This window comes from Acinetobacter sp. ANC 5378, from assembly GCF_013004315.1.
GTDB lineage: Bacteria > Pseudomonadota > Gammaproteobacteria > Pseudomonadales > Moraxellaceae > Acinetobacter.
This window is the reverse complement of record NZ_JABERK010000006.1, coordinates 1-46,569: the sequence shown is the minus strand read 5'-3', so window position 1 is coordinate 46,569 and position 46,569 is coordinate 1. Positions and strand designations below refer to the sequence as shown.

The following is a 46,569-nucleotide window of genomic DNA, read 5'->3' as shown; positions in this document are numbered from 1 at the left end:
TCGTCCGGGCAACAGATCCTTAATCTGTTGCCACTGATCATCTCTTAATGCATAGCGTTTAGTCATGAAAAAATAATGAGGACAGATTAGATTTTCTCAAGCTAATTGATGACAGGCCCTAGTTAAAAAAACCTACTTTGGGTTAAATTTCACTTACTTTATATTTTAATCCTTCAAATAAACTTCAATCTAAAATTCACGCTTACAGATTTCAAGAAATGACTAAAAATAATGCAGGAATATTTTCACTTAAATGATTTACTCAAAGCGATTGCCTCTCCTTCCAGGATTCAATTTTTACATTTTTTAAATATCAAATTACAGTTTAAGTTTTCAAAAATTTTAATTAAAAATAAAGCCATTTTTCTCATTTTGTGAAGCTTCATTTTGGACTTATATCAATTAGCAGACACTTTTAAATAAAGTCCCTTCACTGAGATATTGTATAAAGCATTTAAATTACTCACTGCTATTATTTAGCAACACGTTGTTTATTTTCCAAAATTTCAGGCAAATTTCGTTCAATCCAACCAATGAGCATTGTCATCTTTTCAGCTGCCTGAGCACCCAAAATAGTCAGTTGATATTCTACTTTCGGTGGCACGACAGGATAAACCGTACGAATCAGAAAACCATCTTTTTCCAATACTTTTAAGGTTTGCGCCAGCATTTTTTCACTCACCCCTTCTATGCGCTGTTTCAACTCGCTAAAACGATGCACACCATCACTTAAACATCGTAAAACTAACACAGACCATTTGGTGGTTAAGTGTTCCAATATTTCACGTGAAGGACACTCATTAGATAAAACTTGTCCAAGTAAATGACTGGTTGCGTAGGTGCTCATCCATGTTCTCCAATTTTATTCTTAACTTACTTTTATATATATACTTACCTTAAGCAAGCTACTATAAACTATAACAAGATAAGTTGTTTAAGTATATAAAACCATCAATTTACCGTTTTTTTAGAATAAAAATTATGAGACATAACACTTAAAAGAATGTTTGGTTAACAAAAAATGTAATTATTTTAAAATGATTGAGTAAATCAAATTTCATAAAGCAAACTCAAAACCGCCCCTGTCTAGATCACAAAGCCTCCTAATGACTATTTGAAAGAAAAGTCATATTTTTTCAAAAGCGAATGGAGTTAATTTAAATGAGAAAATTTAGATAACAGCTCAATTTTTAACTTTAGAAAACAAAAAAAAGAGCCTCAAATGAGGCTCTTTTTACTACTTTACAAATTATGCATTTGTTTCAGCAGGAACTTTTGGATAGCTTACGCCACACATTTGTTCAGCGATACGTAATACCTGGCAGCTATAACCCACTTCGTTATCGTACCAAACATACGCTGTTAAACGAGTACCTGAAGTGATTGTTGCTTGCGCATCAAATACACCTGCAGTACGTGAACCGATAAAGTCAGAAGATACAACTTCAGTAGAATTTGTATAACCAATTTGACCTTGAAGGCTTGAGTTGATTGAGATTTGACGAATGTATTCATTCACTTCTTCACGATCAACTTCTTTCTCAAGGGTTAAGTTAAGAATAGCAAGTGATACGTTTGGAGTCGGAACACGTACAGAGTTACCAGTCAACTTGCCTTTAAGCGCAGGAAGAGCTTTAGCAACTGCTTTCGCAGCACCAGTTTCAGTAATTACCATGTTCAAAGTCGCAGCACGACCACGGCGATCTGCCTTATGGTAGTTGTCGATCAAGTTTTGGTCATTTGTGAAAGAGTGAACAGTTTCAACGTGACCATTAAGCACTTTGTATTTGTCATCTAACACTTTTAATACTGGCGTAATTGCATTTGTTGTGCAGCTAGCAGCAGAAATGATTTTGTCTTCATCTAAAATGTCAGTATGGTTTACGCCATACACCACATTTTTCATTTCGCCTTTACTTGGAGCAGTCAATACAACACGCGCAACACCTGGACATTTCAAGTGTTCAGCAAGACCTTCAGCATCACGCCATTTACCTGTGTTATCAATTACTAAAGCGTTATTGATACCAAAAGCTGTGTAATCCACTTCGCTTGGGCTTGAAGCGTAAATGACTTTAATGAAGTTACCGTTAGCAATGATTGCTTCGTTTTCTTCATCTACAGAAATTGTGCCTGCAAATGGACCGTGAATTGAGTCACGACGAAGTAAAGAGGCACGTTTTTCCAAATCACCATCAGATGATTTACGAACAACGATTGCTTTAAGGCTTAAACCACGACCAAGACCTGATTGACCAATGATCAAGCGGGCAAGGATACGACCGATACGACCGAAACCGTAAAGAACCACATCTTTAGGTTCAACAGTTGCAGGATTGCCTTCTAAAGATTTAACAGCATCTGCAACAAATGCATCGATGTCGCCGCCTTTTTCTTTAAATTCAACCGCAAGTTTACCTAGATCGATTTCAGCAGAACCAATTTTCTCAACTTTAGCCAATGCTTCTAGAATGGGGAAAGTGTTAACCGCAGAAAGTTCAACATCCATCACACGGGTACGACGGTGTGCTTTTAAAATCTGGATTACTGAACGGTTAACTAAAGAACGACCAAATACCGAAGTCACGATATTTTTTTCACGATACAACTGACCAATTAAGGCAATCATATGCTCCGCGATTTCTTCACGGTTTTTCCAGCGACCTTGGTGATCTGCATGTAGGGCGATGATAGTCTCTTTGCTCACAGATACGTCCTCTAATTAATTGTATATCTAGGCATGAATTTCAAAACCCGGCAATTGTAAAGGAATTGTCCGGAAGTTTGAATCAAAAGCTGATTTTGTCTGGCACATTTTGCTATATATTCATTATAAATTGACAAAATAGTTGTAATTATTTTTATGATTTTCATATCGAAAGCTATAGACCACCACATTTCAGACCAAAATAATAAATTAGGTTCAAATGTTGCTTTATCAGACAAAACTCAAAAGCAGAGACCGTTTACTTTAAGCGATCTTGATAATTTTCCAGATTTTGTGCTAATGACTTTTGCTTCCGCTGTCGCTTGATCAAATTAATTGAACCTTCGACGATCAGAAGTAACACTGCCAACCAAATTGGAATATAAGTCAACCATTCTGCCAATTCCACCCTTTCACCTAAAGCAATGGATGCAAAGGCAAGTAATACCGGTTCTAAATAGCTTAACAATCCAAATATAACAAAAGGCAAATAACGACTTGCCAGAATATAACTTCCCAGTCCCAAAGCACTTAAAAAGCCTAATCCCAAAACAGCCCAGATTAAGTGCTGAAATTGCCCAATTAAAGCAAAAGAGTCACTATAGACAGTTGCTAAATAAATAGCGACCGGAAGGATTAAAAATAAATCCCACCAGAAACCACCCAAGTGGTCGGTTTTAAAAGCACGTCTTAAAAAGAAATAGATCGGATAGGCAACGGCAACATATACCGTTTCCCAAGCAATACTACCAATGCGCCATAGCTCATGCCCAACACCGACACTAGCAAAAATCACTGCAGCAATTTGCCATTTGGACAGTTTTTCTTTGTAAAGTACACAACCAATGAGCACCATCACCAACGGTAATAAGAAATAGCCCAAAGAGACTTCCAAACCACGCCCATTAATCGGTCCCCACAAGAACAACCAAAGCTGTGTGGTACATAATACTGAACTGACAATCAGCCAGATCAAAAAAGTCGGTTGCTTAAAAATCCGTTTAAAAATTTCTGCGATATGTTTTAAATCACCGCTCCACCACATAAATAAAGTGAGAAATGGCAGTGTGGCTAACATACGCCAGGCAAATGTCTGTTCGCTATCTAAAGGTTTTAAGAATTGAGTATAGAAATATAAAACCCCAAAAGTGACCGATGCCAATACAGACAAAGCTACGCCTTTATACATCTTTCATCTCTGGATTGATCTCGTCGGCATTATAAACATTTCACACCCAGAAAACTTGATCATTCACCCTTCAAATTGACCATATAATAAAAAAACCATGCCGAAGCATGGTTTGATCAATCAATCTTTTAAGATTACTTTTGGGTTTGTTTAGTATGAATCACATCACTAATGTCATAACCTATCGATTGGGCATAATCCAGATATTCTTTTACTACAGCTTGATTCGGTTGTGCTGAACGAGACAGTACCCACAGATATCTGCGACGTGGCTCACCGACCAATACCGTTTGATAAGCATCGTCAATTTTTAGAACCCAATAATCTCCACGTCCTACCGGTAACCAGCGAACAGATTCCGGCAAAAAGCTGACTTTCAACTTGGTATTAAATGGCGCATTTTGAATAAACGCCTCACCGACAGACTCATTTAATTGTCCATCTTTAGTATAGCAACGGTTATCTACCCCAATATTGCCATTTTCATTTAAGGTATAAATAGCAGATACATCACGATCACACTTATTTTGGAAGTACATTGGCTTACGGGCAACTTCATACCAAACACCGAGATATTTATCCAATTCAATTTTTTCAACAGTGTGTAAGGTCTTGTTTTTTGCATAAGCCATGGTGGCCATACCCAAGCCAATGAGCACGACTCCACCGACAGCAATTTTAGCCAGTTTAATGCCGGCTTTAGGAAGATCATTCGTTGTCATAAAGCTACCTTTCCAGTCAAAATTTAAGATTTATAAAAATGAATATCCATTTAAAAATAACCATTCCAACTGAGTGATACTGTAGTGTTATGTAATGATTTTGCTGTAAAAAATTACTTATCCAGCTAACTTAGCATCTGTGCTTTTAAACGGACAATTTCATCACGCAGTCGTGCCGCCTGTTCAAACTGCAATTCTTTTGATGCTTTTAACATCTCTTTTTCCAGTTTGGACATATGCTTGGCCAGCAACTTAGGATCGGCCAGAATATGACGGTCATCCGCACTTAAAGCACGTGCTTGATCCGAGATTTTTTCATCAATTTGATCATCAGTCAGTACTTCACCGGTATCAATATCTTTATTGTTTTGACGTTTTGTACTGCGCGGCGTAATCCCATGCAGCGTATTAAACTCGATTTGTTTAGCACGACGTCGATCCGTTTCATCAATCGCTTTTCGCATGGAATCGGTGATGCGGTCAGCATAAAGAATCGCTTTACCTTTTACATTACGTGCTGCACGACCAATGGTCTGAATCAGTGAGCGTTCAGAGCGCAAAAAACCCTCTTTGTCAGCATCCAGAATCGCGACCAAAGATACTTCTGGCATGTCCAGACCTTCACGTAACAGGTTAATGCCGACCAGCACATCATGCACACCAGAACGTAAGTCATGAATAATCTTCACCCGCTCTACCGTATCGATATCTGAATGCAAATAAGCGACTTTCACCCCATATTCTTTTAAATATGAAGTTAAATCTTCTGCCATACGCTTGGTGAGTGTGGTGACCAAAACACGTTCATCCAAATCTTTACGCAGATTGATTTCTGAAAGTACATCATCGACTTGGGTCAAAACTGGACGAATTTCAATTTCAGGATCGACCAAACCGGTTGGACGAACCACCTGCTCGGCAATTTGCTCGGATTTTTCCAGCTCATATTTTGCCGGGGTTGCGCTGACATAAATCGTGGTCGGAATAATGCGCTCCCACTCCTCAAATTGCATCGGGCGGTTATCCAGTGCACTCGGTAAACGGAAACCATAATTGACCAGATTTTCTTTACGCGAGCGGTCACCCTTATACATCGCGCCAATTTGCGGAACCGTCACATGCGATTCATCAATAATCAGTAAAGCATCGTCAGGGATATAATCGAATAAGGTCGGAGGGGCTTCACCCGATGGACGACCAGACAAATGCCGTGAATAGTTTTCAATCCCGTTGGTATAACCCAACTGCTGCATCATTTCCAAATCATAACGGGTACGCTGTTCGATGCGTTGAGCTTCAAGTAATTTATCATGCTCGCGAAAGAAGACTAAACGCTCTTTCAATTCTTCACGAATGGTGCCGATGGCGCGCTGCAAGTTATCTTTTGGAGTGACATAATGACTTTTAGGATAAATCGTGACACGCGGTACTTTACGCACCATTTTCCCGGTTAATGGATCAAACCAGCGGATGGAATCAACTTCATCATCAAACAGTTCGATACGAATGGCATCTTGATCCGATTCGGCCGGAAAAATATCCATAATTTCACCGCGAATACGATAGGTACCACGTAAAAATTCCAGTTCATTACGAGTATATTGCATTTCAACCAGACGACGAATAATGTCATCACGACTGATTCGATCGCCCTGTACAATATGCAGCAACATGCTCATATAGGCATTGGGATCACCCAAACCATAAATCGCAGAAACCGAAGCCACAATAATGGCATCGCGACGCTCTAATAATGCGCGCGTTGCTGAAAGTCGCATCTGATCAATATGATCATTAATGGCAGAATCTTTTTCAATAAAGGTATCGGAAGATGGAACATAGGCTTCAGGCTGATAGTAGTCGTAATAACTGACAAAATACTCAACCGCATTATTCGGAAAAAATGACTTAAATTCGCCATACAGCTGTGCAGCCAAGGTTTTGTTGTGCGCCATGACAATGGTTGGACGTTGAGTCTGAGCAATCACATTGGCCATGGTATAGGTTTTCCCCGAACCTGTTACCCCTAATAGCAACTGATCGTGATAGCCTTTTTCAATACCACTGACCAGTTTTTCAATGGCTTGTGGCTGATCACCAGCGGGTTGATAGCTGGTCACTAATTCAAAAGGTTGCTGACTATCCTGCATAGTATCCATCTTCAACGACATAACATTCATAGTATGAGGGCTAAAAACCAACATGCAACATCAGCACCCCTATATTTCTGTATTTTGCTGATTCAGTAGATTTCGTTCAAGTTGATCTTCTTATTTCAGTGCTTTCATCAAATCACATCAGATCAGCTAAAATCTTTGTAAAGCCTCTTTTTCTTGCAAAACTATCTTTATCCTTATCAAAGACGCTAACTTTTATTCTAATTTTAAAAATCCTGATCTTTCACTTGACCATCTGCCATTTCAATTGCAACATGAATGAAAGACCATCACGATTGTATTCGCCTATGTCATATCACTATCACGATGAAAATATTGTAAAAAGCTTACCTGAAGATACTGTGTTTGTTTTTGGCAGCAATATGGCAGGACAGCATGCAGGTGGAGCTGCACGTACTGCGCTTGAGCACTTTGGTGCGATGACAGGTGTCGGTCGCGGTTGGTCCGGTCAAAGCTATGCCATTCCAACCATGAATGAGCATTTGCAACAAATGCCCTTGTCGCAAATTCAGCACTATATTGATGATTTCAAGATTTACACCAAAAACCATCCCAAGATGACCTATTTCATCACCTCAATTGGTTGTGGGATTGCAGGCTATAAAACCGAAGAAATTGCGCCTATGTTCAAAGGCATTTCACATAATGTGATTTTCCCAAGTTCGTTCCGTCCTTTTGTAGAAAGAGCCTTACCCAAGCTGACCCGACATTTCTTAAGAACCGTTTTTAGCGATGATGTGATTTTTTCAACCCGTGATGATGACATTGTTACCGGTCTAGATTTATCTGAAAATGAAAAAAGTGCCGCAAGAATTATTTTAAATACGCAAATTTACCCAACCGATAGCAATGGACGTGATCGTAGTTTTGAAATTTCAGATATTTTACATGTTCTAAATGGCAAAATATTTGAATGGCAAAGTAACTCTGAAGGCCCGATGATGTTTGGTGGCGTGATTTTAGCTTTGCTTGAACTGTACAATATTAATGAAAAAGATTTTATTGATGTTTGGCAAGGTGAACGAGAAATTCCTGCACCTAAACCTGAAAATAAAGCACGTAAAAAAAGTCGTTAATTTTGATATTTCTTTTTAAAAAAGCCAATTTCTGAATTGGCTTTTTTTAGCTCTGCCGAATTGTAATTGGTGACATACAACACCATTAAGCGAAAATATTATTTTACTTATCACATTATTTCAAAATTATTTTTTTCACTCTATACTTCATTCTTAAACTTAAATAAAAAATAAGAGCTGCTTGAATGGAAATGCTGGACTCCCCCTTTTTCGAACTATCTCCCATTGCAATGTGGCTTGAAGACTATAGTGAAGTTAAAAAACAATTTGATATTTGGCGTGAACAGGGTGTCCAAGATCTGTTAGATTTTCTACAACAAGATCAATCCCGAATACTTGAATGTGCAAGAAAAATTAAATTATTAAAAGTAAACTCTAAAACTCTGGAACTGTATCAAGCCAAGGACTTTGAACATTTACATCAAAATCTTGATTTAGTCTTTAAAGAAGATATGAGCAAAACCCATGTCAAGGAACTGCTGGCCTTATGGAATGGCGAAACCCAGTTTTCCAATTCCGCGGTGAACTATACCCTGACGGGTAAACGTCTGGATATCCAGCTCAAAGGCATTGTACTGCCGCAACATGAACACGATTTATCATTACTGTTAATTACGACGGAAGATATTACTTCTTATACCGAAGCCTGCCGTCTTGAAGAAAAAAGCCGACATCTCGCGGAAGCCCGCTTTATTTATTCACCGACCTCACTTTGGGTGGAAGATTTTAGCCGGATCAAAATTAAATTAGATCAATTACGTGATTTAGGTATTGAAGACTTCAGCACTTTTTTAGATGTGCATAATGATTTCGTACATGAGTGCATCAAAGAGATTTTGATTATTGATGTCAATCAGGCAACACTGGAATTATTTAGTGCACCGAATAAAGAGGTTTTGTTTAAAAACATGCATAAAGTTTTTGCTCAGGAAATGACTCAAACCTTTCGAGAGCAATTAATCGAGCTTTGGAATGGCAATATTCATCATCAGCGTGAAGCTGTGAATTATGCGCTAGATGGCAGCATCCGCCACGTACTGCTGCAATTTACGGTCTTCCCCGATTACCAGGATAATTGGGGAATGGTTCAGGTTGCACTCACCGATATCACCGCGCGTAAAAAAGCTGAAAAGTATCTGGAATATTTAGGCAAGCACGACGTGCTGACCAAACTGTATAACCGTTCTTTTTATACAACTGAATTAAATCGGTTACAACGTAATAGGCAGCGCCCGGTATCCTGTATTTTTATGGATATGAATGGATTAAAAGAACTCAATGATCAGTTAGGTCATGATGCGGGTGATAGCTTATTACAACGCATGGGCAACGTATTAAACCAGGTGGTTCATCAAACCCTGTATTCTGCCTGCCGGATTGGTGGCGACGAGTTTGTCATATTGTTGCCGGGTGCTGATGAAGCAGCGCTACAAAACTGTTTGCAAAGCCTGCAAGAACTTTTATTAGTAGATAACCAATTTTATTCCAATCAACCGATTAGCCTGTCCATTGGTTATGCGACCAATCATCTCGATGAACGCATGGAAGATATGCTAAAACGGGCTGACATGGCCATGTATCAGGACAAAAGAAATCATTATCTTAAGCACAATAGAAGAAAACCAATACTTAATGATCTTTAATCATGCAAAGTGTAATACCCAAATAAAAAAGCCATGGCAAAAACCATGGCTTTTTTTGAAAGCTTAGCGCTTACCCATCGAACGGCGTGTGCCACGAGGCGGCATCCAGGTGCGATCAGCATAGCGCTGCGGACGTGGACGTAATTCCTCTAACACTTCATCGGTATTTTGCTCAGTCTCTTTTTTAATCGGGAAAGGCAAATTGACCAATGGTTTTTTCTTGGGAGTATTTTGGGTGCTCATGTGATTCACTCAAGGATTTCTGAGGCATATTGTACGGAAAAATGCCTTTAAGTGCGAGATCGGATTTTTTAAATCGTTTAATGCGCTGCTTTTTGCAAATTCAAACACGTATTTCATCCCCATTAATGATCAAATTATTCAACAATCATAAGGGAAATAAAACCCCCAAAATATTCTAAAAATAGATGAATATTTTCTTAATTATCCAATATTTAACCACACTTAAAACTGCTCAAGCTTGCAAAAATATTTCTATTCCCAATAGATCAATCATCTATCCCATTGAAACAAATCATCTAATTATTTACAGGAATACAACCAGACTAATATTTTTTAGAAACATTCAGGTGATTTTTCAACCATATAATCAAAACCAGAAAAAAACTTATAAACGTAAAATGGACATGGAGTCCCTGAATGAACAAGTCGTTACTTTGTATTATGTCGTCTCTTGCTGCTGTACCTGCAATAAGCTATGCCAATTCACCTTATTTTAGTTTACAAGATGGGGACGGTTTTAAACGCTTTTCTGTTTCTGTCGGCGCGCTACATGTCATGCCGCAAGGTAAAGCCCAATCCTTCCAAGTCAAAACTGCAGTTAAAAATGGTGAAGTTTCCAAGAATGGTGATATTCAGGTCGATACCGTATTAAACAATCTTAATCCGAATGTAAATCAAAAAGCTCTTGCGACTGCATTAGAAGGAATAGGCTTTTTTACTGGGGGAAAACTAGGCAGTAGACTGAGTGGCAGTTCAAAAATACAAGGATTAGAAGAGTGGAATAACCCAGGTACAGGTCTAGAGGCAGATGATGTCAATACGCTGGGTATCATGACCAATTACTTCTTTACCGATCATATTTCCTTTGAAATAAAAGCCGGTATTCCCCCTAAAGTAGACTTACAGGGTAAAGGCAAAATTTATGCACCTTTCTCTGCTGTGGCCACACCACAAATTGGTAACTTACCTTTAGAATTTTTAAATATTGATCTGCAAAACGATATTTTTATTACTGATTTAGAAGCCCATGGCGCTGCCGCCACAGCTCGTGCCTGGACGCCTGCGTTTGAATTCCAATATCACTTTGGGAAAACCGGTGTCAATAAATTCCGCCCTTATGTGGGTTTAGGCGTGATGTATGCATACTTTAATGAACTGGAAATCAACCCGCATACCGAACAGGATTTAATCGCAGCCGGTCACATGATTGCCAATATTAAACAAGTTAATGCTGGCGCTTCTCTAGAGGGCAAACTAAGCAAAGCCAATCCTCAAGTGGATCTGGAAGCAACCGATGCGATTGCACCTATTGCCACCTTAGGTTTTACTTATGACTTTAATGACAAGTGGTTTGCGGTCGGTTCAGTTTCCTACGTGCATATGAAAAATGAAACCATGATTACTGTGACAGATGCGACCCACGGTGAATTAATCCGATCTAAAGCTGAGATTGAAATTAACCCCTTATTGGCTTATGCAGGTGTAGGTATTCGCTTCTAAGTTTTTCATTGAGAAAAATGACGGCTCTATGTCGTCTTTTTTTGAGTTCATAAAACTTGCTATAACTTAATTTTATCTTTTGTTTAAGTTTTATTGAATCGTTTCCCTTTTCAAAATCGAATAACATAGCGACATCGCAATCGCAGCATGGATGAATTATGTCAGATACCCGTTTTTCCAAACCTCTTATTTACATGTTAATTGGAAGTGCGCTGATTCTGGCGTTATCCCTAGGGGTACGACATGCTTTTGGGCTGTATCTTGTACCTATGAGTCATGAGTTTGGTTGGGGACATAATGTCTTTAGTCTTGCCATTGCGATGCAGAACTTAATCTGGGGTGCGGTACAACCGATTACTGGTGCTTTTGCCGATAAATATGGCAGTAAAATTGTAGTTGCAGTAGGCGGTGCTTTATACAGCATCGGTTTATTGCTGATGGCCTTCAGTTCCACAGGCTTAATGCTAAATTTAAGCGTCGGTTTAATCTTGGGCTTAGCTCTATCTGCGACATCTTTCCCGGTTTTACTTTCTGCTGTGGGACGTGCTGCGCATCCTGAGAAGCGTAGCCTTGCGATGGGGATTGCCAGTGCCGCAGGTTCATTTGGGCAATTTATTATGTTGCCCTCAACCCTGCTGCTTTTACAAAGTGTTGGATGGTCAGCAGCCTTGGTGGTCAGTGCCATTCTGATTGCCCTGATTATTCCTTTGGCCTGGATGTTAAAAGCACCGATGTATGTCGCACCTCAGGCATCAGCGGATCTCAATAAGCCCGCTTTAGGTTTTAAACAAATCCTGGTGATTGCCAAAAACCATATCCCCTTTTTGTTCTTAGCTTTGGGCTTTTTTGTCTGTGGTTTTCAGGTGGTGTTTATCGGCATTCATTTACCCGGCTATCTGATTGATCATGGTTTTAATGCCACCATCGGTACTATTTTTCTGGCTTTGGTTGGTTTATTTAATATTGTCGGTACATATAGTGCAGGTTGGCTCGGTGGTCGATATTCCAAACCTCGATTACTCATGGGTTTATACGGTTTGCGCGGGATCGCCATTATCGCCTTTTTGGCGCTACCTTTAAGCACGTGGACAATTTATGGCTTTGGTGTGATTATGGGATTACTCTGGTTATCGACTGTGCCGCTAACCAACGGTATTGTGGCGAATATGTTCGGAGTGAAATACCTTTCCATGCTGAGTGGTCTGGTATTTTTTACCCATCAAGTCGGTTCATTTTTTGGCGGATGGCTCGGGGGTGTCAATCACGATATGACAGGCAACTACAATATGGTCTGGATCTTTTCAATCGTGCTCAGTCTGGTGGGTGTACTGGTGCATTTCTTTGTCAATGAGGAGGCTGTGATTCATGACTGATTCTTTACTTGGCTTAAAAATCCTGATTGGTCTAGCAGTGGTAGGTTTACTCGGTCTAGCCATTCTATTGTGGTTCAAAACACCGCAACTGTTTGAATATTTCAATCAGGCATTCTGTCCACATTAATGCTTAAAAATCAGCACTTAAACAGCAAAAAAACTGCTTTATTTTGCTGTTTATATTAAAAGTTTAATAATCATAAATTTAATTATTTTTCGTTGTTATTTCATAAGGTTAGCACTTCTTTTGATTTTGAATTTTGAATTTTGAATTTTGAATTTTGAATTTTGAATTTTGAATTTTGAATTTTGAATTTTGAATTTTGAATTTTGAATTTTGAATTTTGGTCATTTTTGATTAGATTTTTTTCACAGCAAAATAATTTGAGAAAAAGATGACCAGCCTTACCCAACTATCCCAAGCCATTCATGATGCACCGCGTTGGCATCAGGCAGAACAATTTCAAAATCCAGAAGAAATCAGCATTACTCCCTTACAGGGTGAAGCATTAGGTGCCATTGTTTCTGGTTTAGATGCCCGTAAAGCCCAAGCCGGTGAAACCATTTACCGGCTGAAACAAGCCTTGGCTGAACACCTGATTTTAATTTTCAAAAATCAAAGTCTGGATGATTTACAGTACTTGGCCTTTGCCAGTTATTTTGGCTCTATTTTTCGCCCAAGTGCAGACAATCCAGTACTTGCAACGCAATCGGATACGGGCACTCCACCCGATGTCGTTCCTATATCTAATGCCGTGGGTCAAGGCGATTACACCGGACATGGCGAACTGACTCCGCATGCCGATCACCAATGGACGCCACAACCTTCTTTCGGTTCATTACTCTATGCCATAGAACTTCCAGAAGATGGCGGCCAAACCTCATGGTTCAACACCATTAAAGCCTATGAAGCACTCGATGAGGCAACCAAACAGCATATTGATCAATTACAATTAATCACCTACAACCCCTTTGTCCGTCGACAACAGGTGAAAGATCAGGATAACAATGGTTATGGCACAAGTCCTTTATACCGTTTCAAAGATCAACCGATTATCGGGCACGCTTACCCACATCCTTTGGTACGCACACATCCAGAAAGTGGTCGCAAAGCGCTTTGGCTGAATACACGAAGTGAAGTTGAACTGGTAAATTATGATGATCAGGCTGGGAGTGAATTAATCGCTTCATTACGCGAACATCTACTCAAGCCAGAATTTCGTTATGAACATCAATGGCAAAAAGGCGACATCGTCTTTTGGGACAATCAGGTCACGTTACATTCACGCCGCCCTTTCCCTGCCGATCAACGCCGTTTATTGAAACGCATCAGTCTTGCAGGAGGTCGCCCTTTCTAAAGGTTGCTTAAATAAAAATAATAATAAAAACAATAAAAATGCCCGTTTTTGAACATCTTGAAATAACAATAACCAAGATTCAAGATGTTCAAATTTTTTTGTTCTGCACCTCTCACCATTTAAATTGCTCAATTCAATATTCCAGCAAACTTCGCACCCTAACTCTCCCTTGTCTGGTTGGTTAGTTATGCATCCATACCCTAGTTTTGAAACTGTAACCATTCTTTATGGATGGTGAGTTAAAGCATCACCCGTCCAAAGGTAATCACGGTAAAATTGGTGAAAATGAAGTGCAATAAATGACTGCCATTCGAGACATTTTACATAAAAAATCATGCCAAAAATTTTGCCAAAATTAAAGGTTCACTAGATATGGCTTCATTTTTGAATGAGTTTATCTCCTGCTGAAAAAACAACTAAGCCACGTTATCAGAAACTTTCTGAATCCAATATTTAGCGTAGAAAAAATTAACAATATAGGCAGTGAAAAACTCCAAACATGGTTAAGATATAATCGACAGTGTTTATCCAATAATTTCAGGATGATTAGAAAAGAGAGCGATCATGAGTGAAAAAAATGAATCTTATAAATGTCTGGTTTGTGGAAAACATTTTCCGCTAAAAAGTCTCATCCCGATGGGTACAGTACGCAAAGTCATTACAGAAGTAATTTCACAGGATTTTCCAGAATGGTCACCTCAAAGTTATATTTGCCAGGCAGATTTAACCAAGTATCGAATTCAGTATGTTCATTCATTGTTAAAGTCTGAAAAAGGTGAAGTGACTGATCTTGAGTATGAAGTGATTAACAGCATGCAACAGCATGAACTCATCACAAAAAATGTTGAAACCAAACTCGATCAAAACTGGACTTTTGGTGAAAGACTGGCAGATAAAATTGCGTCTTTTGGTGGAAGTTGGGCCTTTCTGATTTGTTTTGGTATTTTTTTAGCCATCTGGATTATTGTGAATACGGTGGTTATGGTCTCACATCCTGCTGATCCTTATCCTTTTATCCTGTTAAATTTAATCCTGTCCTGTATAGCGGCTATTCAAGCACCGGTAATCATGATGAGCCAAAATAGACAAGAAGCAAAAGATAGATTGCGTTCACAAAATGATTATCAAATTAACTTAAAAGCCGAGCTTGAAATTCAACATTTGCATGAAAAATTAGATCATCTATTAATGCATCAGTGGGATCGGCTGGCAGAAATACAAGAAATCCAACTCGAGTTACTCTCTGAAATGAGCAAAAAACATTAAAAAAATCTGTCCATATTGTCATTAAATAACCGAGAAAACGGGAATGAGTTAATTTCCCAAATGATTGTCGCAAAAAAAATACAGCCCGCAGATTTGATGAAATCTGCTGATGAACTCTATTTCAGAATGCTCATTTTATAATTATCAAAATTTCACTTTATGCTCTACATAAAAAAACCCGAAAGCCTTCACTTACGGGTTTTTCAATCTAAGACTTAAATCAGACTTAGAACAAACGGTTCATACCGTTCAATGTTGCTACACGGTACGCTTCCGCCATAGTCGGATAGTTAAAGGTGGTTTCAACAAAATATTTAATCGTGTTATTACCACTATTCATCACCGCTTGACCGATGTGAATAATTTCTGAAGCATTGTTACCAAAACAATGGACACCCAAAATTTCCAGCGTGTCACGGTGGAATAGAATCTTCAACTCACCGACAGTGTCGCCAGTAATCTGCGCACGTGCCAAGTGACGGAAAGACGCTTGCCCTACTTCGTAAGGAATCTTTTCTTCAGTCAATTGCTGTTCAGTCTTACCAATCGAAGAAATTTCCGGAATGGTATAAATACCTGTCGGAATATCCGTTACTGGTGCAACATGTTCACCGCTCATGTTTGAACCTGCGCAACGACCTTGGTCATAAGCAGCAGAAGCAAGCGATGGCCAGCCAATCACGTCACCGGCAGCGTAGATATTTTCCACTTCAGTCTGATACTGATCATTTACGGTTAACTGACCACGGCTGTTGGGTTGAATACCCACATTTTCAAGGCCTAAACCATCAGTATTACCCGAACGGCCGTTACACCACAAAATGGCGTCAGCTTTAATTTTCTTACCACTTTGTAAATACATCACCACGTGATCATCGAATGTTTCAAGATGATCCAGTTGTTCGTTATGACGAATCAACACACCCTGTTCACGCAAACGGTAAGACAAGGCATCAGAAATCTCATCATCTAAATAGCTGAGTAATTTATGTTGGGTGTTAATCAAATCAACTTTATGGTCCAGACCAATGAAGATCGACGCATATTCACAACCAATAACACCGGCACCGTAAATGATGATTTTCTGGATTGAGAAATCAAGATCCAAAATTTTATCTGAATCAAATACACGTGGATGATTAAAATCAAGTGCCGCTGGACGGTATGGACGCGAACCTGTCGCAATCACCAATTGCTGGAAAACAATGGTTTCTTTAATCCCGTCATCACTGAAAATCAGTGCGGTATTTTGATCTTGGATGTATGCACGACCATGATAAATATCAATTTTATTACGATCATAAAAACGCGAGTGTGTTTCAACCTGTTGCTGAATCACTTTATGTGCATTACGCAATACTTGTTTCATGGTGAACTGTTTCCAGTCGCCCACTTTCTGGAACATTGGGTCACGTTGGTAACGTAAAATGCTCGATACCGTTTGACGCAATGCTTTACTTGGAATAGTTCCTACATGAGTACAGTTACCACCTAACTGCTCACGAATATCAACAATTGCAACACGCTTGCCTGATTTAGCAAGTTTCATTGCTGCGCCTTCACCAGCTGGGCCTGAACCGAGAACTACCGCGTCGTATTTAACGAAAGTTCCACTAACGACCTCTTTTTTACGTGGCATTCAACGCTCCTTTAATCAAAATCTATCTTTAATCAATCTGAGTTATATTATGACGTAATTCCCATGCATTTGGTGTATTTAGCTGACATATATTGAGTGATAACCACATTTTTTAAATGAATATCGTTTTTACCCTATTTCAGCCTAAGTTCGCTATAATACAGGGGCTATTATGTCTCGCATCTCCCCCGTCAAAAACAGTGGAAAAGTTGAATATGTCTGAAAACCGTAAACCAGAACAGGGTGTCAAACTTCGTGGCGCAGAGAAGGTCGCTCGTATTCCTGTAAAAGTTGTACCTACGGTTGAAACGCCACGCAAACCGGATTGGATTCGCGTCAAAATGGCGGCTCCTGATGAAGTTCAACGCATTAAAACAACGTTACGCGCACAAAAATTACATACGGTTTGTGAAGAAGCGGCTTGCCCTAACCTGCCGGAATGTTTTGGTGGCGGTACAGCAACCTTTATGATTATGGGTGATATCTGTACCCGTCGCTGCCCGTTCTGTGACGTTGCACATGGTCGTCCAAATGCACTTGATCCGGATGAACCCCGTCATATGGCAGAAACCATCGCTAACTTAGGTTTGAAATATGCGGTGATCACCTCTGTTGACCGTGATGATCTTCGAGATGGGGGTGCTCAGCACTTTGTAGATTGTATTAAAGAAGCACGTGAATTAAGCCCAAAAACGCTACTTGAAATTCTAGTTCCAGATTTTCGTGGTCGTATGGATGTTGCTTTACGCATTATGACGGAATGCCCGCCAGACGTATTCAACCACAACATTGAAACTGTGCCACGTTTGTATAAAGCGATGCGTCCAGGTTCTGACTATCAGCATTCATTAGACCTGCTTAAAATGTTTAAAGAATATTGTCCTGACGTTCCAACCAAGTGTGGATTGATGGTTGGTTTGGGTGAAACTGAAGAAGAAGTGCTGGCACTGCTTGATGATCTTCGTGCACATGATGTGGATTACATCACCATCGGTCAGTATTTACAGCCTTCCAAGCAGCATGCACCGATTGACCGCTTCGTAACACCAGAAGAATTTGAACGCTATACTGCACATGGTCAAAAGCTCGGTTTCAAAAATATTTGGGCAGCCCCTATGGTTCGTTCAAGCTACTTTGCTGACCGTCAATACTATGGCGAACCTGTTCCGGCAGTACGTCGTAAAGTTGATCCTGCAAAGAAAATTGCCGTACAAACCATCGAAGCTTAATTCAGTCTAAATAAAAATCAGCCTGATTGAGTGATGCCAACCTAATCTATTTAGGTTGGCATTTTTATTTTAAGATTGTAAAAATGACCCGATATAAAAAAATCCCCTATTCAAATAGAGGATTTTTAAAAAATTATAGATCAAAAACTATAGATTAAGCAGCTTTACTCGGCACACCACTATGAAAGCGGAATAAATCATCTGGAGTTAAAATCAGGTTTTTTTCAACTTCACGAAAGTGTGCAATACGCTGCTGAATATCTTCTTTAGGATTTTTTAACTTTGAAGTTTGAGCGACATCCAATGCCAATGCCAAGTAATCCTCAAAGTGACGAGATTCAGACTTGAGAAGATAGCGGTAGTATCGACCTAAGTCTTCATCTACAAGCGGTGCGAGCGCATAAAAACGCTCACATGAACGCGCTTCTACAAAAGCACCAATAATCATAATGTCGATTAAAGCTTCAGGCTCATAAGTACGTACTTCTTTACGCAATCCACCTGCATAACGACCCGCACTAATCGATTGCCATTCCTGCCCACGTTTGGTCATTAGTTCAAGCACTTGTTCATAGTGCAACATTTCTTCACGCACCAACTGTGCCAGCTTAACCTGTAAATCGGTAAAGAACGTGTAGCGAAACATCAGGTTCATAGCCGTACCTGCTGCTTTCTTTTCACAATTGGCATGATCTTGCATGAGTAACTCTAAGTTATTCATTGCTTCATCCAACCATGCTTTTGGTGTTTCACATCCCAAGAAGCCCAAAACGGGCTTCATAAGATCATCATAATTTATTAACGACATAATTCTAAAAACTTATCTTGCTGATTTAATGACAGCTTTCATTTGTTGAACGGCTTGAGCTAAACCCACAAACACAGCATCGGCAATAATGGAATGACCAATATTAAGTTCATGAATTTGCGGAATTTGAGCAATTGGCGTGACATTTTTAAGGTTTAAACCGTGTCCTGCATTCACCAACAAACCTTTAGCGGCTGCATATTCTGCACCTTGAACAATACGCTCAAGTTCGTGCTGTTGTGCTTCTGCTGTTTTTGCATCTGCATAGGCACCGGTATGAATTTCAATGGTCGGTACACCACAAGCAATTGCAGCATCAATTTGCGCAATATCGGCATCAATAAACAAAGACACTTCGCAACCAATCGCAGTTAAGGCTTGGGTGGCTGCTTTGACCCCTTCAAAATGTCCTAAAACATCCAGACCACCTTCAGTAGTCACTTCCTGACGTTTTTCTGGAACAAAGCAAACATGATGCGGCTTGATTTCTTTGGCAAATTCAACCATTTCAGCGGTCACAGCCATTTCCAGGTTCATATGCGTTTTCAATAACGGACGCATACGACGCACATCATCATCCTGAATATGACGACGGTCTTCACGTAAATGCAGGGTAATCCCTTCTGCACCGGCTTGTTCACAAATCAATGCAGCATTGACTGGATCTGGATAAGTGGTTCCGCGCGCCTGTCGCAATGTCGCCACATGGTCAATATTTACACCAAGCAATGCAGCCATAATAATTTCCTAACCATGATTAAAAATTAAGATTGAGATTTAGATTGAGTATTTAGAACCCACAATTGACGGCTTTTCAGTGGTCGCTCTCCCAAAAGAGAGGTGATCATCTGCCGATACAGTTGAGCCAACAATTGTAACTGCTCCGGGTTAAAATCCCTACCCTTTTCATAATCACGCATCGACAGAATGTGCTGTCCCGATAAAGTTGAGCGTGACTGTTGTGCAGTGGGGATAAAACCTTCATTGAGCTGAAATAGATAATTTTGAGTTACCTGAATCTCATGCTGCTGAGCATCAGTACTAAAGTCGAGTGCATAACCAAGCTCTTCCAAGAGAGCATGTTCAAACTGGCGTAAAATTTGCCGTAAAAAAAGATGAGGATTTTCGTGTTGTGCCAATTGTTGCAGTTGTTGCAAGGTCTGATGATATTGCACAAAGGTTTGTGGCATTTCAACTTCAACTGGACACAAACGAAGAATAAGTTCATTTAAATAAAAGCCAGAAAAAAAGGCATCGCCAAAGAAAAAAACCGGCTGATTGACAATTTCTAGTTTAGTAAAATTTTTAAGATCAGATTTTCCAGAAGCTTGCAAGCAAATCGGTTGGTATTGCGGAGGTGGCGTTTGTCTTAAGATTCCATCAACGCGACCATGCTCCTGCGTAAACAAATGCACGATATGACTGCGCTCACGGTATTTACGATGATGAATTAAATAGCCATGCAATTCTTCATTTCGCATGAATAATCAAATCTAATCTTTTTTCTTTTTAGAATCGTCATCACTTTCTTCGTCATCCCCATCTGGAATGACCGCACCCACGACGGCAGCAGTTCCTTTAACTACGCCCTTCGTGGTTTTATAAGCCACTTTTACAGGGACAGTGACAAGTTTATGAATACAGCCTTGCAGAAATAAAACACATGCTACAACTGCCAATACTTTGATCATCACTATTCCCTATAAAAGAGTTGCTTATCAAAACTGTTTAGATATCGCTATAACCTAAACTTTTCAATGCACGTTCGTCATCAGACCAACCGCCTTTCACTTTAACCCAAAGTGTCAGCATGATCTTTTGTTCAAACATTTTTTCCATATCAGCACGCGCATCCATACCGATTTTTTTCAGCTTCGCGCCTTTTTCACCAATCACAATGGCCTTTTGACCTTGGCGATCAACAAAAATCGTTGCATCGATATAGATACATGCTGGTTTTGGACGACCGGTTTTTTCATGAACAGTCGCTTCTTCAGTCTTGAATGACTCAATCTGTACTGTTAAATCATACGGTAGTTCTTCACCTAATTGACGCATGATCTTTTCACGAATCACTTCAGATGCAAGGAAGCGCTCTGAACGATCGGTAATCTGATCCAATGCATACAAAGGTGGCTGAAACGGTAAATAGTTTTCAATCGTGTCACGCAAATGATCAAGATTTGAGGCGCGCAAAGCTGAAACAGGAACAATTTCTGCGAAATTCATCAACTTCGCTCGCTCTTGAATCAATGGCAAAGCACTGTTTTTATTTTCAAAAGTATCAATTTTATTGATCACTAGAATAACGGGCATTTCTGCATTTTTAAGTTTTTCCAAAACCAGTTCATCGTTTTGAGTCCACTTTTGCGCATCTACCACAAATAGCACCAAGTTCACATCACGTAGTGCAGAAGATGCCGCACGGTTCATCATTTTATTGATGGCACGGACTTCTTTTTTGTGCATCCCCGGCGTATCCACAAAGACTGCCTGAGACTTTTCACGTGTATCAATACCGACAATCTTGTGACGGGTCGTTTGCGGCTTACGTGAAGTAATAGAAAGTTTTTGACCTAAAATATGGTTCATCAACGTAGATTTACCCACGTTTGGACGCCCTACAATGGCTACAAATCCACTTTTAAAATCTGCAGGGATAGTTGTGCCTTGTGAACTGAAAAAATCATTAATCAGGTCGTTGCCGTTGCTTTTCGGCTCGTGATCAGCATCGATGTGATCAGAATGTGTAGTCATGCAGATTACTGCTCCAATTGTTTTAAAATATCTGCCGCTACTGCTTGCTCAGCAAAGCGACGGCTGGATCCTTCACCATACAATACAGGCAAACCCTCTATAATACATTCCACTTTGAAATGCTGATTCGGGGCATCGCCTTGAATATCTACAACATCGTAAATAGGGAGAGGTTTTTTACGGGCCTGTAAATATTCCTGTAAGCGTGATTTGGGATCTTTGAGTTGGTCTGTAGGCTCAATATGGTCTAAATATGGCTCGTACCATTTGAGTACGATCTCTTGCAAGACTTTTAAATCATTGCAGTCGACATAAATTGCACCAATAATCGCTTCTACAGTATCAGCAAGAATTGATTCTCGATGATGTCCACCCGATTTCAACTCGCCTGTGCTTAAGATTAAACACGGACCAAGTTTTAAATCGTTTGCAATTTTGCCTAATGCTTCTTGACGAACCAATGTGGCACGCATACGCGTTAAACGCCCTTCATTTTCACGAGGGTAGGCTTGATACAAATAATGGGCAATGATCATCCCTAACAACGAATCGCCTAAAAACTCTAGACGCTCGTAGTTAGATTTATGACTCACCGACCGGTGTGTCAGTGCAAGCTGCAATAATTCAGGCTGTTTGAACTGATAACCGATACGGCTGACCAAGTGCATATCACTTAGTTTGGACTGACCTTTGATCAAAACTTTTCTCGAACTTTAACACTAAATCTATATTGAGTAAGAAAGGCTTTCTTATCTCATACTCTTTTTTCACTTGCAGACCATCGGTATTGATGACTTGTGCAATATCTTTAAACTTGATATCACGAATGCCATTCATATCGAAACGCTGCCCTATCTGTTTCTCAAACTCAGAAGGTGAAATGTTTTTCGGGCTACTTTGCATTAACTCCGTAATCTGATTATCAATTAAACGATCATCCAGATACGGTCCCCAGACTGCAATTGCAATTTTTGCCAAAAAAGCAAAACCAATAATTGCAATTAAAATTCCAATATATGATGCACCTTGTTGATTTTTACGCATTTGTTATTTTTCCAATCATGCTTAATCAATTTTACCGTTACGATTAAATGACGGCAATTTAAAACCAGGTTCTTTATGCATCCAGATATAGAATGCACGACCTGTTAGGTTTTCCTCTGGTACAAAGCCCCAAAAACGACTGTCAGCACTTTGATCGCGATTATCCCCCATCGCGAAGTAGTGACCTTGTGGAACTTTGACTTCCCAATATAAACCATTTTCAGCCGAGTATTTACCATTTTCAACATAATTAATAAACGGCGCTTGGCGTGCGACATTTATACCTTCAAGCTCACGCATTTTAAAGGTGTGCTTACCCAGTGTTTCTTGATGATAAATCGAGGTTGGTGTATCTAAAATGTCTTTTTCACGGCTAAATTCAACTGGAACTTTAGCGACCTTATTACCGTTAATTGAAAGCTGACCATGATCATAAACAATATGATCACCTGGCAAACCGACAACACGTTTAATATAACTAATGGTCGGTTGTGGTGGATAACGGAATACAATTACATCACCACGTTCAGGTTCACCCACGTCAATCACTTTGGTATTTACGATAGGTAAACGTATTCCATAATTGAATTTATTGACCAGAATAAAATCACCGGTTTCTAATGTCGGCACCATCGAATCTGATGGAATATTAAAAGGCTCATATAAAAATGAACGCAGAATCAGGACGACTGCCAACACCGGCCAAAAGTCATAAGCCCATGTAATAATGAAATTTTCATTATCCTTGCCTAGAGTTTGTCTTTGTTTAAAGACAAACTTATCCAACAACCACACCAAAAAGAAAATTAATGTGGCTGGTACAAGGATTAAATTAAAATCAAAATCCATGGGCTTATATCCTCAATCTTATTATCTTTCTACTTTCAATACAGCCAGGAACGCTTCTTGCGGGATTTCAACACTACCCACTTGCTTCATGCGTTTCTTACCTTCTTTTTGCTTGGATAGAAGTTTCTTCTTACGTGAAACGTCACCACCATAACATTTAGCCAATACGTTTTTACGCATTGCTTTTACAGTCGAGCGTGCAATAATTTGTGCGCCAATTGCAGCCTGAATCGCGACATCAAACATCTGACGAGGAATCAGCTCTTTCATTTTTTCAACCAGTGCAATACCACGGTGACGCGCATCATTACGATGAACAATCATCGCCAAAGCATCCACTTTTTCACCATTAATCAACACATCCACTTTGACCAGTGATGAGCTTTCAAAACGGACAAAGTTATAATCAAGCGAGGCAAAACCGCGTGAACATGATTTCAATTTATCAAAGAAGTCCATTACCACTTCAGCCAATGGCACTTCAAAGGTCAAAGACACTTGCTTACCTAGGAACTTCATTTCTTTTTGAACACCACGGCGTTCAACACATAATGTCATGACGTTACCCAAGTATTCTTGAGGAACCAAGATATGACATTCAGCAATCGGCTCACGTAAATCTTCAACTGTTGAACCGTCAGGCATTTTCGATGGACTGTCGATGTATATCGTGTCGCCATTCTTCATTAACGATTCATAAATTACTGTCGGTGCAGAGCTGATGAGGTCTAAATCATACTCACGCTCTAGACGCTCTTGTACAATTTCCATGTGCAGCATGCCCAAGAAGCCACAACGGAAACCAAAACCTAAGGCATCCGAACTTTCTGGTTCGAAGAACAATGCAGAGTCATTAATTTGTAATTTATGCAGTGCTTCACGGAACGGTTCAAAATCGCTGGCATCAATTGGGAACAAACCTGCATAGACCTGCGGTTTAACCTTTTTAAAACCCGGTAATACAGCAACATCTGGTGTAGCCGCTAAAGTGATGGTATCACCCACTGGCGCACCAAAAATATCTTTAATCCCGGCAATGACAAAACCTACTTCACCGGCTTCTAACTCACCTGTTTCAGTATGCTTAGGGTTAAAAATACCCACTGATGTCACGATATGGGTTTGACCAGTCGATTTGACCAGCATTTTGTCACCCTTACGGATACGACCTTCTTTAACACGAACTAGAGAAACTACACCTAAGTAGTTATCGAACCAAGAATCGACAATCAAGGCTTGTAAAGCAGCGTCACGATCACCGACCGGTGGCGGAATCACATTGACCAGTGTTTCTAAAACACCTTCAACACCTAGACCTGTTTTCGCAGAACAGGTCGGTGCTTCTGTCGCTTCAATCCCGATAATATCTTCAATTTCTTGAATTACACGCTCAGGTTCAGCCTGAGGTAAATCAATCTTGTTTAAAACAGGAAGAACTTCCAAACCTTGTTCAATCGCGGTATAGCAGTTAGCAACAGACTGTGCTTCTACACCTTGTGCCGCATCTACCACTAGTAAAGCACCTTCACAAGCTGCTAGAGAGCGTGACACTTCATAGGAAAAGTCAACGTGTCCCGGTGTATCAATGAAATTCAATTGATACTCTTGACCATTTGGATGGGTGTAATACAAGGTTACTGAAGCAGCTTTAATGGTAATTCCGCGTTCGCGCTCAATGTCCATAGAGTCAAGGACTTGTGCTTGCATTTCACGAGCTTGCAAACCACCACAGGTTTGAATAAATCGATCTGCAAGTGTCGACTTACCATGATCGATATGTGCAATAATCGAAAAATTTCGTATATTGTTGATATTAACTGACTTTTTAGCAACTGCCATAAACTACTCTAAATCAAAACACACAATCACATACTCGAACAAACAAAGTATTTATGACGTGCAAAAAAGGATATTCCGAAGATGTTGCACAGTATAAGCAGTAGATAGTTAAAAATACAGAGAGCTTTTAAAAATAGTCGGTTTCTTCTGCAAACTTTGCTATAAACCACCCTCGCTCAAGTATTGATATATAAATGTTATGACAGCAATTAAATCAGGTTTAAGCCGTAGTCGACAGGAATGTAATCTCAAGCTTTCAAATTAATATTGGTGAAATCTAGCGGGTTAATCTCGGCTGCTATCGGTTGATAGGCTTGGGTAAATGTTGGTGACATGCGTTTTGGTCGACCTGTTGCGATTTCAATGCATGCCCATTTAGTATTTCCTGTAAATAAAATACTTTGGTCATGAGGACGATAGAAGACGTATTGACGGAAAGAATACAGTGCATTGAGATCATTCAACCAGGTACGCAAAATAATTTTTTCGCCTTCAAATGCCGCTTTACGATATTGCACATGATGCTCAATCGCTACCATTGCATGCTTCAATTCAAGGTATTCTTTAAGCCCCAAACCCAAGGCTTCAATATGTGCAGTCGCAACTTCCTGTATCCACTGCATATACACCACATTATTCACATGTCCCAAACTGTCAATATGATCTGCTTGAACGGTCATTTCTAAATCAAAAACTGTGCTCATATATTCTTTAAACCCGTACTCGTTGCAAAAATTTCGCTCAAGGAACCACAGTCTACGTAATTTTAAGATCGAGTAAAATTGCAAAATATAAAAAAACCACTCATTTTCAGAGTGGTTTTGCTGTTCATTTATTGAGACTATTCAATACGCATTCCCAAAATTGCGCGTTGATCTTGACGAATAATCGAAACCCGAGCAATTGAACCTTTTTTCAAGTCAGATACAGATTTGATGAAATCCTCACTATTCAGAATGGTTTTATTATTGATTTGAGTAATGATGTCGCCTGCAATCAGGCGCGATTGTGCAGCAATACCACCTCGCTTCACTTCTTCCACCAAAATACCGCCTTTAATATCCAGCTGTGCCTGTTCAGCAGCGCTTAGATTGCGAATGCTAACGCCGATCACTGGACCTTTTTGTTGGGCGGTTTGTTCCACTTTTGCCGGGGTGTCATCTGGAGCAGTCGTCACAGTCGCCGAAATATTGCGGGTTTTATCATCGCGTAAAACTTGCAACTGAATCACTTGATTAGGTGTAGTCCGGTTTAAATAATTCAACAAATCAGAAGTTCTTGAAATGGGTGAACCATTATATTTCAAGATGACATCGCCCGACTTAAAGCCGGCTTTGGCTGCTGGTGAATTTGGCGCCACCTGTGTCACCAGCGCACCTTCAGGTTTGGACAGATGATAAGATTCTGCAAGGGTACGATCAATATCTTGCAGCATTATTCCCAAGTATGAACGCGTTACCTTCCCATTCTTTTTCAGCTGATCCGCCACATCCATGGCCACATCAATCGGAATAGAGAATGACAAGCCCATATATCCACCAGTACCACTAAAGATTCGTGAGTTCACCCCAACAACTTCACCATTTTGATTAAATAGTGGACCACCCGAATTCCCGGGATTCAAAGCCACATCGGTTTGAATAAATGGAACTGAGGTTTCACCCATCATGTTGCGCATTTTTGCGCTGACAATACCGGCTGATGCAGAATAGTCAAAGCCAAACGGAGAACCAATAGCCAGTACCGGCTCTCCCACTCTGAGTCGATCGACATTACCGGTACGTAATTCAGGGAAATTCGAGCCATTGACTTTTAGAAGCGCAACATCGGTACGCTCATCACTTCCGACAACAGTCGCATCAATTTCACGGCGATCACTCAGCATGATCGTGACTTTAGAAGCATCTTCTACCACATGATGATTCGTTAAAAGGTAACCATCTTTACTGATAAAAAATGCGCTGCCATAACCCGTTTTTTCTTGTGGTGCTTGTTGCTGTGGAATAATCACCCGATTACCAAAGAAACGTTTTAATATTTCAGGAACTTGCTGCTGTAGCAATTCTTGCTCTGTCATTTTTTTAACGACATTTACACTCACAACTGCCGGGCTAACTTGTTCTACCAGATTGGAAAAATCTACTGGCGATGCTGCTTGTGTTTGTGCTGCAGCTATCGTAAATACCGCAGCATAAATTCCTTTTTGTACATAGCGATTTTTCATATAAAGCATTCGCTCCATTTCATTATAAATATGTGTAGACAGTTTCTAGCATAAACTTTGTCTATCTTGGGTAATAATATGTTTGATTATATTTGTATAAACAACAGCTTAAAGTTTTCTTAAAAGTTTGTTGGTTTATTACTTTTTCTCATCATACATTAGCATATTTGCTCTTGTTTTTTGATCAAAAAAGCGGTGTTATTAGCGAACTTTTTTTCGAATTAGCTGATTGACATGTCTAATTTAAACACAACGCATCATTTTGATGTGATCATTGTGGGAAGTGGCGGTGCAGGTTTAAGTCTGGCTTTATCGCTACCCGATCATTTCAATATTGCAGTTTTGGCAAAATCGACCTTGACAGATGCCAGTACTTTTTATGCGCAAGGCGGTGTCGCAGCTGTTCTGGATGAAACCGACTCAATTGAACAGCACATTGATGACACCATGATTGCAGGCGCACAACTTTGTGAGATTGAGGCGGTAAAACAGACAGTAGAAGGTGGTAAACCTTCAGTTGATTTCCTTTTAAAGCATGGTGTGCAATTCACCTTAGATGAGCAAGAACAACTGCATTTAACCCGTGAAGGCGGGCATTCACAGCGACGTATTATTCATGCCGCAGATGCAACCGGTCGTGCCATTTCAACCACGTTGGTTGAACGCGCCCAAGAAAAACACAACATCACTATTTTTGAAAATTATATTGCGATTGATTTAATTACTTCGCAAAAATTAGGGCTAAAAGATCAAGGCAATCGTGCTCTTGGGTTATATGCGCTGGATGAAAAAACTGAAAAAGTACATACCTTTTTAGCACCTTCTACCGCTCTGGCGTGTGGTGGGGCAATGAAAGCCTATTTGTATACATCCAATCCCGATATTGCGACCGGTGATGGTATTGCCATGGCCTATCGTGCCGGTTGCCGCGTTGCCAATATGGAATTTAACCAGTTCCATCCAACCTGTCTTTATCATCCTCAAGCGCGTTCATTTTTAATTACTGAAGCCATGCGTGGTGAAGGCGCTTATTTACGTTTACCCGATGGTGAACGTTTTATGTTGGGTTTTGACGAACGTGCTGAACTGGCGCCACGGGATATTGTGGCACGTGCCATTGACTATGAAATTAAGCGCTTAGGGATTCGTCATGTCTGGCTCGACATTACCCATAAAGATGAAGCGTTTATTAAAGAGCACTTCCCGACCCTTTATGCGCGCTTGTTAGAATTGGGCATCGACATTACCAAGGACATGATTCCTGTAGTTCCTGCAGCTCACTATACTTGTGGCGGCGTGATGGTCGATGAAAATAGCCAGACCGACATTGAAGGACTCTATGCCATTGGTGAAACCTCTTATACGGGTTTACATGGTGCTAACCGAATGGCCAGTAACTCACTTTTAGAATGTTTTGTCTATGGAATGAGTGCTGCAAAACATATCGAAAGTCAGTTCAATACCAGTTATATTTATCCAGATGTACCGGCTTGGGATGATTCTCAGGTAATGAATCCTGATGAAGATGTAGTGATTTTGCAAAACTGGGATGAACTGCGTCAAACCATGTGGAACTATGTCGGGATTGTGCGAACCACCAAACGTTTGGAACGCGCCTTACACCGTATTGAAATGCTGAAACGGGAAATTACCGAGTATTATCAGGATTACCAAGTCAGCAAAAACCTGATTGAACTGCGTAATCTGGTCTTGGTTTCCGAGATGATTGTGCGCTGTGCGATGGAACGTAAGGAATCACGAGGTTTGCATTACACCCTGGATTATCCTGAGCTTGGACCTGAACTGCGTAAAACCATCCTAATTCCACCTAGCTTTCAAGTGGAAACACCATTGGTCAATGCTGAAGCCTAGTTTTTAAAAGTTGTAAAAACAATAAAAAGCCGAACATCTCTGTTCGGCTTTTTAATACTGCATAACATTTATTATTTATCGTTGAGGTGGTATGGAATAGGTGCTTACAGCATGCGCAATCGGTTCTTCCGTATCCATAGAATATAACCATACATCCCCGACTATCAGTGCCTTGCCGACTTTCATTAATCGACAAACCGCACGAATATCCTGTTCTGCTGTAGGCTTTCTTAAAAAATTGATGGATAAATTGGTCGTAACAGCCAACGCGACAATGCCGATCTCGCCTAGTATCGCAATATAAAGCGCATAATCAGCAGCGGTCATCATGGTCGGTCCAGATACCGTTCCACCCGGTCTTAAATCAGCAGCACCCACATGATAAATAATGGATGCAGCTTTTTCAGTCACTGTTTCTATTTCGCATTTTTCCAGACTTTGTGGAAATTCAGCCTGTAAAAAAGAAATAATTTCTGCTTTGGTACTTTTCATTTATGCTTTATCTTCATCCCTGATAATGCTGAATATAAAAGAATAACTCACCTTAAGCACTGATCTTTTTGATCTTTGTTTCAATCTTAAAAAGTTATTTCAGATAAGATGCAGCCTGTTCAAACACCTGATCTGGTGTCTGAGTGGCATCTAGACGCTTAATCCGTTCACCCTGTTGTTCCCAAAGTTCCTGATAACCTGAACGTACTTTCTCAAAGAAAGCAGCTTTCTCCTGTTCAAAGCGATCCAGTGCGCCACGTTCACGTGCACGTGACATGCCCAGTTCAGTCGGTGCATCCAGCCAAAACGTGATATTTGGCATATGTGAGACAAAATTTGCATTCAATAACTGTAATTTTTCTTTACTTAAGCCACGCCCCGCACACTGATAGGCAAAACTGGCATCAGTAAAACGGTCACAAAGGACTGTTTTACCTGCAGTCAATGCAGGCACAATGACTTGTTGTAAATGTTGCGCACGTGCTGCATACATTAACAGCAGTTCAGTATCATGGGCCATGCTTTCTTCATGATTAACCGACAACAGTAGCGAACGGATTTGCTCTGCCATTGGGGTGCCGCCCGGTTCACGAGTCAAGACTACTTCATGACCTTGCTGCGCTAAATAGTCATAAATTTTACGAATGAGTGTGGTTTTCCCGACACCTTCAGTGCCTTCAAAACTAATAAACATCCATCACTCCTGCTTCGATTTTAAAACAGACAAGTAATCCTGCACTGCACGATTATGCTCATCCAAACTTGCCGTAAATTTATGTCCACCATTACCGGTTGCGACAAAATAAATATTGTTTGATGCATCTGGATGCATCGCTGCTTCAATTGCTTTTTGACTTGGTAAGGCAATAGGTGTTGGCGGTAAACCACTGTTGGTATAGGTATTATAGGCAGTCGGGGTACGCAAATCTGTACGGGTGATATTGCCTTTATAATTATCTCCCATACCATAAATCACGGTTGGGTCAGTTTGCAGACGCATCCCCATTTTCAAACGGCGCACAAATACACCAGAAACTTGTTCCAGTTCACGATCGAGACTGGTTTCTTTTTCAACAATTGAAGCCATAATCAAGGCCTCATATTTATCTTTATAAGGTAGGCCAGAGGCGCGATTTGCCCATGCTTCGTCCAAAGATTTCATTTGACGGTTATACAAATCTGTCAGAATCTTTTTATCTGTTTCGCCTTTGGCAAAGAAATAGGTATCCGGTGCAAACAGACCTTCAGGATGATTAAACGGAATATTCAACGCTTGCAGCATTTGATCTTGCGGAAGATTCAACACTTCTTTGGTGACTAAATCATCTTTCTTTAAAAGTTCAATTAACTGCTTAAAGGTCGTACCTTCAATCACCAGAATGCGATTCATTTGTGCATTTTCAGAATTCGCGAGCATATCCATCACTTGACGAATCGTCATGCCCTGACGCACTTCATACACACCGGCTTTCATAGTGTCATGAATGATAAACTTTTGATAAAACTTTAATATAATCGGGAAACTGACTTTATCTTCTTTGGCTAAACGATTAATAAAGCCTGAATAGGTATCACCTGTTCCGATCGCCAGCAGCTGCTTTTCACCTTCGACAGGATAAGCCTTAAATAAGCTTGACCATAAGATGACTGAAGCCATGACCACGAAACCCATGAATAGAACGACGAAACCTTTCAATGGAAATACTTTTGTGGCTTTCTTTTTTGAGTTTTTGTTTGTGCTGGACATATTAACGAATCTGAGTCAATTGAAGGATATTAAACAGTTCAATACATGCTTGAACATTCAAAGCTTGCTGATTAAGTTCAGTCACAACTTTCATTGGACTTAAGGCATTGCAGAAAAACAGACTTTCAAATTTTGAAATTTCTTCCATATCAATAAAACGCTGTTCGCAATGAATACCTTTCTGCTGCATACGAGATAAAATTTCTGTCCGCATTACACCATGGACGCCATTATAACGAAGTTCTGGGGTAATCCATGTATTGTTTAAACGAATGAAACAATTACTGCTTACTCCTTCAACAACAGTGCCTTGCACATCAGTCACCAGTGCTTCGACCCATCCCCGCTGGTCAGCCTCATTTTTTAATAATACCTGTTCCAAACGATTCAGGCTTTTTAAACCGACCAGGCTGGGCATGGTCAGTCCCAATGCCTGTTGCAGTATACCCGATTTTATTTTTTCAACTTGAAAATCATCAACCACTTTGGGATAAAAAAATACCCATACATCTGCCGGATGATCAGGCAAGCTATATCCGCGCTGCCCTTCACCACGACTAATGATAATTTTAAACGTGCCATTCACTTCCAGAAATTGCTGCTGTAATAAAGCCAAGCTTTTTTGAATCAAGCTTAAATCTGCTTTCAATAAAAGTTTTTCACAACTTAGATGTAGCCGCGCCATATGCAAGTTTTCAAGCTCAATTTTGCCATGCCGAACACGCGCAGTCGTAAAACAGCCATCACCATAATGGAAAGCACGATCCAATAATGAAATTTCGTTTATTTCCTGTGCATTTTTAAAACATGGCATATGCAAACATCCTGTGAATGATGACTTAGTTTAAAAATAGCGGCGCTGAATTGATAGCAGTTTTATTCATATCAAATTCGTTTCTTATTATTTTTTCACCCTGATAGATAACGCTATTCTCCGCCTTGTACAAAACATAAATAATTTAAATGTAAAGGATAGCAAAAATGCGCTCACTAAAAATCGGGGTTTTAACAGCACTTATTTCAGCAACGTCTTTTAGTGCGCTTGCAAAAGACTTTTTAAACGTTTCTTACGATCCAACCCGTGAATTGTATGAAAACTATAATAAAGAGTTTGGTGCCTACTGGAAGAAGTCTACAGGTCAAGAGCTCACCTTCAAACAATCACACGGCGGTTCCGGCAAACAGGCACGTTCAGTCATTGATGGCCTGGATGCAGACGTCGTAACTTTAGCATTGGCCGCAGACATTGATGCCATTGCAGAAAACTCAAATCTGCTGCCAAAAGACTGGCAGAAAAAGTTTCCCAATAACTCTACACCCTATACATCAACCATCGTATTTTTAGTACATAAAGGCAACCCGAAAGGCATTAAAGACTGGGGAGATTTGGTTAAAACAAATGTGGGCATTATTACCCCGAATCCTAAAACTTCTGGCGGTGCACGCTGGAACTATTTAGCAGCTTGGGCTTGGGCGAAACACCAAGCAGGCGGCAACGATGCAAAAGCGCAAGAATTTGTACGTAAAATCTATAAAAATACCAAAGTACTAGACTCTGGCGCACGTGGTGCAACCACAACATTTGCTGAGCGCGGCATTGGTGATGTATTGCTGGCGTGGGAAAACGAAGCGCACTTAGCGATTCGTGAACAGCCGGGCAAGTTTGAAATCATCACGCCATCATTGTCTATTTTGGCAGAACCGCCAGTGGCCATTGTTGAAAAGAATGCACAGAAAGATGGCAATCTCACTGTGGCTAAAGCTTACTTAAACTACCTCTATTCCCCTGCAGGTCAAACCGTTGCAGCTAAAAACTTCTATCGTCCGCGCAATGCCACTGTCTTGGCAAAATACAAATCCGTATTCAAACCTTTGAAACTGGTGACGATTGACAAGGAATTCGGTGGCTGGACTAAAGTGCAAAAAGCTCACTTTGAAAATGGCGGCATTTTCGACCAGATCGTGAAAGCAAATAGCACCAAATAATCCTAGAAGATCAAGAGCAGCATTGACTTTATTGATAAGGCCAATGCTTTGGATCCAGAATAAGTTCAATTTATCTCTTTTATTCATATAAAATTCATTTTTTATTATTTTTTATGCATAAAGAATGGCGCTATTCTGCATTCATGTTACAAAACAGTTAAGAATATTGAGGTTGGCATGAGCATTTCAGCAAAATTAAAGTTAGGGGTTTTAGCAGCAGTGATCTCTGCAACATCTTTTAGCGCTCTGGCAAAAGACTTTTTGAATGTCTCTTATGATCCAACCCGTGAACTTTATGAAGATGTCAATAAACAGTTTGGCAAATACTGGGAAAGCCGTACCGGTCAAAAAATCAACTTCAAGCAATCTCACGGTGGTTCGGGTAAACAAGCCCGTGCGGTGATTGATGGTTTAGATGCGGATATCGTAACGCTTGCTCTTGCTGCTGATATTGATGTCATTGAACAAAAAACAAAACTGCTTCCTGCTGACTGGCAAAAGAAACTTCCTCAAAACTCAACACCTTATACATCTACAATCGTGTTTCTGGTACGTAAAGGCAACCCTAAAGGTCTAAAAGACTGGGGCGACTTGGTTAAACCCGGGGTAGGCATTATCACTCCCAACCCTAAAACGTCTGGCGGTGCACGCTGGAACTATTTAGCAGCTTGGGCTTGGGCAAAACACCAGACCGGTGGTAACGACAAAACAGCTCAAGAATTCGTGCGTAAAATTTACAAAAACACCAAAGTACTCGACTCTGGCGCACGTGGCGCAACTACAACATTTGCTGAACGCGGTATCGGTGATGTATTACTGGCATGGGAAAATGAAGCGCACTTAGCGCTTCGTGAACAGCCCGGTAAATTCGAAATCGTAACGCCTAGCTTGTCTATTCTGGCTGAGCCACCTGTTGCGATCCTAGAAAAAAATGCTGAGAAAAAAGGCAACAAATACTTGGCGCAAGGTTACTTGAACTTCTTGTATTCACCATTGGGGCAAGAGATTTCAGCACGTAACTTCTACCGTCCACGTAACGCAAAAGTGTTAACAAAATACAGCAATGTATTCAAGCCACTTAAACTAGTCACCATTGAGCAGGAATTTGCTGATTGGGATAAAGTTCAGAAAGCGCACTTTGAAAATGGTGGCATCTTTGACCAAATCGTAAAAGCCAATAGCGCGAAATAATCGTGCTGGAAAGATAGAGGAGCATCGACATGATTCATACCGTAATTGTTCCAGGCGTAGGGGGCAGTGAACCTGCGCATTGGCAATCCTGGTTACAACGACAACTCATGTCATGCTCTCGTGTACAGCAGCAGGATTGGAATAATCCGGTCCTTGAAAACTGGATCAGCGAATTTGTAAATACCATTCGCCCGATTCAAGGTCATATTCAAATCGTGGCGCATAGTTTTGGTTGCCTAACTACTGTTGCAGCACTCGCTCAGCATCCGGAATTAAATCAAAAAATTAAAAATTTGATTTTGGTTGCACCGGCGAATCCTGCACGTTTTGGTGAAGCTGGCTTTGCACGTGATAGCCAGCAAGATTATCAACGTTATTTTCATCAGTTAAAAATTGCGGTTCCGACCACTTTACTGATTAGTGAAAATGACCCTTGGTTAAATTTTGAAGATGCCCAATGCTTGGCCCAAGCATGGAAACTCAATCCAATTAATCTGGGTCAAGTCGGACATATTAATGTTGCTTCCGGTTTTGGTCCATTTCCTGAAATTTATGATTATCTGATTTCAGAAAATGTACTGCAACATATCAATTTTTCTGATGAGAGCAAGTGTTATTTTAAATTTGCAATTTAAAGTCTGCAAATTATGCTTGTGCCGAATTAAATTTTTATTTTTGCTGACTTTATTGGTCAGCATTTTCTCTTTTGAGGAGTAATCATGTCGCAGCGATCCCGAGTGCTGCCAGGATTTGGTCTTTCTCTAGGCTTTACCCTAGCGTATTTGTCATTAATTGTTCTTATTCCTTTATCTGCAGTGTTTATTAAATCACTGGGCATTGGCTGGGATGGTTTATGGGAAATTTTAAGTTCAGAACGTATCCTAAAATCTTTGCAGTTAAGTTTTAGTGCCGCACTCATTGCAGCCTTAGTCAATGTGGTATTTGGCTTGTTACTGGCTTGGTGCTTGGTTCGTTACAGCTTTCCTGGCAAACGAATTATTGATGCTTTAGTGGATTTACCCTTTGCTCTGCCAACAGCAGTCGCAGGTATTGCACTGACTTCTTTATATGCACCTACAGGCTGGATTGGTCAGTACCTAGAACCAATTGGTATTAAAGTGGCGTATACCCCAATCGGGATCACGCTTGCGCTGATTTTTATTGGCTTACCCTTCGTGGTACGTACGGTACAACCTGTGCTAAGTGACCTGGAAACCGAACTGGAAGAAGCAGCTTCAGCACTCGGTGCCAATCGTTTTCAGATTATCACCAAAATCATTTTGCCGATTTTGTTTCCTGCACTACTGACTGGTTTTGCATTGGCATTTGCACGTGGTGTAGGTGAATATGGTTCCGTCATCTTTATCGCAGGTAACCAGCCCTATGAAACTGAAATTGCGCCACTGATGATTATTTCTCGTTTAGAAGAATATGATTACGCAGGTGCAACCACGATTGCGGTAGTGATGTTGTTAATTTCTTTTGCGATCTTATTCCTGATTAACTTGCTACAAGCGTGGGCAAGCCGCCGTACAGGGAGAACTGCACCATGAGCTTAATCACCAATAGCAATGCTTTAGCGGAAAAACTGCAATCTCGTGATGCAACCCGTGAACCGACCTGGGTACGTAATCTTCTGATTACGATTGCGCTGATCTTTTTCTTAAGCTGCCTGATCCTGCCTTTAATTCTGGTCTTTGTTGAAGCCTTTAAACAAGGTGTTGCGGTTTACTTCCAAGCCTTGATCAATCCAGATACTCTATCTGCAGTAAAATTGACTTTATTGACCGCTGCCATTGCCGTGCCATTAAACGTGGTGTTTGGTGTCGCAGCTGCCTGGTCTGTTGCGAAATTCAACTTCCGTGGTAAATCTATTTTAACCACCATTATTGACATCCCCTTCTCTGTATCGCCTGTTATCGCAGGTATGATGCTGGTACTGATTTTTGGTACTCAAGGCTGGATGGGCAACTGGCTAATGGATCACGACATCAAAGTGTTGTATGCCGTGCCTGCCATTGTACTTGCAACCATCTTTATTACCGTTCCTTTTGTGGCTCGTGAATTGATTCCGTTAATGGAAGCGCAAGGCACTGAAGAAGAAGAAGCCGCGATTGTACTCGGTGCTTCAGGCTGGCAAACTTTCTGTAAAGTGACCTTACCGAATATTAAATGGGGTCTGATTTACGGTGTGATTCTGTGTAATGCCCGTGCGATGGGTGAATTCGGTGCAGTATCGGTGGTGTCCGGTCACATTCGTGGTGAAACCAATACTTTACCGTTACACGTCGAAATTCTTTACAACGAATATACCTTTAGTGCTGCGTTTGCGGTGTCCTCGCTGTTGGCTTTACTTGCCATTGTGACCCTGATTTTAAAAACATGGGTTGAAATACGCCAAGAAAAGCAAAACAAACGTAATGAAGATTCACAAGTTTCTTAAGGAATGACATCATGAGTATTCAAGTTAAAAATATTGAAAAACACTTTGGTGCATTCCATGCACTTAAAAACATCTCACTGGACTTTCCAGATGGTCAGCTGGTGGCATTATTGGGTCCATCAGGCTGCGGTAAAACCACCCTGCTTCGCATCATCGCTGGCTTAGAATCGGCTGATGGTGGTCAAGTGATTCTTGAAGGTGAAGATGCCACCGATGTGCACGTTCGTGAACGTCAAGTGGGTTTTGTATTCCAGCATTATGCTTTGTTCCGTCACATGACTGTATTTGACAATATTGCTTTTGGTCTGCGTGTTCGTCCACGCTCGACCCGCCCCTCTGAAGCGGAAATCAAAAAACGTGTCACCCGTTTACTCGATTTGGTTCAATTGGGTTTCTTGGCGGATCGTTTCCCGGCTCAGTTGTCTGGTGGTCAGCGTCAACGTATTGCATTGGCGCGTGCACTTGCTGTTGAGCCTCGCGTGTTGTTGCTAGATGAACCGTTTGGTGCACTCGATGCCAAAGTACGTAAAGAACTGCGCCGCTGGTTACGGACCTTGCATGATGAATTACATATCACCTCTATTTTTGTCACCCACGATCAGGAAGAAGCCTTAGAAGTGGCGGATCAAATTATCGTGATGAACAAAGGCAATGTAGAGCAGATTGGTTCACCACGTGAAGTTTATGAAAAACCGGCAACACCGTTTGTTTTCGACTTCCTGGGTCAGGCCAATCGTTTCGAAGGTCAAAATCAGCAAGGTATCATCCATCTTGGCGAAGACCGCATTCAATTGCCACAAGTGAAAGATGCACCACAAGGTGAAATTGTTGCCTTTGCGCGTCCAAACGAACTCAGCATTCATGCCACTCCACAAGAAAATGCCATTCAAGCCACTTTCTTACGTGAAATCTGGATTGCCGGTAAAGTGCTTGCAGAACTTCAGGATCGCCAAGGCAATTTAATTGAAATTTCGCTTAGCTCTGAAGAAGCGAAATTACATCAATTTAAACCGAATCAAACTGTGTGGTTAAGCCCAACTACATTACATTTATTTGCCAATGACGTCGCTTAAGAACAAATAGATGGGGCAAAAAAAGCCCCATCCCCTTTTAAGGTACAAAGAATTATGAATTTCCAACAATTAAGAATTATTCGAGAAACCGTTAGACAAAACTTTAATTTAACTGAAGCTTCAGCAGCACTTTACACATCGCAATCAGGTGTGAGTAAACACATTAAAGATTTAGAGGATGAACTGGGTGTACAGTTGTTTATCCGCAAAGGTAAACGTTTATTGGGTTTAACTGAGCCGGGCCAGTCTTTACTGGGGATCGTAGAACGTATGCTGGTCGATGCAGACAATATTAAACGTCTTGCAGATGACTTTAACCGCGTCGATGAAGGTACACTCACCATTGCAACCACACATACACAAGCCCGTTATGTGTTACCGCCGATTGTGAACCAATTTAAAAAAGAATTTCCAAAAGTACATTTGATTTTGCAACAGGCAAGTCCGGTTGAAATTACGGAGATGTTACTTCAAGGCGAAGCCGATATTGGTATTGCAACCGAATCTTTAACCACTGAAGATAACCTTGCAAGTGTGCCTTTTTATACTTGGCAACACAGCATTATCACGCCACAAAACCATCCACTGGCGAACAAAACAGATATTACTCTAGAAGACTTGGCGCAATATCCGCTTATTACTTATCATGGCGGTTTCACAGGTCGTTCAAAAATTGATAAAGCCTTTGAAGAGGCAGGAATTGATGTGGATATTGTGATGTCAGCACTCGATGCCGATGTCATCAAAACCTATGTTGAACTGAATATGGGCGTCGGTATTGTCAACAATGTGGCTTATGACGCAGAACGTGACTACCGTTTAAAGCAGATTCCAACCGATATTTTTGGCGTAAATACCACTTGGATTGCAGTACGTAAAGGTCATTTACTTCGTGGCTATGGTTATGAGTTTATTTCACTCTGCTCACCAGAAGCAGACATTAAAGCACTGAAACGAGTGGCTTACCCAGAAGATTAAACAATCACATAATTATTTAGATTAGGGATATCACAATATCCCTTTTTTCATTTTAACTCACCTTTCTATTATTTTACTGATCAGCAATATAAAAAATTTATCCATTCAAAAATTAAAGTATAAATAATCTTAAAATTAGGCTTGCTCATCCTCAATAAAACGACATAAAGTACACCCACTGAATAAAAAAATTCAATTACATAGTGTGTCATCAGGTTTTACACACAAAATATATAAGCGAAGTCATGATTTAATTTGGGGTTATTTATGAAAGCTACGGCATCTAGCATAACTCTGTGCATTTTTTTGCCTACACAAGTATTTTCCGCAGCCCTTGAAACTTCAAACCAAAGCATTGCGACATTTTTACAACCAAACCATTACGCTGAATTTTCAACCGCATTTGTTGATGCCAATATTTCTGGGAATACTTACCGCCCTGAAGCCAATAATCCATCAATATATACAGAAACCTCTACCCAAAATTTTGTGAATCACTTTTATCTATCTAGCGCGGCCTTAAAATTACAACTGGATTCCAATTGGTCCGCAGGTCTGATTTATGACCAACCTTTTGGTGCCGATGTCAATTACGCTTTAGATCCTGTTGCCACGAGTCTGGATGATTTAGTCAATGCTGTCGGCTTTAAAGTGGATAGCAACAATCTCACGGCTCTTGTCGGCTATCAGCCAAATCAATCTTGGAACATATATACCGGCTTAAGTTATCAAAGCTTAAAAATGCATTTGAAAATTTCCGGTCAATCGATGGGCATACTGGCTGATTATATGGGGGAGATAAAAAAAGATTCCGCGAGTGGTTGGCTTACTGGCGTTAGTTATCAACGACCAGAATATGCCCTTAAAACCTCACTGACTTATCGTTCTAAAATTCGACATAAACAACACTTTCAGGAACAAGTCAGCACAGTTCCAGTTATCCCTTTACTCAATTTAGCTTCCGACCAAAACACGACTATAGAAACACCTCAATCGGTCAACCTTGAGTTTCAATCTGGCATAACAGCCAATAATTTAATTTATGGATCAGTGCGTTGGGTCAATTGGCAGAATTTTAAAATTGTTTCTCCCTTGATGAGTTCAGGTAACGCTACACTTGTTCCTTTAGTGAATTATCAAACAGATCAATGGAGCACAACTTTAGGTCTGGCGCATATACTGAATGACAAATGGACATTGATGACCGATATAGGACGAGATAGCGGTACCGGTAATCCTGCTTCTACCTTAAGTCCTTCAGATGGTTTTTATAGTTTTGGTGTAGGTGGTTTTTATAATATTCACTCTCATTTATTTATTGCTGCCGGTATGAAATACTTAAAGCTGAATAAAGCAAAAATTCAGCAAGTTCAAAATGGTTCAGGCAATTTATTTGGGCCTTTATCTTCGGTAAACAATAACAATGCAGTCGCTTATGGGGTCAAAGCAGGTTATCGCTTTTAACTAAAATTATTTAATCTATAAAAACAAAAAAACGAGCCGGAACTCGTTTTTTAAAGGATGCTAACTTTAAATTACCAGTGATAGCTTACGCCCACTTTACCGACTGGTAACCATTGGTATTCATCATCATTTTCAATATTACGTTCATGTTCAGCTAATAAAGCTTGGTCTGGATCTGTACCCCCCACACCAGTTAAGCTCGCTTTTGGATTGCCAGTATAGTAAGCACCGACTTCACCAAACACACCCCAGTTTTTGTTAATTTTTGGAGCGAAACCTAAACCTAGATATGGAGCAATATCATTTTCATATGCCACTTTACCATTTACTGAAGTAAAGTTTGTTGAAGTGCCATCGATTTTAATTATACCTGAGCCAGTTCTAGAGTTTAGCTCGTATTCATTATCTAGATAACCTACACCCGCAGCCATATATAAAGCTTGTGCCCAGCGATTTTCACTGGCACCCCAAGGACGAATTTCTGCATTTAAATATGCAAGTTTGTTATCCATATCAACGTCATATTTTACGCCGTCTACAGACAAATCATCAGACCAAGAGATATCACCACCATTATAACCCAGTGCCAAACCTACATATGGGTTTGCAGTCCAAAGTAAGGCACCACCATAACCCGTTGTCCCTACTTCAGCACGAACACCGGTTGGAATAAGCTGATTACGATCAAATGAATAACCATCTTGAACTACTGCATCATCAGCTATCGCTGTTCCTGCGATAGCAGTCAAAACAGTTGCTGCTAAAATCGTACTTAAAGTTTTCATTGTCGATCTCCTCAAAGAAATTGCTATTTTCATCATTAGTGCTTTTCTAATAATTAGAACTATAAAATATTAATTGCTCGAATTTTATTCTAAATTTGCTTGGTTTTTGTTAAATTTTGATACAAATGCTTTTTACCACTGATTAATAATAATTATTTTTATAGAAACTTTTATATTATTCGCCTAAATCGATCTATCCAACTTAATAAAATATTGCATTATTCACTGTATTGTTTGCGTTGTGTTAACGCACTGATATTTTACAAACATCTCAAATAAATTCCTTAGCTTTTGTTGAGTAGAGCCATTCATAGATCTTTAATAATTAATTCCGATCTAAAGTCACTTTTTCATCTATTCTTGTCTCAATATAGTGTAAAATCTTGGAAAATTTTTTTTGGAAATGGAAGATCATGTCTCAGCTTTCAACAATCATTGAACAGGCTTTTGAAGATCGTGCAAATTTCACCGCGGCTGATTGCCCTGCTGAAGTTCGTAGTGCTGTAGAACAAGCTATTGCTGGTTTAGATAACGGCACACTTCGTGTGGCTGAAAAAATTGATGGTGAATGGATTGTTCACCAGTGGCTTAAAAAAGCAGTTTTGTTATCTTTTAAATTAAATGATAACAAAACCATTGAGTCTGGTGATCTTCGTTTCTACGATAAAGTAGATACTAAGTTTGGCGATTGGACTGAAGAACAGTTTAAAGCAGCAGGTGTTCGTGTTGTTCCACCAGCAGTTGCACGTAAAGGTTCATTCCAAGCGAAAAATGTTGTATTGATGCCATCTTATGTCAATATTGGTGCTTACGTTGATGAAGGCACCATGGTTGATACATGGGCAACTGTGGGTTCATGTGCGCAAATTGGTAAAAATGTGCACTTGTCTGGCGGTGTAGGTATTGGTGGTGTTCTTGAACCATTACAAGCGAACCCAACGATTATTGAAGACAACTGCTTCATTGGTGCACGTTCTGAAATCGTTGAAGGCGTGATCGTTGAAGAAGGTTCTGTAATTTCAATGGGTGTATTCATTGGTCAATCGACTAAAATCTTTGACCGTGAAACTGGCGAAATCCATTACGGCCGTGTTCCTGCAGGTTCTGTAGTAGTTTCTGGTAGCCTTCCTTCTAAAGATGGTACTTGCAACCTTTATGCTGCAATTATCGTGAAAAAAGTTGACGCGAAAACTCGTGCTAAAACAAGCTTGAACGATTTATTACGCGAAGACTAATCTGTCTTAAGTCTGTTACGGAACTTTAATCGTTCCTCATCTCTACGGTCAGACATGATCGTAGAGATTTTTGTTTTTTGTACTCTCATGTTTTTTGGTGTGGTAAATTTTTGTTATGAATACTCTTCGATCTTCCGCTATTCCTGTTTCTGATCCGTCTGCGGGTTTACGCATCACGGAGATTTTCTATTCATTGCAAGGTGAAGCCAATGCCGCAGGTTTACCGACGGTTTTTATTCGTTTAACCGGTTGCCCTTTACGTTGTACTTATTGTGATACCACTTATTCTTTTGAAGGTGGTGAACGTCAATCCTTAGACGACATTATTAAAACAACACTTGATTTTAAAACACCATATATTTGTGTGACTGGCGGTGAGCCGCTTGCTCAACCGAATGCCCTGCCTTTGATGCAACGTTTAGCCGATCTTGGCTGTGAAGTGTCGCTCGAAACCAGTGGCGCTTTAGATGTATCTAAGGTTGATCCGCGAGTTTCTAAAGTACTCGATTTAAAAACCCCAACTTCCGGTGAAGTTGCACGAAATTTGCTTAGTAATCTTGATCATTTAACTTCGCATGACCAAATCAAGTTTGTGATTTGTAATCGTGAAGACTATGAATGGTCAAAACAGCAGGTTGAACAATACCTACTTACCGATAAAGTCAGTACCGTTTGGTTCTCACCTGCTTTTGCGGTAGAAAAAGGTGCAGTCCGTTTGCCTCAACTTGCACGTGATTTAGCACAATGGATTTTAGAAGACCATCTCCCTGTTCGTTTCCAGTTGCAGTTGCATAAACTGCTCTGGAACGATGAAACCGGTCGTTAATTTATTTCTGTTCTTGAATACCTATATTTGTTTGGAGATTTGAATATGCGCCCTCGTGCCATAGTTTTGTTATCTGGCGGCTTAGACTCAACAACTTGTTTGGCTTGGGCGCAAGCACGTTATGAATGTATTGCTTTAAGTTTTATGTATGGTCAACGTTCGACCACTGAACTGGATGCGGCTAGAGCATTAACACAACGCGCTGGTGTAGAACATCGTGTCATTAATATTGATTTGGGTAACCTTGGTGGTTCTGCGTTAACAGACCACAGCATTGATGTACCAGAACATGAACAAGAAGGCATTCCTGTAACTTATGTTCCAGCACGTAACACAATATTTCTATCCTATGCGCTCGCGGCAGCAGAAGTTTTTGGTGCAGAAGCCATTGTGATTGGGATCAATGCTGTTGATTATTCAGGATATCCTGATTGTCGACCTGAATTTATTGATGCTTTTGAACGCATGGCTCGCCTGGCAACTAAAGATGGCGTGGAAGGTAAACCTCTTAAATTTGAAACACCTCTGTTACATTTATCCAAAGCAAATATTATTCGCTTAGGTATAGAACATGGCGTAGACTACAGTCAAACGGTGTCTTGCTACCAAGCAGACGACCAAGGACGTGCTTGTGGCAAATGTGATAGCTGCCGTTTACGTAAACAGGGTTTTGCTGACGCTGGTATTGCAGATCCAACACGTTATATACCGTCATAACAGGGTAACAGTACATGAAAAATTTAAAATCAAACATTATTCTTTCTACATTAGTTTCTGCTGTAGCATTCATGGCAACTGCTTCAAATGCTGCAGAAACAAACAAGCTCCAAGAAGCGTATAAAAGCACTAATGTAAAATCTGCTTTAATTAATGTTTGTAAAGATGAAACAGGTAAAAGTAAAAAATTATCAGCAGCAGAAGTAAGCAAATACTGTACTTGTGCGGTTGAAGCTGACGGTAAATTAACCAATGCTCAAAAATGGGAAATTCAAAGTACCATTAACCAAAAGAAAAGCCCTGCAACTTTAGCTTTTGTTCAAAAACAAAATAAAGATCTTCAAGCTTGTTTTGGTCCGCAACTTACAGGCAAGCTTAAAAGCTTAACTGAAGAAGCAATGAAATCTGCTCAACAACCTAAAAAATAAGTTAATTTAGCTTGAATAAAAAGCCTGCAATTGCAGGCTTTTTATATTTTAAAATTAAACATCAGTTCTGCATTAACTGCTCAAAAGTCGTTATCATAAACCTATAAATTTAAGATCAATATGACAAATTCAACTTGATAAGGATGAACCTATGTCTGCTATTACCCTGCCTAATCAAATTTTTCCAACCACAACTGGAGAAATCAACCTGAGTGAAATGCCATCAGAATGGCTGATTGTGTATTTTTATCCGAAGGATTCAACACCTGGTTGTACCACGCAAGCGATTGGCTTTTCTTGTTTGAAGGATCAGTTTGATGCTTTAAATACCACGATTCTGGGTATTTCACGTGATTCGGTGAAAGCCCATCAAAACTTCACTGAAAAACAGAATTTGACTATTAATCTGATCAGTGACAAAGAAGAAGTGTTGTGTAATCTCTTTGACGTGATTAAAGAAAAGAACATGTATGGTAAAAAAGTCATGGGGATTGAACGCTCAACCTTTATTTTCCATAATGGCAAATTAGTCAAAGAATACCGTAAAGTGAAAGCGGCCGGTCATGCAGAACAAGTACTAGAAGACTTAAAAGCCCTGCAAGCAGCTTAATGGCACTGTTATTGGATTTATAAAAGCCCAAAAGTTCGGGCTTTTATCCTGCTTCTTTTTGTGAGCTCTTTTATGCAACCAAGAATCTTATATTTACCCTGCCCTTAGATTTTTAATTGTGGGCAATAATAAACGTGGATCACGGCATACGAATCAAAAAAGAGCTATAAAAAGATTTTTTAACATTGGCAAATACAATTTTAGTTAGTTTCACATTGGCCCGAAAGCTGAAGATTCACTTTCTCCCCCACACCTCCAATACCTTTTCTCATACCAAAATCGCTACGGTTAATCACTGCAGAAGCTTGGACATCAAGTAAGTTGACATTAGAAAGATTAGGTTTAAATGTCGTTACAAAAATTACGGGCTTGGTCACACCACGTAGAGTTAAATGTCCTAAAACATTATATTTACCATTGCCTAAGTCTTTAAACTGGATACTTTTAAATCTTACCGTTTTGTATTTTTCTGCATAAAATAGGTCTTCCCCCAGAATCAGATGTCTCAGCAATGGTTTATTGAAGCTCAAACTATCGACATCCATAACTAGATGTGTCGATGCATTTTGCGGTGCTTTAGTATCAAATTCCATGCTCGATTGAACTTGATTAAATTTGGCTTTGACCACCGTAAGCCCCATCGACTTGATCTCAAAACCAACATTACTTTGAGGGGTTAAAATCCATGATTGCGCAAAGGACTGGCTACTTACAGCTAAACCGGTTGCTACGATAATAAGTCCATTTTTTATTGTTGCTTTCAAATTTAAATCCACCTTTTTTGATTTATTATTGATCAGGTTTAGATTCACAATCCAACCTCAGATTAAATTTGTTTTAAGTTTTCGAATTTTCTTTTTTTATTTTTATATCAGTTTATTGAAGTTTTTGTAAAACCATTAATGACTAATGGAGAAATATTTAACATAATTTTTCTGTAAGAATTGGCTTGATAGAGAGGTGGATCAGGAAATTTGAACAACACTTATAAGTGATATTTTGCTCCCCAAATGATGTTATAAACATCAATATATGGAGTATTTTATGGCACGTAGACCAAGAAGAAATCATTCAAATGA

46 protein-coding genes are annotated in these 46,569 nt (G+C 40.0%); 22 read left to right on the top strand and 24 right to left on the bottom strand.

Annotation, left to right across the window (positions count from 1 at the left end; translation table 11 throughout):
* Positions 1-472: 472 nt before the first annotated feature.
* From HLH16_RS01840 to uvrB, 5 genes are all read right to left on the bottom strand, one after another.
* Positions 473-847, bottom strand: a complete 375-nt coding sequence (locus HLH16_RS01840) for a winged helix-turn-helix transcriptional regulator (RefSeq protein ID WP_171528014.1) — start codon at positions 845-847, stop codon at positions 473-475.
* 402 nt (positions 848-1,249) lie between these two features.
* On the bottom strand, positions 1,250-2,707 hold the full coding sequence (locus HLH16_RS01835) for a glyceraldehyde-3-phosphate dehydrogenase (protein ID WP_171528013.1): 1,458 nt from the start codon (positions 2,705-2,707) through the stop codon (positions 1,250-1,252).
* A 259-nt stretch (positions 2,708-2,966) separates the two neighbouring features.
* Positions 2,967-3,896 (bottom strand): EamA family transporter RarD, encoded by a 930-nt coding sequence (gene rarD, locus HLH16_RS01830; protein WP_171528012.1) that lies wholly within the window; start codon positions 3,894-3,896, stop codon positions 2,967-2,969.
* A 134-nt stretch (positions 3,897-4,030) separates the two neighbouring features.
* Positions 4,031-4,618 carry a lipocalin family protein gene (locus HLH16_RS01825; RefSeq protein ID WP_131286861.1) on the bottom strand — a complete coding sequence of 196 codons (588 nt, stop codon included), beginning with the start codon at positions 4,616-4,618 and terminating at the stop codon, positions 4,031-4,033.
* A gap of 125 nt (positions 4,619-4,743) precedes the next feature.
* Complete coding sequence (gene uvrB / locus HLH16_RS01820; protein ID WP_131287018.1) at positions 4,744-6,768, bottom strand: excinuclease ABC subunit UvrB; 2,025 nt, start codon at positions 6,766-6,768, stop codon at positions 4,744-4,746.
* Positions 6,769-7,082: 314 nt separating this feature from the next.
* On the opposite strand from uvrB, the gene HLH16_RS01815 reads away from it, so the two are divergent.
* Positions 7,083-7,871, top strand: a complete 789-nt coding sequence (locus tag HLH16_RS01815; protein WP_171528011.1) for an A1S_2505 family phage non-structural protein — start codon at positions 7,083-7,085, stop codon at positions 7,869-7,871.
* 185 nt (positions 7,872-8,056) lie between these two features.
* Positions 8,057-9,514, top strand: a complete 1,458-nt coding sequence (locus HLH16_RS01810; protein ID WP_171528010.1) for a sensor domain-containing diguanylate cyclase — start codon at positions 8,057-8,059, stop codon at positions 9,512-9,514.
* A 63-nt stretch (positions 9,515-9,577) separates the two neighbouring features.
* On the opposite strand, the gene HLH16_RS01805 is transcribed toward HLH16_RS01810, so the two are convergent.
* On the bottom strand, positions 9,578-9,757 hold the full coding sequence (locus HLH16_RS01805) for a hypothetical protein (RefSeq protein WP_171528009.1): 180 nt from the start codon (positions 9,755-9,757) through the stop codon (positions 9,578-9,580).
* A 417-nt stretch (positions 9,758-10,174) separates the two neighbouring features.
* Here HLH16_RS01805 and HLH16_RS01800 point away from each other — a divergent pair, with 417 nt between their 5' ends.
* The 5 genes from HLH16_RS01800 to HLH16_RS01785 all read left to right on the top strand — a co-directional run bounded on the left by HLH16_RS01800 (position 10,175) and on the right by HLH16_RS01785 (position 15,254).
* Entirely contained in the window at positions 10,175-11,257 is a 1,083-nt protein-coding gene (locus tag HLH16_RS01800; RefSeq protein WP_171528008.1) for an OmpW/AlkL family protein, read from the top strand.
* A 158-nt stretch (positions 11,258-11,415) separates the two neighbouring features.
* A complete protein-coding gene (locus HLH16_RS01795) occupies positions 11,416-12,630 on the top strand; it encodes an MFS transporter (RefSeq protein WP_171528007.1) in 1,215 nt (404 codons plus the stop codon).
* Entirely contained in the window at positions 12,623-12,757 is a 135-nt protein-coding gene (locus tag HLH16_RS15825) for a hypothetical protein (protein WP_284729901.1), read from the top strand. The genes HLH16_RS01795 and HLH16_RS15825 overlap by 8 nt, the downstream gene beginning before the upstream one ends.
* Before the next feature lie 268 nt (positions 12,758-13,025).
* On the top strand, positions 13,026-13,988 hold the full coding sequence (locus HLH16_RS01790) for a TauD/TfdA dioxygenase family protein (protein WP_171528006.1): 963 nt from the start codon (positions 13,026-13,028) through the stop codon (positions 13,986-13,988).
* Between the two features lie 564 nt (positions 13,989-14,552).
* Positions 14,553-15,254: a DUF1003 domain-containing protein gene (locus HLH16_RS01785; RefSeq protein ID WP_171528005.1), complete on the top strand. Its 702-nt coding sequence runs from the start codon at positions 14,553-14,555 to the stop codon at positions 15,252-15,254.
* Between the two features lie 226 nt (positions 15,255-15,480).
* On the opposite strand, the gene sthA is transcribed toward HLH16_RS01785, so the two are convergent.
* Positions 15,481-16,893 (bottom strand): Si-specific NAD(P)(+) transhydrogenase, encoded by a 1,413-nt coding sequence (gene sthA, locus HLH16_RS01780; RefSeq protein ID WP_131286879.1) that lies wholly within the window; start codon positions 16,891-16,893, stop codon positions 15,481-15,483.
* 215 nt (positions 16,894-17,108) lie between these two features.
* On the opposite strand from sthA, the gene lipA reads away from it, so the two are divergent.
* The gene (gene lipA, locus HLH16_RS01775; RefSeq protein WP_131286881.1) at positions 17,109-18,122 is read left to right on the top strand and encodes a lipoyl synthase; all 1,014 of its coding nucleotides are present in this window, start codon (positions 17,109-17,111) and stop codon (positions 18,120-18,122) included.
* A gap of 154 nt (positions 18,123-18,276) precedes the next feature.
* On the opposite strand, the gene HLH16_RS01770 is transcribed toward lipA, so the two are convergent.
* From HLH16_RS01770 to HLH16_RS01720, 11 genes are all read right to left on the bottom strand, one after another.
* Positions 18,277-18,930, bottom strand: coding sequence for a MiaE family protein (locus tag HLH16_RS01770; protein ID WP_171528004.1), 654 nt, complete (start codon positions 18,928-18,930; stop codon positions 18,277-18,279).
* A gap of 12 nt (positions 18,931-18,942) precedes the next feature.
* Positions 18,943-19,668, bottom strand: coding sequence for a pyridoxine 5'-phosphate synthase (gene pdxJ, locus HLH16_RS01765; protein WP_171528003.1), 726 nt, complete (start codon positions 19,666-19,668; stop codon positions 18,943-18,945).
* Between the two features lie 26 nt (positions 19,669-19,694).
* Positions 19,695-20,411, bottom strand: a complete 717-nt coding sequence (gene recO / locus HLH16_RS01760) for a DNA repair protein RecO (protein WP_171528002.1) — start codon at positions 20,409-20,411, stop codon at positions 19,695-19,697.
* Between the two features lie 12 nt (positions 20,412-20,423).
* Positions 20,424-20,621, bottom strand: a complete 198-nt coding sequence (locus HLH16_RS01755) for an NF038104 family lipoprotein (protein WP_171528017.1) — start codon at positions 20,619-20,621, stop codon at positions 20,424-20,426.
* A 37-nt stretch (positions 20,622-20,658) separates the two neighbouring features.
* Entirely contained in the window at positions 20,659-21,687 is a 1,029-nt protein-coding gene (era, locus tag HLH16_RS01750; protein WP_171528001.1) for a GTPase Era, read from the bottom strand.
* Positions 21,688-21,692: 5 nt separating this feature from the next.
* Positions 21,693-22,385, bottom strand: a complete 693-nt coding sequence (rnc, locus tag HLH16_RS01745) for a ribonuclease III (protein WP_171528000.1) — start codon at positions 22,383-22,385, stop codon at positions 21,693-21,695.
* Complete coding sequence (locus HLH16_RS01740; protein ID WP_171527999.1) at positions 22,357-22,731, bottom strand: DUF4845 domain-containing protein; 375 nt, start codon at positions 22,729-22,731, stop codon at positions 22,357-22,359. The genes rnc and HLH16_RS01740 overlap by 29 nt, the downstream gene beginning before the upstream one ends.
* A 21-nt stretch (positions 22,732-22,752) precedes the next feature.
* Positions 22,753-23,580 (bottom strand): signal peptidase I, encoded by an 828-nt coding sequence (gene lepB, locus HLH16_RS01735; protein ID WP_171527998.1) that lies wholly within the window; start codon positions 23,578-23,580, stop codon positions 22,753-22,755.
* Between the two features lie 21 nt (positions 23,581-23,601).
* Positions 23,602-25,419, bottom strand: a complete 1,818-nt coding sequence (gene lepA, locus HLH16_RS01730) for a translation elongation factor 4 (RefSeq protein WP_171527997.1) — start codon at positions 25,417-25,419, stop codon at positions 23,602-23,604.
* 248 nt (positions 25,420-25,667) lie between these two features.
* Positions 25,668-26,123, bottom strand: coding sequence for an acyl-CoA thioesterase (locus HLH16_RS01725; protein ID WP_171527996.1), 456 nt, complete (start codon positions 26,121-26,123; stop codon positions 25,668-25,670).
* Between the two features lie 137 nt (positions 26,124-26,260).
* Positions 26,261-27,643 (bottom strand): Do family serine endopeptidase, encoded by a 1,383-nt coding sequence (locus HLH16_RS01720; protein ID WP_171527995.1) that lies wholly within the window; start codon positions 27,641-27,643, stop codon positions 26,261-26,263.
* A gap of 228 nt (positions 27,644-27,871) precedes the next feature.
* On the opposite strand from HLH16_RS01720, the gene nadB reads away from it, so the two are divergent.
* The gene (gene nadB / locus HLH16_RS01715; protein ID WP_171528016.1) at positions 27,872-29,515 is read left to right on the top strand and encodes an L-aspartate oxidase; all 1,644 of its coding nucleotides are present in this window, start codon (positions 27,872-27,874) and stop codon (positions 29,513-29,515) included.
* 75 nt (positions 29,516-29,590) lie between these two features.
* Here nadB and HLH16_RS01710 read toward each other — a convergent pair whose 3' ends face one another.
* The 4 genes from HLH16_RS01710 to pabC all read right to left on the bottom strand — a co-directional run bounded on the left by HLH16_RS01710 (position 29,591) and on the right by pabC (position 32,568).
* On the bottom strand, positions 29,591-30,007 hold the full coding sequence (locus HLH16_RS01710; protein WP_171527994.1) for a PaaI family thioesterase: 417 nt from the start codon (positions 30,005-30,007) through the stop codon (positions 29,591-29,593).
* Positions 30,008-30,101: 94 nt separating this feature from the next.
* Positions 30,102-30,701 carry a dTMP kinase gene (gene tmk, locus HLH16_RS01705; protein ID WP_171527993.1) on the bottom strand — a complete coding sequence of 200 codons (600 nt, stop codon included), beginning with the start codon at positions 30,699-30,701 and terminating at the stop codon, positions 30,102-30,104.
* Between the two features lie 3 nt (positions 30,702-30,704).
* A complete protein-coding gene (mltG, locus tag HLH16_RS01700; protein ID WP_171527992.1) occupies positions 30,705-31,754 on the bottom strand; it encodes an endolytic transglycosylase MltG in 1,050 nt (349 codons plus the stop codon).
* Position 31,755: 1 nt separating this feature from the next.
* The gene (pabC, locus tag HLH16_RS01695; protein ID WP_171527991.1) at positions 31,756-32,568 is read right to left on the bottom strand and encodes an aminodeoxychorismate lyase; all 813 of its coding nucleotides are present in this window, start codon (positions 32,566-32,568) and stop codon (positions 31,756-31,758) included.
* A gap of 167 nt (positions 32,569-32,735) precedes the next feature.
* On the opposite strand from pabC, the gene HLH16_RS01690 reads away from it, so the two are divergent.
* The 8 genes from HLH16_RS01690 (at position 32,736) to HLH16_RS01655 (ending at position 40,889) form a co-directional block, all read left to right on the top strand.
* Positions 32,736-33,740, top strand: a complete 1,005-nt coding sequence (locus tag HLH16_RS01690; RefSeq protein ID WP_171527990.1) for a sulfate ABC transporter substrate-binding protein — start codon at positions 32,736-32,738, stop codon at positions 33,738-33,740.
* A 177-nt stretch (positions 33,741-33,917) separates the two neighbouring features.
* Positions 33,918-34,931: a sulfate ABC transporter substrate-binding protein gene (locus HLH16_RS01685; RefSeq protein WP_171527989.1), complete on the top strand. Its 1,014-nt coding sequence runs from the start codon at positions 33,918-33,920 to the stop codon at positions 34,929-34,931.
* Positions 34,932-34,960: 29 nt separating this feature from the next.
* Complete coding sequence (locus tag HLH16_RS01680) at positions 34,961-35,566, top strand: RBBP9/YdeN family alpha/beta hydrolase (RefSeq protein ID WP_171527988.1); 606 nt, start codon at positions 34,961-34,963, stop codon at positions 35,564-35,566.
* An 84-nt stretch (positions 35,567-35,650) separates the two neighbouring features.
* Positions 35,651-36,484, top strand: a complete 834-nt coding sequence (gene cysT, locus HLH16_RS01675) for a sulfate ABC transporter permease subunit CysT (RefSeq protein ID WP_131286917.1) — start codon at positions 35,651-35,653, stop codon at positions 36,482-36,484.
* Positions 36,481-37,374 (top strand): sulfate ABC transporter permease subunit CysW, encoded by an 894-nt coding sequence (gene cysW / locus HLH16_RS01670; RefSeq protein WP_171527987.1) that lies wholly within the window; start codon positions 36,481-36,483, stop codon positions 37,372-37,374. Before cysT ends, cysW begins: the two co-directional genes overlap by 4 nt.
* A gap of 11 nt (positions 37,375-37,385) precedes the next feature.
* On the top strand, positions 37,386-38,447 hold the full coding sequence (locus HLH16_RS01665; RefSeq protein ID WP_171527986.1) for a sulfate/molybdate ABC transporter ATP-binding protein: 1,062 nt from the start codon (positions 37,386-37,388) through the stop codon (positions 38,445-38,447).
* Between the two features lie 54 nt (positions 38,448-38,501).
* Positions 38,502-39,425: a CysB family HTH-type transcriptional regulator gene (locus HLH16_RS01660; protein WP_171527985.1), complete on the top strand. Its 924-nt coding sequence runs from the start codon at positions 38,502-38,504 to the stop codon at positions 39,423-39,425.
* Positions 39,426-39,692: 267 nt separating this feature from the next.
* Positions 39,693-40,889: an OmpP1/FadL family transporter gene (locus HLH16_RS01655; protein ID WP_171527984.1), complete on the top strand. Its 1,197-nt coding sequence runs from the start codon at positions 39,693-39,695 to the stop codon at positions 40,887-40,889.
* Between the two features lie 71 nt (positions 40,890-40,960).
* Here the strand turns inward: HLH16_RS01655 and carO are convergent, their stop codons facing one another.
* Positions 40,961-41,674 (bottom strand): ornithine uptake porin CarO, encoded by a 714-nt coding sequence (gene carO, locus HLH16_RS01650; protein ID WP_171527983.1) that lies wholly within the window; start codon positions 41,672-41,674, stop codon positions 40,961-40,963.
* 413 nt (positions 41,675-42,087) lie between these two features.
* On the opposite strand from carO, the gene dapD reads away from it, so the two are divergent.
* The 5 genes from dapD (at position 42,088) to HLH16_RS01625 (ending at position 45,490) form a co-directional block, all read left to right on the top strand.
* On the top strand, positions 42,088-42,909 hold the full coding sequence (dapD, locus tag HLH16_RS01645; protein ID WP_171527982.1) for a 2,3,4,5-tetrahydropyridine-2,6-dicarboxylate N-succinyltransferase: 822 nt from the start codon (positions 42,088-42,090) through the stop codon (positions 42,907-42,909).
* 115 nt (positions 42,910-43,024) lie between these two features.
* Complete coding sequence (gene queE / locus HLH16_RS01640) at positions 43,025-43,735, top strand: 7-carboxy-7-deazaguanine synthase QueE (protein WP_131286929.1); 711 nt, start codon at positions 43,025-43,027, stop codon at positions 43,733-43,735.
* A 45-nt stretch (positions 43,736-43,780) separates the two neighbouring features.
* Positions 43,781-44,452 carry a 7-cyano-7-deazaguanine synthase QueC gene (gene queC, locus HLH16_RS01635; protein WP_131286931.1) on the top strand — a complete coding sequence of 224 codons (672 nt, stop codon included), beginning with the start codon at positions 43,781-43,783 and terminating at the stop codon, positions 44,450-44,452.
* Positions 44,453-44,466: 14 nt separating this feature from the next.
* A complete protein-coding gene (locus HLH16_RS01630; RefSeq protein WP_131286933.1) occupies positions 44,467-44,880 on the top strand; it encodes a hypothetical protein in 414 nt (137 codons plus the stop codon).
* A gap of 151 nt (positions 44,881-45,031) precedes the next feature.
* Positions 45,032-45,490: a peroxiredoxin gene (locus HLH16_RS01625; RefSeq protein WP_131286935.1), complete on the top strand. Its 459-nt coding sequence runs from the start codon at positions 45,032-45,034 to the stop codon at positions 45,488-45,490.
* A gap of 200 nt (positions 45,491-45,690) precedes the next feature.
* On the opposite strand, the gene HLH16_RS01620 is transcribed toward HLH16_RS01625, so the two are convergent.
* Positions 45,691-46,254, bottom strand: a complete 564-nt coding sequence (locus HLH16_RS01620) for a YceI family protein (protein ID WP_171528015.1) — start codon at positions 46,252-46,254, stop codon at positions 45,691-45,693.
* Between the last annotated feature and the right edge of the window lie 315 nt (positions 46,255-46,569).

Coding starts and splice junctions, on each gene's coding strand:
- HLH16_RS01840 (WP_171528014.1), bottom strand. CDS start 847: ATGAGCACCTACGCAACCAGTCATTTACTTGGACAAGTTTTATCTAAT.
- rarD (WP_171528012.1), bottom strand. CDS start 3,896: ATGTATAAAGGCGTAGCTTTGTCTGTATTGGCATCGGTCACTTTTGGG.
- HLH16_RS01825 (WP_131286861.1), bottom strand. CDS start 4,618: ATGACAACGAATGATCTTCCTAAAGCCGGCATTAAACTGGCTAAAATT.
- uvrB (WP_131287018.1), bottom strand. CDS start 6,768: ATGCAGGATAGTCAGCAACCTTTTGAATTAGTGACCAGCTATCAACCC.
- HLH16_RS01815 (WP_171528011.1), top strand. CDS start 7,083: ATGTCATATCACTATCACGATGAAAATATTGTAAAAAGCTTACCTGAA.
- HLH16_RS01810 (WP_171528010.1), top strand. CDS start 8,057: ATGGAAATGCTGGACTCCCCCTTTTTCGAACTATCTCCCATTGCAATG.
- HLH16_RS01805 (WP_171528009.1), bottom strand. CDS start 9,757: ATGAGCACCCAAAATACTCCCAAGAAAAAACCATTGGTCAATTTGCCT.
- HLH16_RS01800 (WP_171528008.1), top strand. CDS start 10,175: ATGAACAAGTCGTTACTTTGTATTATGTCGTCTCTTGCTGCTGTACCT.
- HLH16_RS01795 (WP_171528007.1), top strand. CDS start 11,416: ATGTCAGATACCCGTTTTTCCAAACCTCTTATTTACATGTTAATTGGA.
- HLH16_RS15825 (WP_284729901.1), top strand. CDS start 12,623: ATGACTGATTCTTTACTTGGCTTAAAAATCCTGATTGGTCTAGCAGTG.
- HLH16_RS01790 (WP_171528006.1), top strand. CDS start 13,026: ATGACCAGCCTTACCCAACTATCCCAAGCCATTCATGATGCACCGCGT.
- HLH16_RS01785 (WP_171528005.1), top strand. CDS start 14,553: ATGAGTGAAAAAAATGAATCTTATAAATGTCTGGTTTGTGGAAAACAT.
- sthA (WP_131286879.1), bottom strand. CDS start 16,893: ATGCCACGTAAAAAAGAGGTCGTTAGTGGAACTTTCGTTAAATACGAC.
- lipA (WP_131286881.1), top strand. CDS start 17,109: ATGTCTGAAAACCGTAAACCAGAACAGGGTGTCAAACTTCGTGGCGCA.
- HLH16_RS01770 (WP_171528004.1), bottom strand. CDS start 18,930: ATGTCGTTAATAAATTATGATGATCTTATGAAGCCCGTTTTGGGCTTC.
- pdxJ (WP_171528003.1), bottom strand. CDS start 19,668: ATGGCTGCATTGCTTGGTGTAAATATTGACCATGTGGCGACATTGCGA.
- recO (WP_171528002.1), bottom strand. CDS start 20,411: ATGCGAAATGAAGAATTGCATGGCTATTTAATTCATCATCGTAAATAC.
- HLH16_RS01755 (WP_171528017.1), bottom strand. CDS start 20,621: ATGATCAAAGTATTGGCAGTTGTAGCATGTGTTTTATTTCTGCAAGGC.
- era (WP_171528001.1), bottom strand. CDS start 21,687: ATGACTACACATTCTGATCACATCGATGCTGATCACGAGCCGAAAAGC.
- HLH16_RS01740 (WP_171527999.1), bottom strand. CDS start 22,731: ATGCGTAAAAATCAACAAGGTGCATCATATATTGGAATTTTAATTGCA.
- lepB (WP_171527998.1), bottom strand. CDS start 23,580: ATGGATTTTGATTTTAATTTAATCCTTGTACCAGCCACATTAATTTTC.
- lepA (WP_171527997.1), bottom strand. CDS start 25,419: ATGGCAGTTGCTAAAAAGTCAGTTAATATCAACAATATACGAAATTTT.
- HLH16_RS01725 (WP_171527996.1), bottom strand. CDS start 26,123: ATGAGCACAGTTTTTGATTTAGAAATGACCGTTCAAGCAGATCATATT.
- HLH16_RS01720 (WP_171527995.1), bottom strand. CDS start 27,643: ATGAAAAATCGCTATGTACAAAAAGGAATTTATGCTGCGGTATTTACG.
- HLH16_RS01710 (WP_171527994.1), bottom strand. CDS start 30,007: ATGAAAAGTACCAAAGCAGAAATTATTTCTTTTTTACAGGCTGAATTT.
- tmk (WP_171527993.1), bottom strand. CDS start 30,701: ATGTTTATTAGTTTTGAAGGCACTGAAGGTGTCGGGAAAACCACACTC.
- mltG (WP_171527992.1), bottom strand. CDS start 31,754: ATGTCCAGCACAAACAAAAACTCAAAAAAGAAAGCCACAAAAGTATTT.
- pabC (WP_171527991.1), bottom strand. CDS start 32,568: ATGCCATGTTTTAAAAATGCACAGGAAATAAACGAAATTTCATTATTG.
- HLH16_RS01690 (WP_171527990.1), top strand. CDS start 32,736: ATGCGCTCACTAAAAATCGGGGTTTTAACAGCACTTATTTCAGCAACG.
- HLH16_RS01685 (WP_171527989.1), top strand. CDS start 33,918: ATGAGCATTTCAGCAAAATTAAAGTTAGGGGTTTTAGCAGCAGTGATC.
- HLH16_RS01680 (WP_171527988.1), top strand. CDS start 34,961: ATGATTCATACCGTAATTGTTCCAGGCGTAGGGGGCAGTGAACCTGCG.
- cysT (WP_131286917.1), top strand. CDS start 35,651: ATGTCGCAGCGATCCCGAGTGCTGCCAGGATTTGGTCTTTCTCTAGGC.
- cysW (WP_171527987.1), top strand. CDS start 36,481: ATGAGCTTAATCACCAATAGCAATGCTTTAGCGGAAAAACTGCAATCT.
- HLH16_RS01665 (WP_171527986.1), top strand. CDS start 37,386: ATGAGTATTCAAGTTAAAAATATTGAAAAACACTTTGGTGCATTCCAT.
- HLH16_RS01660 (WP_171527985.1), top strand. CDS start 38,502: ATGAATTTCCAACAATTAAGAATTATTCGAGAAACCGTTAGACAAAAC.
- HLH16_RS01655 (WP_171527984.1), top strand. CDS start 39,693: ATGAAAGCTACGGCATCTAGCATAACTCTGTGCATTTTTTTGCCTACA.
- carO (WP_171527983.1), bottom strand. CDS start 41,674: ATGAAAACTTTAAGTACGATTTTAGCAGCAACTGTTTTGACTGCTATC.
- dapD (WP_171527982.1), top strand. CDS start 42,088: ATGTCTCAGCTTTCAACAATCATTGAACAGGCTTTTGAAGATCGTGCA.
- queE (WP_131286929.1), top strand. CDS start 43,025: ATGAATACTCTTCGATCTTCCGCTATTCCTGTTTCTGATCCGTCTGCG.
- queC (WP_131286931.1), top strand. CDS start 43,781: ATGCGCCCTCGTGCCATAGTTTTGTTATCTGGCGGCTTAGACTCAACA.
- HLH16_RS01630 (WP_131286933.1), top strand. CDS start 44,467: ATGAAAAATTTAAAATCAAACATTATTCTTTCTACATTAGTTTCTGCT.
- HLH16_RS01625 (WP_131286935.1), top strand. CDS start 45,032: ATGTCTGCTATTACCCTGCCTAATCAAATTTTTCCAACCACAACTGGA.